Here is a 57,671-nt window from a genome sequence, read left to right on the forward strand (position 1 = left end):
AGCGGGAACGGCGGCTTGGACGGGTAGAACGCCTTCATCGCCAGGTGCAGCAGCACCGAGCTGTCCTTGCCCACCGAGTACAGCATCACCGGGTTTCGGAACTGTGCCGCAACCTCCCGCATGATGTGGAGGCTCTCGGCTTCGAGACGCTGCAGGTGGGTGAGGCGGACGGAGGAGAGGGGCACGGGCGGACACGAGCAGATGGGTTTCGGGGACGGTCACGACGACGGTCGCGCCGGAGGATCAGGGCAAAGGGGCATCCCAGGGCCGGTGGTATACGCCCTTGCGTCCCTGTCCGGCAATCGCTTCGCGGTCGCGGCAATAGTGCGTGACAGCCATCGCGCTCTAGAGTACCACAACGCCCTATGGCCTATGCGCCCGATACCGCGAATGAAAGGGGGCCTGTTGCGTTGACGAGCGCTCCCGTGCCTTCCCCCCTTTGTCTTCTCGTCTGCACGATCCGCCCATGAGCCTCCTGTTCGACTCTGCCGACCGCAGCCAGACCGCGCGTGCTTACGAGGACCTGGTGACAGGGGTCACGAGTTGGTCACTGTGGGGTATGCTCGGTTGGCACGACATTCGCAAACGCTATCGGCGCTCGGTGCTCGGACCCTTCTGGTTGACCTTGAGCATGGCGGTCCTGGTCGCCAGCCTCGGCCTCATTTATGGTTCGCTCTTCCGCTTCGAACTGCACAACTATCTGCCCTTTCTGGCACTCGGCTTGGCCATCTGGAGCTTCATCGCCGCCGTCTTAAACGAGGGCGGGCAGAGCTTCTTGGAGTTCGAAAGCCTGATCAAGCATGTGCGCATGCCGCTGTCGGTGCATGTGCTGCGCATCGTCTGGCGCAACCTGATCATCCTCGCGCACAATGCCGTCATCTTTGCCGTGATGGCGTTGTGGCTTGGCCTGTGGCCAGGGGCGGCCGGGCTGCTGGTGCTGCCAGGTCTGGCGTTGCTGGTGACGAATGCGGTGTGGGTGGCGCTGCTGCTTGGGATCGCCTGCGCCCGCTTCCGCGACGTCCAACCGATCGCCGCCAGCGTGGTCCAGCTTCTGTTCTTCGTCACTCCGGTGATGTGGAAGCCGGAGTTGATGGCCGAGCGGCAATGGCTCATCTTGCTGAATCCGATCCATTACCTGATCGAGGTGGTGCGTGCGCCGTTGCTGGGCGAAACGCTGCCGCTGTCCGACTGGGGGGTGGCGGTGCTGATCACGATCGCCGGCTGGTCGCTGACCTTTGCGACCTACGTGCGGTTCCGCAAACGCATTGCTTATTGGTTGTAGGCCCGTGGCTGCGATTCACCTCGACCAGGTCTCCGTCGATTTCGTCGTCTATCAGGGCAGCGGGCGCTCCTTGAAGAAGACGCTCTTGCACTCCTCGACCAGCGGCATCATCCGCCATGACGCCCAGCACCGCATCCAGGTGCACGCGCTGGATCGGGTGTCCTTGCGGCTGGAGCATGGCGACCGGCTGGGGTTGATCGGCGGCAACGGCGCCGGCAAGACCACCTTGCTGCGGGCGATGGCCGGCGTCTACGAGCCGACCACCGGCCGCATCCGCGTCGCGGGTCAGGTGACGCCGCTGTTCGACCTGTCGATCGGCTTCGACGGCGATGCCACCGGCTATGACAACATCCGGATGCGGGCAGCCTATCTCGGCGTCTCTCGCCAGGAGATCGAGGGCAAGATGGACGAGATCGCTGCCTTCACCGAGTTGGGTGGCCATCTCGATCTGCCGGTGCGGACCTACTCGGCCGGCATGATGCTGCGGCTGGCCTTCGGCGCCGCCACGGCCATCGACGCGGAAATCCTGCTGATGGACGAGTGGATCGCCGTCAGCGACGCCCAGTTCCTGGAAAAGGCCGAACGCCGGGCCGAGGAGTTCGTCGGCCGCGCCAGCATCCTGGTGATGGCCTCGCATGTCGAAAGCGTGCTGCGCCGGCTATGCAACAAGCTGTTGTGGCTGGAAAACGGCCGCGTCGTCATGATGGGGCCGCTGGAGGAGGTGCTGGCGGCTTATCACGCGGCCACCGGGACGGGCGACATGGCGCGCAAGCGCGGCTCGCCATCCCTGACCGAGCAGCCGGCCATGCCGTCGTGAACGAGGGGGGAGCCCGCCACGGGCGGCCTGCGCTCACTTGGCTGGGGTCCGCTGCCAAGCTACTGCCATTCGCCAAGGCGCTATTCAGAAATGCAGAGGGGAAAGCCCCCAATTGCCATCGGCCTTAGCCTTGCGGCGCCGTCTGCCAGCATGCTATCCGTATGAGCCTTTAAGACAATCAGCTGCCCCTTCAGAATGACTTTCAGAACATTGATGGATAAACTGCGCGCCGCGCAGTCCTACAGCCCGTTCGTCCTGGAGCGATTTCTGGGGCCGATGCGGGCCGAAACACGGCTGGGGCGAACGCTCAATTTCATATTCTGGGCGAGTTGGCAGTCTGGTCGACGTGTTTTGCGGCTGGTGCGGCCGCGGCCCGTGGCCGTTCCGGCACCATCGACGGCCGTGGCTCCGGTGATCGAGGCGCCCAGGCCAGTTGAACCGGTGCGGCTTCCTGACCTGCGCAATGCAGAGCGCTGGTACGATGACGAAGCGCCGGACGTTTCCATCATCATTTTGAATTTCAACAAGGCGGAACTGACCCTCAAGTGCCTGGCCTCGCTGTGGGAGCACACCGCCGGCCACAGCTATGAGATCATCGTCGTCGACAACGGCAGTGCCGCTGAGGATTTCGCCATCCTGGCCAAGCACCACGGCCGCTCGACCCTGGTGCGCCTTGAGGCCAACCGCTTCTTTGGCGAAGGCAACAACATCGGCTTCGAGGCGAGCAGCGGCGCGTTCGCCATCTTCATGAACAACGACGTCACGGTGGAGCCGAACTGGCTGGCACCGCTGATGCAGCCCTTCCTCGCCCATGAGGATTGCGGCGTGAGCGGGCCGAAATTCGTCTACCCCGACGGTCGCCTGCAGGAGGCCGGCGCCCTTCTCGACAAGGAAGGCAACGCGGTCCAGCTCGGCAAGTTCGGCAGCCCGGACGATCCGCGCTTCAACCAGCCGCGCACCGTCGATTACGTCTCGGCAGCCACCGTCGCCATGCGTCGCGACACCTTCCGGACAGTGCTCGGCTTCGATCTTATGTGGGAGCCGGCCTATTACGAAGACAGCGATCTCTGCTTGAAGATCCGCCTGCTCGGGCTCAAGACCTACTACTGTCCGACCTCGACGGTGATCCATCACGAGAATGCCACCTCGTCCGATCAGCGGCATGGCCTCAAGCTCAACAACATCGTCGCGATCAATCGCACGAAGTTCATCGAGCGCTGGGGCGAGGTGCTGCGCGGCGACGCGCCAAGCCCGTCCTCGGAGCTGTTCCCGGCGGTGCCCGCCAGCTGGACGCCCAAGGCCGGCAAGCGTGCCGCCCTGTACACGCCGTACAACATCATTCCCGGTGGCGGCGAGCGCTATTTGCTGACCATCGCTGAGGCGCTGCGGGGCGCCTACGAGGTCTTCCTGGTGACGCCGGAGCTTTTCAGCCGGTTGCGCATCCTGACGGTCGGGCGCGAGCTCGGGCTGACGCTGGACCATGTCCACACCGTGTCCCTGGCGCAAGCCGCCGCCATGCCGCGCTTCGACCTGTTCGTGGCGATGGGCAACGAGATTGTGCCGCCGGTGCCGGCGATGGGTGTCAAGAGCATCTTCCACTGCCAGTTCCCCTTCCCGGTGTCGGTGCATGAGCTGGCGCGGCGCTGGAGCTGGTGGGACGGCTATGAGGGGCTGGCGGTCAATTCCCCCTTCACCCAACAGCATGTCGAACAGCAGCTCCGCGGGTGTGGCCTGACGCCACGGCCGGTGTCGGTCGTCTACCCGCCGGTCGACGACATCGGCGTCGGCGAGGCGCAGTTGGGCGCCAAGGATCCGGTTATCTTGCATGTCGGCCGCTTCTTCACCGGCGGCCATTGCAAGCGCCAGGACCTGCTGATCCAGACCTTCCGCGACCACATCCACGCCGCCGGCATCAAGGCCGAGCTGCATCTGGTGGGGTCGCTGCATCCGGAGGCCGAGCACCGCGACTATTTCCTGATGTGCCAGGAGCTGGCCAAGGACCTGCCGGTGACCTTCCATCTCAACGCCTCCTCGGCCGACATGAAGGCGCTGTACCGCCGGGCCTCGGTCTATTGGCACGCCACCGGCCTCGACGTCGACGAGCAACTCAACCCGGAAAAGGCCGAGCATTTCGGCATCACCATCGTCGAGGCGATGTCCGCCGGCTGCATCCCGGTGGTGGTCAACAAGGGCGGCCCGCGCCACATCGTCGCACACGGGACGACCGGCTACCATTTCGACACCACCGGGGAGCTGGCCGAGCACACCGCCGCCATCCTGTCCGCCAACAACGCTGCCGCCACCCTCGCCATGCGCCGGGCGGCGATCACGGGTGCCAAGCGCTTTTCCAAGTCGGCCTTCTCCGACTTCTGGCAGGAGCTGGACCAGAGCGTGGCGCTCGAGCCGACCAACTGAGTGTTGCCGCGCATGGACACCCCTTTACCGCCCTCTGTGGCCGCTCCGCCTGGCGTGGCGGTGGCCGGCACCACCGCCATCATCGTGCTCGGGATGCACCGCAGCGGCACCTCGGCACTGACCCGCGCCGTCAACATCCTCGGCGCAGCGGTGCCGTCCAACCTCTATCCCGCCTTGCCCAGCAACCCGCTGGGTCACTGGGAATCGAACGACCTCATCGCCCTGCACGACGAGATCCTCGCTTCGGTCGGGCTGGCCTATGACGGGCTGGGGCCGTTCCCGCAGGCGTGGTTCGCCACCCCGCAGGCCGAGGCCATGGTCGACCGCCTGGTCGGGGTGCTGCACCGTGATTTCGCCGGCGCGCCGCTCTTCGTCCTCAAGGACCCGCGGATCTGCCGCCTGGTCCCGTTGTGGCTGCGCGTGCTCGCGCGCTTCGGGGCGCGCCCGGTCTTCTTGGTTCCCATCCGCCATCCCTTCGAGGTCGCCGGCTCGCTGTTCAAGCGCAACGGCTTCAGCCGCGAGAAGTCGTTGCTGCTGTGGCTGCGCCACATGGCCGAGGCGGAGCCGGCGACGCGCGGGCAGGAGCGCTGCTTCCTGACCTATGATGCCCTGCTCGCCGACTGGCGCCGTACGCTCGGGCAGGCTGGACAGGCCCTCCGCCTCGCCTGGCCGCAGCCGTTCGAGCGTGTCGCCGACCAGATGGGCAAGGAGCTGTCGCCGGTCTACCGCAACAACCGGGCGGCGGATGACGAGCAGGCGCTGGAGGCCGCCGCCCCCTGGGTGGCGCGGCTCTACCGCGCCCTGCACCGCCTCGTCGCCGATCCGGCCGATCGCCAGGCCTGCGCCGCCATCGACGCCGTGCGTGAGGCGCTTGGTGCAGGCGACCCGCTGTTTGCCCCGCTGCTGGCCAGCCAAGCGCCCGCACCGCTGCCGATGGCGGCGCCCGAGCCGGACGAGCCGCCTCCGCCTCCGGCCGTCGCGCCGGGGGCCGGACACGAAGCGGCGCCGGCACATCCGGCCCCGCGTCCGCCCGCCGACGGCCCGCTGCTGGCCTGGATCCGTGCCAAGCTGCCGCCTGACCGCCATACCGCCGAGACGATGGCGTTGGTGCGGGAGTCCGGCCTGTTCGATCCGCACTTCTACCTCGACAGCCATCCCGACCTGCGTCAGGGCGACATCGACCCGCTGCGCCATTTCGTCGAGCATGGCGGTGCGGAGGGGCGACGGCCCAACCCGCTGTTCGACAGCGTCTGGTACGGCGACCGCCACGGGATCACCGGCAACCCGCTGGTGCATTACCTGACCGGCGGCGAGGCCGCCGGCAACCGCCCCAACCCGGTCTTCGATCCGGCCTGGTACCGGCAGGCCTATGCGCCGGCGGGCTCGCCGCTGGCCGACTATCTGACCGGCGGCCGGCAAGCCGGCCGCTGGCCGAACGCGCTGTTCGACCCGGCCTGGTACCGCCAGGCCTATGAGCCGGCTGGCGACCCGCTGCTGGAGTATCTGGCCAGCCGCGAGGACAACGAACGGCGCCCGAACGCGCTGTTCGACGTCGCCTGGTACCGTGCCACCTACCAGCCCGCCGCCGACCCGCTCGACGATTACCAGGCCGGGGGCTGGCAGGCCGGCCGCCGGCCCAATGCCTTGTTCGACGTCGCCTGGTACCGCGCCACCTACCAGCCGCCGGGCGATCCGCTGGCCGATTACCTGGCGAGCGGGGCGGCGGCCGGGCGGCGGCCCAACGCGCTGTTCGACGTCGTCTGGTACCGCCAGACCTATGAGCCGGCCGCCGATCCGCTCGTCGACTATCTTGCCGGCGGCTCGCAGGCCGGACGGCGGCCGAACCGGCTGTTCGACGTCACCTGGTACCGCGAGACCTATCGGCCCGAACAGGAGCCGCTGGTCGACTACCTCCATGGCGGCTCGGCCGCCGGCCGTTGGCCGAACGCGCTGTTCGACCCGATCTGGTACCGCACGACCTACCAGCCCGGCGACGATCCGCTGGCCGATTATCTGTTCACCGGCCCGGCGACCGGCCGCTGGCCGAACGCGCTGTTCGACCCGGTCTGGTACCGCGCCACCTATCACCCGACGCTCGATCCGCTCGAGGATTACTTGAGCGGCGGTGTGGCCGCCGGCCGCTGGCCGAACGCGCTGTTCGACCCGGTCTGGTACCGCGCCACCTACCAGCCCGACGCCGAGCCGCTGCATGATTATCTGCGTCCCGGGCGGGCGCACGAACGCAAGCCGAACCCGATCTTCGAGCCGGTCTGGTATGGCGACGGCCATGCCGAGCACATGCGCGGCGGTGAGCATCCGCTGGCGCATTACCTGCGCGAGGGCGGGCCGAAGGGATGGGCGCCGGCCTGGCTCTTCGATCCCGGCTTCTACCGCACCCAGCCGGGGGTGGATCTGGCGGACGGCCAGGATGCCCTGGCGCATTATCTGTGGACCGGGGCGGCACGCGGGCTGGCCCCGCACCCCATCTTCACCGGCCAGGTCAGGGCCGGGGAGGGGGCCGCGGAGGGCGCGGCCCTCGCCCCCGGCTGGCTGGAGCATTGCGCGGCCACCCTGTCCCGCCCGGCCGCCGCCGGGGTCGACAATGCGCCGGTGCTCGCCTATTTCCGCCAGCGGCTGTGGCGGCACCCGCAGGGGCGGCGCCGGCTGGTCGCCGTCTCCCATGACGCCAGCCGCACCGGGGCCCCGCTCTACCTCCTGCGCCTGTTGCAACAGCTTGCCGCCGAACAGCCCGAGCTGGACATCGCCGTTCTGCTGATCGGCGGCGGCCCGCTGGCGCCGGCGTTTGCCCGGCTTGGCCCCACCTTCGATCTCTACCGCTACAACCGTGCCGCCCGGGTCGAGGCCGAGCAGGCGCTGCACGAGCTGAGCGGGCTGGCGGCGCAGGCGACGGTGGCCTTGTGCAACACGGTGGTCGCCGACCGCGTCGCCGAGGCGCTGTCGCAGGCCGGGGTGCCGGTCCTGTCGGTGCTGCATGAAACCCCGGCCTCGATCACCGAGTTCTACGGGGCCGAGCGCGTCCGGCGGATCGCCGCCTCGGCGCGCCGCATCGTCGCGGTGTCGGATGTGATGCGCGACGCCCTCATCGCCAGCTTCGGGCTTGCGCCCGACCAGGTCAGCCGTGTCCATGGCGGGTTGGTCCTTAATGGGCTGCTGCACGAGGGGGCAGGGGAGCGCGCAATGGCGCGCGCCGCCTTGCGGCGGTCGCTGGCGCTGCCGGAGGCGGCGGTGGTCGTGCTCGCCTGCGGCACGCCGGACTTGCGCAAGGGCTTCGACCTCGCGGTCCAGATGGCCAAGGAGCTGCGCGGCGGGGCTGTGCCGATCCACATCGTCTGGGTTGGCGGCGCCCTCAACCCCGACCAGGAGCATTGGGCGCGCTTCCTGCTGCGGGTGAGCGGGGTGGAGGGCGTCATGCATTGGCTGGGGCCGACCGACAACCCGGCGCCCCTCTACCTGGCGGCCGACCTCTTCCTCCTGCCGTCGCGCGAGGACCCTTTCCCGCTGGTGGTGATCGAGGCGATGGCGGCCGGGCTGCCGGTGGTGGCGTTCGCGCAGGCCGGCGGCGCGGTGGAGGCGATCGCCGCGTGCGGGGTGAGCGTTCCCCTGCTCGACCTGAGGGCGCTGCGCGCGGCGATCGAGGATCTGGCCGGCGATCCGGAGCGCCGCCAAGCCTTGGGCGCGGCGGCGCGGCAGCGGGTGCTGTCTTACCTGACCTTCGAGCGGGTCGCCCGGGAGTTCACCGAGCTGATGGACGCGGTGGCCGGCTGAGCCGCCACCGCGCCATCACCCGAGCGGCCGCCCGATCCGCCGTGGTCAGCCGAGCGCAACCGGTTGGGCCCGGCTGTCGAACAGGAAATCGACCGGGCCGTTGGAGCAGCGGCCCGGCGCCGGCATCACCATGAACATGGCGACGTCGACGAGGCGGTTGAGCCATTGCCGCTCACCGTCGATCACGGCGGAGATGCCGGTGTTGAGGAAATAGGTGCCTTCCATCAGCCGGCACTCGAAGCTGTGGGTCACGTTCAAGACCGTGCCGGCCTCGATATGGTCGAGCATGCGGTCGGTGTGCTGGGTGGTGGCGCCGCCGAGTTCGACACCGGTGATGGTCTTGATCCGGGTGCCGACCGCCACGCCCCAGACGTCGCTCTCGACCTTCACGCGGTAACGGATGGTGTAGCGCCGCCCGGACACCAGCACATTGACCCGCCGGCCCTCCTGCGTGGTGACCTGGACATCGAGGATGCGGGCGCCGCGCGTCTCGTAGACGGTCGTGCTCTTTGGCACCAGGCCGGGGTTGTAATGCTCCTCCAGCGCCGCGTCGGCCTCCGCCTCGGCCGCCTGCGAGCGGGCGGCTGCGGTTTCGTCCGGCAAGGCGGCCTCGCCGCGCCTGGCGGCCAGCAGGGCGTCGCGGAAGGGGCCGCGGCGGTCGGCGGGGGTGTAGAGCAGCCGGTGGTAGAAGTTGATGGCCCGGCGCGGCGGGCCGTCATACAGCAGCTCGCCATGGTCGAGCAGGATGGCGCGGTCGCACAGCTCGACGATCTGGTTGGCCGAGTGCGAGACGAAGAGAATGGTCGCCCCCTTCTTCTTGATCGCCTCGATCCGGGCCATGCAGCGGCGCTGGAAGGCCTCGTCGCCGACGGCCAGCGCCTCGTCCACCACCAGGATGTCGGGGTTGACCGAGATGGCGACGGCAAAGGCCAGCCGCATCACCATGCCGGTGGAATAGGTCTTGGTCGGCTGGTCGAGATGCGGGCCGATGTCGGCGAAGGCGGCGATCTCGTCGAACAGCCGGTCGGTTTCTGCCCGGTCGAGCCCGAGGATGGCACTGTTGAGATAGACGTTCTCACGCCCGCTGAAATCGGGGTTGAAGCCCGAGCCCAGCTCCAGCAGGGCCGACACCCGACCATTCACCTCGACCAGACCGGCCGACGGGCGCAGCGTGCGGCAGATGATCTGCAGCAAGGTCGATTTGCCCGAGCCGTTGTGGCCGACGATGCCGACGGTGCTGCCGCGCTCGATGTCGAAGCTGACGCCGCGCAGCGCCCAGAATTCCCTGAAATACCGGCGGCGATGACGGAACAGCGCCTGCTTCAGGCGGTCTTCCGGACGGCTGTAGATTTGATAGACCTTCGAGACGTCGCGGATCGCAATGGCCGTGTTGGAAGGACTCATAAGTCGATGAACCGCCATAAAACCTGAAAGTCGTGCCGGGGGCGGATGCGGGACGGACGCGTACGGGGGATCCGAGGGGCGCATCGCAAGGCGCGTGCATTCATGGCACCGCCGTGCTGAGCTGCGCAACCCTTTCTTACCCAAGCCCCCGCTCGGTCGCCATTGGGGCAGGCAGGCTGCCGAACGCCAGCTTTGGACAGGGGCCGCTTTTCTCCTTAAGAATGGCGGACGAGACCAGCCACGGCCGCCGATGACCCGTTCCGACCCCGCCAGCCCGCCCTCCCGCATTCTGTTCGTGACGACTGCCGCCGGGCAGGCCGCCGCCTATGCCGCCGCCCAAGTCGCCAGGCAACTGGACGCCTGCTATGGGGGGAGGGGGGCATGCGGATCGTAACCGGTGCCGATGCGCGCTATTTTGCCATGGTCGGCCTGTTGGCGCGCTCGCTGGAGCGGTGGCTGCCGGGGGCGGTCCTGCGGGTCTGCGACTTTGGCTTGGCCCCGGCGCAGCGCCGGTTCCTGGAGGGGCTGGGCTGGCTGCTGCCGCGCCCGCCCAGCGTTCCGCACGGCACCCATCCGTACCTCGCCAAGGCGGCGCTCGTCGACTATCTGGCAGGCGACGACGAGGCGGTGACCGGGCCGCTGGTGTGGATCGACGGCGACATGGTGGCCGCGGGACCCTTGGAAGCCCCCTTGCGGGCGCTGGGGGCGGCGATGGCGCAAGGGGGAGCGGTACTGGCCGCCTGCCCGGATGCCGAGGTCACGGACATCGCCGGCTGTATCGCGCGCTGGGACGTCGCCCCCTTTGCCAAGGCGGTTGCAAGCGCAGCCATCGCGCCGCAGCGGCCCTACCTCAACTCCGGATTCTTTCTGTGCACCGACACCGCCGTCCTGGAGGAGGTGCGTGACCGCTGCCGGCGTCTGGACCAGCATCGGATGATCGACCAAAACGCCTTCAATCTCGTCGCCTGGGCGCCCGGCCGGCGCTGCGGGGTGCTCGACCCGGCGGTGTGGAACGTCCACGGCCGCCTGCTGGCGCACACCGCGGTGGCAGCGGACGGGGCGGTGCGGTGCGGGGAGCGGCACGCCCTATTGCTCCACGCCACCTCGATCGGCGGCACCCACCACGAGGAGCGGCAGGGCGCTTTGCGCGGCCCGACCGGGGATCTGGAGATCACGGTGAAATTCTTCCGCACCCCGGCCCTGGCCGCCCGACAGCGGGAACTGCTCGCCGGCTTCGTCGCCGCTCACCGGAGCGCCCTGGTCGCGGCGGGGTGCTACAGCAACGGGGAGGCGCCGGGTCAGCGCCAGTGATGGGCGCGTGCCGACAAGGACACCCGCAGCCGCTGCAGCGGGGTCAGCGGCTGGGCAGGGGCAGCCAGCCAGTGGGACAGGTCGCGCCCGAGATAGCGCCCCAGGCTTTCGATCTTGGGGCGGTACATGCGCTCCAGGTAATAGTGCAGCGTCGGACGCATCGGCCGGCGCAAGCCGACATTGAGCGGGGTTGCGAGGGAGTCGTCCGGTACCGCGTCAAAGCCGGCCGGCTCGACGCCGAGATGGACGCTGCAGCGTTGCAGCACCCCGCGCGGGTTGGCGACGATCTCGTCGAAGGTGTCGATGTGGATGCGCTCGGCCGGGAAATGGCGCCGCCACGTCCGCAGGCAGGCCTCATAGTCGCCGCGGCTGGTCGAGCCCTGGGCATTGAAATGGTCGATGAACCAGGTGTCGGAGGCTTCCTCGACCGTCATTTCGGCGCGCGGGATCGCCATCAGCGCGCCCGACCATGCCCGCTCGATCGGGTTGCGGATCAGGTAGATCAGCCGCAGCTCCGGGAATTCCCGCCGGATGTCGGCGATCGTCTCGGAGGGCAGAATGCCGTAGGCCGGGGTGATCTCGCCGGCGACCGTGCCGGCCGGGGCGGCGGCAAACTGGGCGCGGTACCACTCCAGGCCAAGGTTCCGTTGGCTGTTCCAGAAATGCAGCTCCTTCTCCTGCGTCAAGAACACCGCCGGGTGCTTCTTGAGGTTGTGGTAGAGCCAGGTGGTGCCGGACTTCTGGGCACCGATGCCAAGGAAGTGGAGCATGAGGGGGTCGTCTGTCGGGAGTGCGGATCACATCACGTCGGCGAAGGCCGGACGGCTGCGGGTGAACCAATAAAGCCCGCCCCAGGCGACGAGCACCGCCACCACGCTGTAGGCCGCCAGCTGGCCCCAATCGGGCAGGACGCCCCAGATCACCAGGGCGCGGGCCTGTTCCACCGGAATGGTCAGGGGGTTCAAGATCAGATAGCCGCGCAACGCCTGCGGAATGGCGGTGATGGGGAACAGGATCGGGCTGAGGAACAGCAGCAGCGTCATCACCGGCGAAATCACCTGCCCGATGTCACGCAGGAAGACGCCAAAGGAGGCCAGGAACCACACCAGGCCCAGCGTCAGCAGCACCAAGGGCAGCATCACCACCGGCAGCAGCAGCGCGGTCCACGGCACCGCCCCTTGCACCAGCGCGTAGATGAGGAACAGGGCGACGAAGCTGATCGCGCTGTGGAACAGGGCCGAGCCGATGGTGCTCCAGCCGAGGATCTCCAGCGGGAAGACCACGCGCTTGACCAGGTTGGAATTGCTCAGGATCAGCGACGGGGCCCGGCTGACGCATTCCGACAGGAAATTATGCAGGATCAGCCCGACGAACAGGATGAGGGCAAAGCTGAGATGGCCGTCCGTCGTCGCGGCCTGCCCCGGTGCCCCCCCGGTCCAGCGCGTCTGGAACATGACGCCGAACACCAGCGTGTACATGGCGAGCATGACCAGCGGGGTCAGGAACGACCACAGCAGCCCGGCGGCCGAGCCGCGGTAGCGGCCGGCGATGTCGCGCCACGTCAATTGGCGCACGAGGTAGCGGTGCCTGAGCAGGCTGGCGGGAATGCTGGAAAGGCTGGAGAACATCGATCGGCTATCGGGATCGCGAAAAGCGGCGGGGCGCGGGCACGCGGAGGCCGGCACCTTGAAGCACAGGGGGAATGATCCTAGCATGCTCTGCGGCGCCGCGTACACCTCCGAACCGGAATGGTCGTGCTACCGCTATTGTTCTGTCAACATTGCCAAGAAGTAATGTGCGTACAGCCGGTCTCTCCCTTATTCTAAGGGCGAGCCAAGCTGAGTTTGCCGACTGTGGAGGGCGCCGTTGGGCGGTGGCCCCGGCCCGCCGTGCTGCCACAGTCGGCAATCCCTTCTTTTTGCCCCCGCCGTTCATGGGGGCGCATGCGCGTTTCGCATGCCCGGCTGGCCCAGCCTCCACAGCGCTTCTGTTTCAAACCTGTCATGCCGTCGACCGTCAATCCTGCACTGACTGGGGGATGAGCTGGGGTGCCATGCGGTGTAGCGGCGGCGTCCGCTTCACGCTTTTCTCGTCCGGGCTTTTCCGTTAAGCCTGTCGCAGCAAAGCAAGGAGCGTTGAGCGATGGCTGAAGGTACCGTTGATTATTACGCTATGGTCGAAGAGGCATGGCAGCTCAGCGATGCCGCGCGTGACTATGTGAAGAACGCCGGCCGCGAGGTCGACAACGCCGAGCTGTGGGACAAGGTGTTCGCCCCGTCGCCGCTGATCGACCATGAGCGCACCCGCGCCGAAGGCGGCCAGCCGATGGCCAAGATCTTCTTCAAGAACCCCTACGGCCTGCAGTACCGCGCCGACCACAAGGACTGGATCCCCTTCCGCCACGGCGCTCTCGATCCGGCCTACCTCCAGGTCATCTGACCAAGAGGGCGTTTGGGCCCGGTGCCATGACGCCCCGGGCGCCGGGGCGTTGTCGGGGGCTTCATCCTACCCGCCGGTGGTGATCCAGGCGGGGTCGAAGGCGTCCCGGCGTACCCCGGCGAGGGTGACGAACTGGTCTGGCGTGAAGACGATGACCGCCTCGCCGGCGGCGTTGGCGGCAAGGCTGTAGGCGAGCCCGGGGGCAAGCGCGATGCGGTCGCCCTCGGCGGCTTGGAAGTCGGTGACGAGGTCCTGGCCGGCGGGGCCGGCGAAGGCGAACAGGTCGGCGCCCGCCCCGCCGGTTGCCGTGTCGTTGCCGAGGTCGCCCGACAGCCGGTCGTTGCCGAGGTCGCCGAACAGGCGGTCGTCGCCCTGGCCGCCGTACAGCGTGTCCTCGTCGCGACCGCCATAGAGCGTGTCCGACCCCGCATTGCCGACCAGACGGTCGCGCCCGGCCCCGCCGGCCAACGTGTCGCTGCCGATGTCGCCCATCACCCAGTCGTCGCCCTCGTCGCCGCTCAGGAAATCCTCGTCGCGGCCGCCGTAGAGCCGGTCGTCGCCGCGACCACCATGCAGCGCGTCCGAACCGGCGTTCCCGTAGAGGCTGTCGTTCCCGGCATTGCCGTACAGCCGGTCGAAGCCGTTGCCGCCGGACAGGCCGTCGTCGCCGTCGCGTCCGCTCAGCGTGTCGGCGCCGGCATCCCCCCACAGGCGGTTGGCCGCCCCGCTGCCCAGCATCAGGTCGTCCTGGTCGCCGCCCACGGCGCTGACGAGGCCGGGCAGCGCCAGGCTGGCGCCCAGGCTGCTGCTGGCCGAACCCGCGGCAAGGTCGACGCTGATGCCGGTGGGCGCCTTGCCGCCGCGGCCGGTGCGCACGGTCTCGCTGCGCATGGCGGCCGGCGGATGCATGGCGGCTGGGGCGGTCGCCGTCGTGCCGGTAGGGTCGGGCAGGGTCGAGGTGGTCGACACCATTGTGGAGGAGCTGCCGCTGCCCAGCTCGAAGTCGAGGGCGCTCAGCGTGTAGGTTCCGGCCAACCCCTGCAGCTCGATGGCGAGATCGGTCGACAGCCCGTCGCTGACCGTCGCCTGGACCAGGATGGCGGCGCCTTCGCTTTGCCACCGCACCTGGCCGGCGGCGGTGAAGGCGCTCTGGCCGATGAAGGTGAAGCCCTGCTTGCCCGACGCCGTGGTCGAGGCGTCGATCTCCGACAGGTCGATGAGGTCGTTCTGGCTGTGGGCGCCGGGGCCGCGGAAATCGACCAGCCCAAGATCGGGCAGGATCGTCGCCTGCGTGCTGTAGACCGAGTAGAACAGCACCGCCCGGCTGGTGCCGCTGGCGTCATAGACCTCCTGCAGCCGGCCGCGGAAGTCGGTGATGACGTCGCGCGCTGCCGGGGGGGAGTCGGCGACGGCGGCGAAGGCGAAGCGGTCGGCGCCGGCGCCGCCGGTGAGCGTGTCGCTGCCGGCCCCCCCCAGCAGCGTGTCGTTGCCGGCCCCGCCGTCGAGCCGGTCGTCGTTGGCCGTCGGCGTCGCCACCGGGGTGATCCCGGCGTTGGTGGCGTCGCTGCGGCTGCCATAATAGTCGCCATAGAGCCGGTCGCTGCCCTGGCCGCCATAGAGAGTGTCCTGGCCCTTCTCGCCGAACAGCACGTCGTCGCCCATCCCGCCGTCGAGCAGGTCGTCGCCCTCGCCGGCGGTGAGGCGGTCGTCGCCGAGCTGGCCCAGCAGGATGTCCGCCCCGGCCACGCCGATCGGGTCGCCGCTCAGCGTGTCGTCACCATCGCCGCCGGCCAGGAGATCGTTGCCAACCCCGCCCAGCAGCCAGTCGGCCCCGCCCAGCCCAGCCACGGCATCGTCGCCCGCCCCGCCGGTCAGCGTCTCGGCGGCGGCGGAGCCGGCCAGCGCCTGGTTGGCACCCGAGCCGTAGCTCCAGGTGTCGCGGATGAGGGCGCGGTCGAGCGGGGTGATGTCGAGGATGCGTCCCATCGGCAGGCTGGCGGCGAAGACCCCGTCCAAGGGGGCGGCACCCGTGGGGTAGGTGTAGAGCAGGCCCGGCTGCAGCGGCAGGGCGCCGCCATAGGCGGCGACCGCATTGGCGCCGGTGAAGCTCAGCCGGTCATTGGCGGTGTTGACGAGGCCGTCGAAGGCGCTGATCGCCGGACCGGTGGCGGCGGCAGTCGCGGGTGCACGCGCACCCTCGACGCCGAGCGCGGTGCCGATCGCGGCGACGAAGACGGAAAAGGCGTCGTACTGCGTGTCCGGCACGGTGACGGAGCTGGCCGGGTTGCCGGGGCCGGGGGTGGGGTTGTACCACAGGGGGGCCGCCGGGTTGATCGACAGCAGCAGGTCCGGCGCCTCGGCGTTGGGGTCGGTGCCGGTGCGCCATTCATAGGCCACGCCGGACTGGGTGACGTCGTAGGTGCCGGCGGCAAGGCCGATGCCGGCGGCAATATCGGCCGCCGCCACCGTCTTGCGCCCCACCGTCACCGCCGTGCTGGAGCGGCCGAGCGCCAGGGAGCCGGCGGTGGTCAGGCCGTTGTCGACCGCCACCTCGATGCGGGCGCTGGTGGGGATCAGCCTGACCCAATAGTCCAGGGCCGCCTTGATGCTGGCGGCCTGGGCGTCGCTGGCCCCGGTGACGGTTGCGGTGATGGCCATCGCTTGGGCACTCCCTGCTGCCGGAGCGGCCGAACGGGCCGCCATGCCGATCGCTCCTCATAAAAGCAGAGGTCTCAAGGATCGGTAAAAAGCACGTCCTCTTCCCGCAGCGGGTGAGCGGCGGTGCGGCGGAACCGGTTTGCTCACCCCTTGCGGCTGGTCCGGCAGGCCAGGAGGCGTGGACTTCGCCGGAGCGGCATGCCAGAACGGCGTGGCAGGGCTGGTTGGCCGCAGTCCCCGCAGCGGCAGCCCCTTTCCCTTCGCGCAGGATGCTCTTTCCATGACGCTCGCCATCCTCTTCTGGTTCTACAAGGACTTCGGCGTCTGCGAGAACCGGCTGTCGGGATTGCGCGCCCGCAACCCCGGCGTGCCGATCTACGGCCTCTACGGCGGGGAGGCGGCGCAGGCGCCTGAGGCGGAGCGACGGCTGGGTCGCTGGTTCGATGACTTCTACGCCTTTGTCGAGCCGCGCGGCGCGCAGTGGAAATGGCAGCATGGCGACCAATTGATCGCAGCGTGGCATCGTGACCGGGGCGCCACGCTTGCCTGGGACAGCTTGGTGATCGTGCAGTGGGACATGCTGCTGCTTGCCCCCCTGCGGCAGCTGTTTGCCGCCGTGAAGCCGGGCGAGGCCTTGTTTTCCGGCCTGCGCCCGGAGCGGGAGGTGGCGGACTGGTGGGGCTGGTTGAACGGCATCGACCCGGACAAGCGCGCCGACCGGGATGCGTTCCGCGCCTATCTCGCGGAGCGGCACGGCTACCGGGGGGAGCTGCTGTGCTGCCTGTTCATCGTCGTCTGCCTGCCGCGGCGCTTCCTGGACCTCTATGTTGCCGAGGGGCCGCCCGAGGTGGGGTTCCTCGAGTACAAGCTGCCGACCCTGGCGCGGGTCTACGGCATTCCCTTTTGTGAAAACCACCCCTATCGCCCCTGGTGGGCGAGCGATCCGGCAACCCGCCAGGCTCCGGCGCGCGAGCGGCTGCTCAACGCGGTCGGTGAGGACGTCAGCTTCGACACGGTGTTGGCGGAGATGGCGCGACCGGAGGGGGGGCGGATCATCCATCCCTATCGCAAGCCCTTTCCCAACCGGCTTCCCCCCGGGCGGCCGGCAGGGGTGCTGGCGCTGATGCGGCGGCTGGGCGGCCGGGCCTCCTGACCACCGGCGCGGCGCCGTGCCGCGTGGCCGGAGGGGAAGGCTCCCTCCGGCCGTCTCTCTTGCCTTCCGCTGAGCGTCCGAAGGCTTTTCATGGTGCGGGTGCTCCTGGAGGATCAGAAGCGCGCACCGTCAGCTGTGGGGCGCTTCGCGTTGCAGCTTCGCGAGCATCTCTTCCGCGTGGCGGATCTGGTCCTCGTCCGCAGCGGTGGCCGAGGCCCGCGCCCGCTCCAGCCAGCCTCGTGCCGCGGCAAAGTCAGGGGACCCCAGCCGGCCGCGCATGCTCAGGAGGGCGAGGTTCAAGCAGGCGTGAACATGACCGGCAGCGGCGGCCTTTTCGAACCAGAAAGCGGCCTGCTGGTCGTTGCGCACCACCCCCAGCCCGCGCGAATAAAGCAGGGCAAGCGAGAACTGCGCCGGGGTGAAGCCCTGGTCGGCGGCCTTGCGGTACCATTCGGAGGCTTCGAAGGCATCCTTCTCCACCCCCTGCCCAACCTCGTACAGCCATCCCAGCCGCCATTGCGCCAAAGGAAAGCGCCCGGACTTTTCCGCTTTCCGGTACATCTCGGCGGCCTTGTGCAGGTCGGCGGGAACGCCCTGGCCGCGGAAATACACTGTGGCCAGATTGAGCTGGGCGGCGGCATGGCCGCCGGCGGCAGCCTTTTGCAGCCAAGGGACGGCTTCGGTGATGTTTGCCGGGACATCGTTGCCGCTGGCCAACAGGGCGCCCAGTTCGCCGGCCGCATCGACATCGCCCAGGTCAGCCGCGGTGCGCAGATGGTCGACAGCCGCCCTCACATCGCGGGGAAGCAACTGCCCCTCCAGCAGGGCGCGCGCCAGCACCACGTGCGCCTTGGTGCATTGGGCCTGGGCGGAGGTGCGCAGCAGCGCAAGGCCGCGCTCGACATCCTTGTCCACCCCTTGGCCGAACAGATAGCGCTGGGCCATGTCGAACTGTGCCAAGGCGTGACCGGCCTGTGCGGCACGCTCCAGCCATTTCACCCCTTCCGCCTCATCGCGCTCGACATTCACACCGGCCGGGAACAGCAGGTCACGGTTGCCGGGAGTGCCGGCATCCTCTCGGACGGCTGGAGTGGCGTAAAGCCGCATCGGGTCGGTGAAATCACGCACCCGGCCGAGGCCATTGGCGTAAATCTGCCCCAGCATGAGCTGGGCGTCGAGGTGCCCCAGTTCGGCAGCCCGGCGGACCCACGCCACGGCTTCCGGCATGTTGCGGACCACGCCGCGGCCCTGGGCATAGCACTGGCCAAGCTGGAACAGCGCGTCGGGCTGCCGCCGTCCGGCGAGGATGCGCAGGAGGCGGGCCCCCTCCGACGGCTGTCCGGCGGCAAACGCCGCCTCGGCTTCCCGGCGCAGCCTGGCGCTGCTGCGCAGGCGGCGGAGCAGCGCCGACAAGGGGCCTCGCTCCGTCTTCGGCCAGTGTTGAAGTGCCTTGCGCTGCCCTTGCAATGTCGCCAGAGCGGGCTTGTTGATGGTCTTGTTCATGATCGACCGAGTGGCGAGCCGTTACGGCTCGCGCATGCTCTCGTTGATGCTGCCCAGCAGGGGCTTGAGGAAATAGGCGATGATGGTGCGGCTGCCGATCTTGACGTCGGCGGTCAGCGGCAGGCCCGGCAGCAGCCGGAAGCCTTCCGGTACGTTGCGCAGGTTGACCGCGGTCAGATCGATGTGGGCCCGGTAGAACAGCCCGGTCGACGGGTTGGTGGCGTTGCTGGAGTCGGCCTTGGCCAAGGCGCCGATGCGGTCGTTGCGGCTGAAGGAGTCGTCGCTGATGGTCCGGACCACGCCTTCGGCGGCGCCATGCTCGAGGAAATTGTAGGTGTCGAACTTGACCGCGACCGGATCGCCCTGGCGGATGAACCCGATCTCGCGGCCGTCGATCTGCACCACCGCCTCCAGGGGGGCATTGATCGGCACCAGGGTGAACAGCGGCTCGGCCGAGGTGGCGACCGAACCGACCGAGCGGTTGGCCACCTCCAGCACCACGGCGTCCACCGGGGCGGTCAGCGTCACCAGGTCCTGGCGTTTGCGCGCCTTGGCCATCTGCTCGGCCAGCACGTCGCGTTCGCTGCGTTGCTGGATGAGATCCTGGGAGATGGTGTTCTTCCACTGGGTGACGAAGGCCTCGCGCTGGGCCTTGAGGTCGTCGAGCTCGTGCACGCTCTGCTGCTCGGTCGCCTCGGCCGCGGCCAGGTTGCGCTCGACGTCGAGCCGGTTGGTCGTGGCGGCCAGGGCGTTCAGCTTGCTGCCGACCTGGGCGGCCAGCAGCTGGTTGCGAATGCCCTCGATCTCCTTCCACTGCTGACGCTGCGCCGTCAGGTTGGTGATGGTGATCTTGCTGCTGGCGATCGTGGAGTTGGCGCGGGCGATGCGCTCGTCGTAGCTCGCCACCTGGGCCTGGAACTGCGCCTGACGGTTGCGCCACAAGGTGAGCTGCCCCAGCGCCACCTCGCTCGGCAGATCCTTGGGCGGCTTGTAGGTCTCGCCCGACAGTTCGGCCTCCAGCCGCGAAATCCCGGCTTCCGCCGTCTGCAGGCGCACGCTGATCTGGCCGATGTCCGACTGGGCGAAGGTCGGATCCATGGTGGCCAGCACCTGTCCGGCCTTGACGATGTCGCCGGCGCGCACCGTGATGCTCTTCAGGATCGCGGTGTCGAAGGGTTGCAGCACGATCGGCGTTTCGGTCGAGACCAGCCGGCCGGTGGCCGAGACCACGCGGTCGATCCGCGCCAGCGAGGCCCAGGTGATCGCGGCGACGATCATCGCGGTCACCGCATAGAGCGTGATCCGCGTCAGCATCGGTTCGGGCTGGTTTTCGATCTCGGCGGTGTCCGACTGGAAGTCGGTGATGGCGCGGTCGATCTCGGCCTCGTCCTGCCGGGTCGGGGTGAGGGGGGCGAGGCTCATGACGCCAGCTCCAGATGCCGGTTCTGCTTGTACCACAGGTGACGGTAGACGTCGCACCGCCCGAGCAGCTCGCTGTGGCGGCCGACGTCGGCGACCTGGCCGCGGTCGAGCACCAGGATCGAATCACAGGCGACCAGCGACGACAGGCGGTGGGAAATGATGATCAGGGTGCGGCCCTTGGCGATGTTCTGCATGTTGGCCTGGATGATCGCTTCGCTCTCGGCGTCGAGCGCGCTGGTCGCCTCGTCCATGATCAGGATCGGCGGGTTGATCAACAGGGCACGCGCGATGGCGATGCGCTGACGCTGGCCGCCCGACAGGTTGGCGGAGCCTTCCTCGATCATGGTGTCGAAGCCGCGCGGCAGCCGCTCGATGAACTCGTCGGCCCCGGCCAGCCGGGCGGCCTCCATCACCTCCTCCAGCGGGGCGCCCGGCTTGGCGGCGGCGATGTTCTCGCGGATGGTGCCGCGGAACAGGAAGTTGTCCTGCAGCACGACGCCGATGTTGGTGCGCAGGTGATCGAGGTCGATCTCGCGCAGGTCATGGCCGTCGAGCTTGACCAGCCCGTCCTGCGGCCGGTGCAGGGCCTGCAGCAGGCGGGTGACGGTGGTCTTGCCCGAGCCGCTGCGACCCATGATGCCGAACATGTGGCCCTGCTGGATGGTGAAGGACACCCGGTCGAGCGCCGGCGAGGAGGCGCCGGGATAGGTGAAGCGGACGGAGGAGAACTCGATCTCCCCCTGGATCGGCGCGCGCATGCCGCGGCCGCTGCGGCCCTCCTCGACCTCGTGGTTCATGATCTGGCCCAGCATGCGCAGCGACAGCGACACCTCCTGGAACTGCTGGATCATCTGCGAGAGCTGGATCAGCGGTCCGGTGACGCGCCCGGCGATGATGCGGAAGGCGATCAGCGCGCCGACCAGCATCGAACCGTCGAAGATCATGTAGGCGCCGAGTCCCATGACCGCGACCTGGGTGATCTTGTCGATCGGCTGGATCAAGGACTGGGCGACCAGGGCGAAGCTGCCGAGCCGGAAGCGGTTGTCGATGGCGCGTGCCAGCTTCTGGTCCCAGACCTGACGCTGGCGGGCGTCCAGCGACAGCGACTTGATGGTGCGCATGCCCTGGATGGTTTCCACCAGATAGCCCTGGAGGCTGGCCTCGCTGGCATAGACGTCGTTCATGCGGCGCTTCATCGCCGGCAGGAAGGCGATCATCATGATGCACAGCAACAGCGTCGACGCCATGACGATGATCGCCAGCGGCACGCTGTACAGGAACATCATCGGGATGAAGACGATCAGCCCGACGCAGTCCAGCGCCACCGAGAACACCTGGCCGGTCAGGAACTGGCGGATGCGCTCGGTCTGCTGCATGTTCTTCGTCACCACGCCGGTCGAGGCGTGCTCGAAGAAGTCGATCGGCAGGCTGACCAGCTTGGCGAAGGTGCGCATGCTGACCTGGGCGTCGATCTTGTTCGACGCGTACAGCATCAGATAGCGGCGCATGTAGGAGAACAGCGTCTCGAACAGGATCGCCAGCATCATGCCGACGATCAGCACATGGAGGGTGTCGATGCTGCGATGGACCAGCACGCGGTCGATGACGATCTGCATGAAGACCGGCATCGCCATGGTCAGCACGCTGAGCAGGATCGCCGCCACGCCGACGTCGCGGAAGAGACGCTTTTGCTGGCGGATCATCGGGAAGAACCAGGCAAAGCCGAAGGGCGGCTCCTCCTCGGTCGCCGCACCGTCCTGCTTCAGCAGCAGAACCTCGCCGGTCCACGCCTCGGTGAAGCGCGCCTCGTCGATCGGCAGGGCGGCGGCGTCGGCGGCGAGCGGGTCGTGCATCAGCACCACCGGCACGCCGTTCACCACGTTGGCGCCGACGACCAGGACCGAATTGCCGTTGCGCAGCCGGGCGATGACCGGGAAGGCCTGGTCGAGCTTGCCGAAATGCCGCCAGCCCATGCGCACGGCGCGCGCCTTCAACCCGATATGGGCGGCGGCGCGCAGCAGCAGCTTGGTGGAGGGTTCGCGATCGTCCAGCACGAGATCGTGCTGGATGCGTTCGACCGAGGTGTCGATGCCGCGCAGACGGGCTGCTTCCACGAGGCATTTCAAGGCGCTGTTCGGCCCGGAGACGGGCATCGGCGGGACGCTCCCCAAACTGGTGCTGGATGGTCGGTATAGGCGACTTGAGGTTAATAACTGGCAAATTAAAACATTGTAATGCGCCCTTTTTCAGACATTTTCCGCGGATTCGCGCGACGTGCCGAAGCGATGGCAAGACAGGGCGAAGTTGCCAGGATCACGCTTGGCAGTTGCTTGCCCTGTCCCTTACATAGAGTCCCCTTCGACATCACGGTGACGCTCTGGCCATGAAGATCCTGGTGATTGAGGATGATCCCAAAGCCACGGCCCTGGTGGTCAAGGGGCTGCGCGAGCATGGCCATGACGCCGACCATGTCGACGACGGGGCGGCGGGGTTGAAGAGGGCGCAGAGCGGCCAGTATGACGTGCTGATCGTCGACCGCCGGCTGCCGTCCCATGACGGCATGGTGATCGTGCGGGCGCTGCGGGCGACCGGCAACGACACGCCGGTGCTGATCCTCAGCGCCCTCGGCAGCCTGGAGGACCGGCTCTACGGCCTGCGCAACGGCGGCGACGATTACCTGACCAAACCCTGTTCGCTGGGGGAACTGATCGCCCGGGTGGAGATCCTGGGCCGGCGGCGCTCCCCGCCGGCGGAGGAGACCCGGCTGAAGGTGGGCGACCTGGAGATGGATTTGCTGGCGCGCAAGGTGAGGCGGGCCGGCCGCAGCATCGAGCTGCACCCGCGCGAGTTCAAGCTGCTGGAGTATCTGGCGCGCAACGCCGGCAATGTGGTGACGCGGACCATGCTGCTGGAAAATGTCTGGGAGTTCCATTTCGACCCCCAGACCAACGTGATCGAGGTGCACATCGCGCGCTTGCGCCAGAAGATCGACAAGGACTTCCCCGCACCGCTGATCCACACGGTCCGGGGATCGGGGTATTGTCTGCGTGCTTGAGCGCTTGCGTGTGCGCACCGTCGCGGTGCGGGTGGCCCTGGTGTGCCTGGGACTGTTCGGGCTGTCGGCGCTGACGGTGTCGGCGGTGATCGACCGGGTGACCGACAGCTTCCTCAATCGTCAGGCCGAAGAGACCATCGGTGCCGAACTCGACGGGCTGCTCGTCCACCTCCGGCAAGGGGGGATGGACAAGCTGGTCCAGGTGCTGCGCGATCGCACGCGGGTGCCGCGCTCGCCCGACCTGTTCGTGCTGACCAATGCCCGGGGCGTGCCGGTCGCCGGCAACCTGCCGGGGCTGCCGGAGGGCGTCGGTGCCGATGGCTGGCTGGCCTTCCGCACCGCGGAAGGGGAGGCGGGCGGGCGGGCGCCGGCGGTGGGGGTCGTGCGCACCCTGGCGGACGGGCACCGGCTGCTGGTCGGAACGGAGCTCGGCCAGTGGCAGGGCTTCCGCACCCAGATCGTCCGGGCGCTGTTCTGGAGCTTCACCGTCCTTCTGGCGATCTCGGCGTTCGGTGGCTGGCTGGTGAGCCGGCATGTCACCCGCCGGCTGGAGGTGATCAACCGCATCACGCGCACCATCATCGACGGCCATCTGCACGCCCGCATCCCGCGCTCGCCCAACGGCGACGAGCTCGACCGGCTGGCGGCCAACCTCAACGACATGCTGGAGCAGATCGAGGGGTTGATGGCGGGCTTGCGCGATCTCAGCGAGGACATCGCCCACGACCTGCGCACGCCGCTCAACCGGTTGCGTGGCCAACTTGAACTGGCGCTCAGCGAGGCCCGCGAGGAGGGGCCGGTGCGCGACCTGGTCCAGGAGGCGATCGTCGAGGCCGACCGGCTGCTCGAGATGTTCGGGGCGCTGCTCAGCATCGCCAAGGCGCAAGCCGGCTACCAGCAGATGCCGCTGAGCGCCGTGGCGCTGCCGCCGGTGCTGAGGCGGGTGGTGGAGCTGTATGAGCCGGTCGCCGAGGAGAAGCACATCACCTTGACCCTGCGCATTGCGGTGTCGGCGGTGGTGCGCGGGCATGAGCAGCTGCTGGCCCAGGCCCTGGCCAATCTCGTGGACAATGCCGTCAAATACACGCCCGACGGCGGGCGCATCGACGTCGTCGTGGCATCGGGGCAGGAGCCCGGCAGCACCGACGTGACCGTCGCCGACAGCGGCATCGGCATTCCCAGCCAAGAGCATGAGCGCGTGCTCGGCCGCTTCATCCGGCTCGACTGGAGCCGCAGCACGCCGGGCAACGGGCTGGGGCTTGCCCTGGTGGACGCCGTGGTCCGGCTTCACGGCGCCCGCTTGGCGATGGAGGACAACCAACCTGGCCTTCGGGTCCGGTTGTCGTTTCCGGATGCCGGCAGCCAGGGTTTTGAGGCGGCGGTGGAGCGGAGTGCTGGCGGATAGAGAGGGCACCCAAATGGGCATTTGGGCTCATGGGATTTTGGGTGCTTGCTACGGTTGAGAGTCTTCTGTCCGCCCCTCGGGCTCCGGATTTGCCTGAGGCGTCTTGCGCATGACGGCGGGCTTGGCGCAACCGGCGCACCGCAGCAGCAGCTGCGTTGTGGCGGCCTCACGATCCGGATAAGCTCTGCCGCGCTTTTCGCGCGGGCAATCGGGCGAGGCACGCTGAGGGCGGCGTGACGGACAGGAGACAGGAGCGGATGGCAACCCCCACCAGCAGCGGACAGGTCTCCGGCATCACCGCCGCGTCCCAGGCTCATATCAATGCGCTGCTGGGGGACAGCAAATGGGGCGGTCCGGTGGGGACCGGCCTGACGCTGACCTACAGCTTTCCCGGTTATGGCGCCAGCTGGTCCACCGACCCTCTCGGCAGCGGCGGCTACGGCCCGGCGTCCGGCAGCGGCGAGCCGTGGGGCAACCGGCTGACCCCCCTCAACGCGGTGCAGCAGAGCGCCTTTGCCCAAGCGCTGCAGAGCTGGGCGGCGGTCGCCAACATCACCTTCACGCAGGTGGCCGACACCGCCGGCCAGGTGGGCGACATCCGGGTGGCCTTCAGCACCGCCGTGCCACCAAGCAACTCGGGCTATGCCTATTACCCGTACAACCAGGGCGGGGCGGGCGGTGACATCTGGTTGAATCCCAACACCTCGGCCAGCCAGTCGCCGCAGCCTGGCAATTTCGGCTATATGGTGCTGGTGCACGAGATCGGCCATGCGCTGGGCTTGAAGCACTCGTTCGAGGAAGGGGTGACGCTGCCCGCCAGCACGGACAACAACCAATATACGGTGATGTCCTACACCGACCCGCCGTCCGCCAGCATCTCCCCGGCCGGGCCGATGCTCTACGACATCGCCGCCATCCAATACCTCTATGGCGCCAACACGGCCTATCGGGCCGGCGACGACAGCTATCGCTTCAGTGCTTCATCGGAGGAGTTGCGGACGATCTGGGATGCCGGCGGCACCGACAGCGTCGATGCCTCCAACCAGGTGCTGGGAGTGACGATCAACCTGAATGCCGGCAGCTTCAGCTCAATCGGCATCAAGACCAACGGCGGGGCGGCCCGCCAGAACATCGCCATCGCCTACGGGGCAGTGATCGAGAATGCGCTGGGGGGCACCGGCAGCGACGTCCTCCTCGGCAATGCCGAGGCCAACGCGTTGGATGGTGGGGCTGGCAACGACACGCTTTCCGGTGCCGCCGGGCAAGATGTCGTGCATGGCGGGGCCAACGAGGATCTGCTCTTCGGCAACCAGGGCGAGGACAGGCTGTTCGGCGACGATGGCAGCGACCTGCTGTTCGGCGGCCTCGACGCCGATACGCTGGAGGGGGGCGACGGCAGCGACCGGCTGAACGGCGACAACGGCGGCGACCTGCTCTCCGGCAACCGCGGGGCCGACGTGCTGTTCGGCAATGCCGGCAGCGACACGCTGTTCGGCGGTGGCGACGACGACCGCCTTTATGGCGGTCGTGATGGTGACCTGCTGTTCGGCGATCGGGGCGCCGATACCCTGGCCGGCAATCTGGGGGCCGACACGCTGAGCGGCGGCGGTGGCGCCGACCTGTTCCGCTTTGACGGCGGCGATGGGGCCGACACCGTGCTGGATTTCGATGCCGGTACCGGCGACCGGCTGGCTGGGGTGAGCGGGCGCGGCTTTGCCCTGCGGGACGCCGGCAGCAGCGGCATGGTGATCGATTTCCTGAATGGCGACAGCATCACGGTGGTCGGCCACACAGTTGGCGAATTTTCCACCAGTTGGTTGGTGGCTGTTTAGGCCATTTAGCTGCGGCCTCCGCAGTGAGGCCGCGGTCGCGGAGCATCGCCGAACATTGGTTTCCATAATATAAATTCTGTGTAATTTTCTTGTAGGCGCGGTAGGTTCTATTCTGAAGTGCAACTTTCTTGTAATCACAGGGCTTTGCGGGTCGTGAGCGCTGATGGGTGGACATTATTCGCAGATCGAGTTTGCCGAGCACCGCCCCTGCATTCACGATATGAATGCGTTTCCGCGTGGCGCCTCATCTTAGGGTTGGCATCGCCGTCATTTCGCTGAACGCCGCTCCTCCAGGCGCTGCCCGTCAGATGGCGTCAGGCGTCCGGGCCCAAGCCGTCGACCAGCCCGAGAAGGGACGCCTTGACCGCAGCCTGGATGCGGGTGGCCACGCCCAGCTTGCGGATGGCGTTGTCGATGTGGAAATTCGCCGTCCGCTCGCTCACCCCCATCAGCACCGCCATGTCCGCCGAGGATTTGCCGCGGGCCGACCAAGTCAGCGCCTCGCGTTCGCGCTCGGTCAGCTGGACGTCCGGTCGCACGGGAGCGCGGCTGCGGGTGATGCGGTTGCGGATGACCTCGACCAGCAGCTCGAAGTCGATGGGCTTGACGATGTACTCGTCGCAGCCGAGCCGGCGGGCGGCCAGCTGGTTCTCCCGCTGGCCGTAGGCGGTCAGCAGCACGAACGGGATGGCGCGCATCCCCTGCCCGAGCTCGGGGATGCTCTGCAGCACCTCCAGGCCGCTGACGTCCGGCAGGTCGATGTCGCACAGGATCAGGTCGGGGCGATCCCGCTTCAGGGCCTCCAGACCGGCAAGCCCGTCCGCCGCCGCCGTCACCGTGAAGCCGGCCTCCTCCAACTCCTCCACCAGCAGCCCGCGGGTGTCGGGGTCGTCCTCGATGCACAGGATGCGCTTGGGCTTGTTCGCCATGGCTCACGAGGGGGTGGATGGGGAGCGGAGCGGCAGGCGGATGGTGGCCGTGGTGCCCTGCCCCACCCGGCTGTCGAGCGACACCGTACCGCCATGGGCGGCGATGACGCACGAAACCAGATGCAGGCCGATGCCGGCTCCCGGCACGTTCCGGCTGTTGGCGCCGCGGAAATAGGGGGTGAAGACCTGGGGCAGGTCGGGCGGCGCGATGCCGCTGCCGCGGTCGGTGATCCGCACCACGGCCTCCCCCTCCTCACATGCCCCGCTCACCGTGATCGGCGAGGCAGCGGGGGCGTATTTGATCGCGTTGCCGATCAGGTTCTCGAACGCCTGGGTCAACAGCAGCGGGTCGGCGTCGAGGTGCCCCGGCAGCCGGTCGAGGTCGCACGAGATCACGGTGCCGCCCTCGCTCGCGGCCTGGGCCAGGCCATCCAGCAAGGTGCGCAAGTCGACAGGCCGGAGGGTGGGAGCCATCTGCTCCGTCCCCATCGCGCTCATGGTCAGAACCGAGGCGATGACGCCGTCGATCCGCGCCGCCGCGGTGCGGATCGTCTGCGCCCGCCTTTGCACCTCGTCGGCGGACAGTGCGGGACCGCGCTTGATCAGGCGGTAGGCGTGGCCGTCCATCACCGTCAGTGGCGTTCGGACCTCGTGCGACAGCATGCGGATGAACCGGCGCTGCCGATCGGTCTGCTCACGCTGCCGGTCGAGCATGGCCTGGAGGCCGGCCTCGATGGCAAGGCGGTAGCGCACCAGCAGCGCCATCATGCAGAGCGTGAAGGCGGCGATCAGCCGGTTGGCGACGAACACCAGACTGATGCGGTCGTCGGGCGGCTGGATGAAGGAGCCCAGCGCCGTCAGCACGATGGCGCACGCGGTGTAGGCCATCGTGCGCCGCCCGCCCTCCAGAATGCTCAGCACGATCGGGATGGTGTAGGCGAAGCACACCGAGACATTGTCCGCCGGGGTCACGGCATCGAACAGGAACACCGCCCCGATTGCCGTCATGTTGATGGCGGCGATCAAGGGGCGGAGGTTGGGGACGGCACCAAGCATGGTTTCGGACGACCCACCCGCGGCGTTCAGGGAAAGGGCGCCATCATAAGGGAGCTGGAGTGACGTCCGCGACGGCCATTGGAGCGGAGGGAACCGGTTCTGCGGCCGGCGTGGCCGCCCGGTATGCCCCGACCCCCTCGCCGAGGAAGCCGTTGTTGGCTTCCCGCTGGCGCGCGCCGGCCTCGTCGTAAAGGAAGGGCAGGAAGGCATAGCGCCGGCCGGCGGTGACCGGTGCCGCCTCGTGCAGCAGCGAGCAGGAGAAGACCACCGCCCCGCCGGTCGGCGGCCGGTAGCGGCGCGGCCCGAATTCGGGAAAGCACAACTCCCCGCCTTCGAACTCCTCGGCATTCAGGTTGATCGACACGGCGAAGCGGCGGTGGGCGGTGCCCTTGGTGGTGTTGTCGCGATGGGCGCGGAAATGGCCCCCTTCGGCCGCGTCGTAGCAGGCGACGATGTAGCGCTCCATGCGGGTGACGCGGAACTGGAAGGCCTTGCGGATCTCCGGCAGCACCCGCCGCTCAATGCGCGTGCGCGCGGCGTCGCGGATCGCCGGGTCGGCGATGGTATGGTCGGAGCGCCGCTTGTGGCGATGGTCGAAGACGGGCACCGTCCTGCCGTCGACCTCGCGCATGAAGCCGGATTCGCCGCCGCCGTGGGTCTCATAGAGGCCGATCAGCATCCGGCAGAAATCGGGCTCGAACACCCGCGGCAGGATCAGCACCGGCGCCGGGAGGTCCGTTCCGGCATGCAGCGACAGATCCGGCAGGCCGGCCACCATGTCCAGCAGGGCGTCGGTCTGGTCGAGCCCCGCCGTGGCCATCACCCGCAGCAGCGGGTCGAGCAGCAGCCAGTGCGGCCGATAGACCAGGGCGTCGCCGCTGCCGCTGCGCCGGATGACCGCCGCGCCATAGAGGCGGGCGACCGCCAGGTCATGATCCCGGAAGGCGCGCAGGCCGGGGTAGCTTGCCGCCAGCCGCTCGCGGTCCTGCGGGTCGGAGGACACCGTGAAGACCGCGGCCGTCACATCGTCGAACAGGTGCCGTCGCGCCCTGAGCGCCGCCAGGGCGCGCGCGGCCGGCTCGGCGGCGGCGGAGCCGAGGAACCCCAGCAGGATGTAACGCCCGCCCAGCGTGTCGGCGTGGAAGCGGGGGTTGGTGGCAGTTTCGGCGACGAACCAGGGGGCCGGATCGCCGGGGCGCAGGAAGCCCGGCGCAGACAGGGAGAGCATGGGAGCGGGAACTCGCAGGGCGCGGCCGCATAGGGCCAGTTCGCGCGAGTGTGCGGCGTTGTCCGTCCTTTGCCCACCTGTCAACCTTCACAGGGGGGAGCGGCGAGCGCCGGGCGACGGGTGCCGATGAGGGCGGCAAGCTCAATGCGCAGGCGCCCGACCACCGGCTCCCACTGGCCGAGCTGCGGTTGGCGGAACAGCCGGTGCGTCGGGTACCAGGGGCTGTCCGCGCGGCCGCGCATCCAGCGCCAGTCGGGATCGGCCGACAGCAGCACCCAGGCCGGCCTGCCCAGCGCGCCGGCGAGATGGACGATCGCGGTGTCGACGGCGATCACCAGGTCGAGGCCGGCGATCACCGCCGCGGTGTCGGCGAAGTCGCCCACGCTCCCACCATGCCGCACCACCGCCGCGCCGCCCGCCACCCGGTCGAGGGCGGCTTCGGCGGCCCCCACCTGCAGGCTGTGAAACCGCACCCCCGGCAGCGCCAGCAGCGGCGAGAGCGCTGCCAGCGGACAGGATCTGTGGCGGTCGTCCGGATCCTCCGGCCGGCCGGCCCAGACCAGGCCGACCTGCAGGCGGCCATCGGGGGAGAAACCGGTGGAGGGGGGCGATGCCGTCGCCGGGGCCGCCAGGTAGGGAAGCGTGGCCGGAATGTTGCCGGCCGTGGTGCCGAGCAGGCGCGGCAGGCTCATCAACGGCGCGTGGGCGGCGTAGGCCGGGATGCGCTCGCCCTCCGACAGCACCTGCGCACAACCCGCAAGCCCGGTCATGAGCCGGCGCAGCACGCCGGGCACCGCCAGCACGACCCGTGCGCCGCGGGCGGCGGCGAGCGGGACATAGCGGGCGAATTGGAGGCTGTCGCCGAAACCCTGCTCGGCATGGACCAGCAGCGTCCCGCCGGCCAGCGGGCGTCCATCCCAGAAGCGGTCCCAGTGCGTGACCCAGGGGGTGGGACCCTTCAGGCGCCATCGCGCCTCGTAAAGCCTGAATCCCTCCTTGATGGCACCGGCGGCCAGCAGCGCCATGGCGAGGTTGTAGGCGGCGCGGGGGTCCTGGGGGGCGAGCGCATGGGCGGTGCGGAACTGGACCAGCGCCTCGTCCGGCCGGCCGGCCTTCATCAGGGCGACGCCGAGGTCGCCGTGCGCGGCGCGGTGTCCCGCCGCTGCGGCGGCAGCCAGCAGCCGGACGGCCGTGGCGTCGTCCCGGCTGAGATGGTGCAGGACGCCCAGGCGGTGCAGGGCTCCGGCATGGCCGGGGGCCTCACTCAGCACGGCACGGCAGCCCGCCGCCGCCGCGTCCAGACGGCCGGCGTGGTAATGGGCATCGATTTCGGCCAGCCGGCGGTCCATCGGTCTATCGGGCAGGCGGTCGGGCGGGGACGGCATGGTCACGGCCTCAGCGGATGTCGATGCGGCGCTCCATCTCCACCACCGGCTTGCCGGCGCGCACCAGGCGGAACACGCCGCGGTAGCTGCCCGGCGCCCAGCCCTCGGCCGGCCGCTTGACCCCGCTGAAGCCGAACCAGGAGACGTTGGAGGCGGCCAGCCGGTTCATCCGCTCGGACAGCACCGTGCCCTTGGGCGAGACGATGCGGAACCAGGTCTCGTCGCCGGCCAGGGTGCCGAGCACGTCGACCCAGTAGATCAGGGTGTCGGCGTCCCGGCCCAGCGTGTCGGCGCGGTTGTCGCCCTTGCGGGTCTTCTCGGGATCGGGCGGAGCGGCAGCGAAGCCGGCGCCGAGCCCGCCGCTTTCATGGTAGGCGAGGGCCTCGGCGGCCTTGGCGCTCCACAGCGGGGAGCGGGCGGTGTGGCAGTCGGCCGCGGGGCTGCCGGCGGCGCCGATGAAGGGGTCGATGACGGTCGAGCCGCGCCGCACCTCGAAATGCACGTGCGGGAACATGGTCAGGCCGGACAGGCCGACCAGCCCGAGGGTCTGGCCGGCCTCCACCCGGTCGCCGGGTTTGACCGCGACGCTGCCGCGGCGCAGGTGGGCGTAGATCGTCTGCCAGCCGTCGCCATGGTCGAGGATGACGGTGTTGCCGCCGCCGCGGTTGCGCAGGCTGGCCGGGTCGGCCTCGCGCATGTCGATGTCGTCCATCTCGTCGCGGGTCGCCCGCACCACCCCGGCGGCGGCGGCGCGCACCGCCACCCCCTGGCGCATCGCCGGATGGTCGGGAAGCCGGATGTCGGTGCCGGTGTGGCCGTCATAGCTCAGCCGGCCGCAGGTGTAGTCGCGGCGGTCGGGGCTGGGATCATGGTCGACGTAGTTCTGCACGAAGCAGCGCTCGCCCATCCGGCAGTCGATCGGCAACTCCAGCACCGGCGCGTCGGCCAAGGCCGGGGCGGCCAAGGCCACGGCGGCTGGGAGGGCGAGGATCGCTCCCCAGATGGCGGCCAGGGCGGCGGAGCGAAGCCGGCGGGGCGGGGCGGATGAAACCATTGGGGGAACTCCAGCCGGACCATGGACCAGGCCATGGTCGGATGCGAGGGACGGAAGGCGGCGGATGGGGCGTGGAAGTGGCTTGGCCTGGAACAGGGGGTGGCGCTACTCCTCGGGCCGCCCGTTTTACGGACCCACCCTCAACCGCCTGCACCCCGGTCCCCTCGGGACCAGGGTCATGGGGTGGCGAGGATACTGCCCGCAGCCCTCCCGGAATGCAACGCCATGCCCGACCGCCGCCCTGCCCTGTCCGTCTGCATCGTCACCCACGAGGTCGCCGGGCTTGCCGGCAGCGGCGGCATCGGCTGCTGCTGGCCGGCCACGCCCTGGCGGTGATGCCGGTGGCGCCACCACCGACCTGTCCCCTGCTCCTGCTCCATGCCCGGCGGCGGCCCGGCTGGCCCCGCTGCTGGCGCCGGGCATGCCGGCTGACGGGAGGGAGGAGATGGTCGGCGATCTGCTGCGGCTGGCGCTCGGGCTGGAGGCCCGGCTGGCGCGCGGTGCCGCGGCGGCATCCAGGCTGGGGGCCGACCGCGATGCGGCGCTCAAGTCCCTGGACGTCCTGCGGGACGAGCGGGACCGGCTGGCGGCGGCACTGGAGGAGACGGTCGCCGGCGAGGCCGCCGGGCGCTGGACGGCGCGCCTGGACGGCCTGCTCGAGTCCCGCTCCTGGAGCCTGTCGGCGCCGCTGCGCCGGCGCTTCGGCGGGGCGGACGAGACCCGCCTTGCCGCCCTGCCGGCGGCACGGGCGGTGGAGGCGGTGCTGGCCTCGGCCTGGTGGGACATGGCGGCACCGGTGCGGCTGCTGGCCCGGCTGCTGGCCCGCCGGCGCCGCTGAGGTTCTCCCCGCGCCGCTCAGCCGGCCCGCAAGCCCAGTTCGGACAGCATCCGGTCGATGCGGATGTCCCAGGTCCAGGCCTCCTGCATGCGGCGGGCGGCCCCGGCCCCGATAACGGCGGCGGCCGTCCGGTCGCTGTAGACGCGCTCCAGCGCCTCGACGATCTCCTCGGGGTCGGACTCGCCCCAGCCGTCGGTCGCCGCTCCGTCCGGCCCCTCCTCCACCCTGCCCTGGCGGCGCAGCGGATGGCAGGGCAGGTCGGCGATCAGGTCCTGGTGTCCGGTGTTGTCCGACAGGATGGTCGGTACGCCGCAGGCCATCGCCTCCATGGCGACCAGGTTGGTGCCGCCCTCGCAGCGGTTGGGGAACAGCGCGACGTCGGCCTGGCGCAGCAGCCGGCCCATCGCCGCGTTGGGCACCGGCGGCGCCACCTGGAAGGAGCCGTCCGGCAGGCCGTTGTCGCGCAACCAGCCGGCGACGTCGACCTGGCCCTTGTCATCGAGCCGCGGGGCGTGCTCGAGGTGGGGCGAGCGCGCCATGGTGCTCGCCAGGGCCGGCCAGGGGCTGAACCAGCCGGCGACCAGCAGGGCGTTGGGATGGCGCTGGTGGAAGCGGCGGAAGGCGGCGACCGCGATGTCCTGCCCCTTGCGGAACTCCAGCTTGCCGCCGGAATAGATGATGAAACGGTCGCGGGCGTGGGTGCGCGGTGGCCCGGCGTGGAAGATCGCGGGGTCGATGCCTTGCGGGCAGACCGTCACTTGGGTGAGGCCGGCACCGCGCAGCACCTCGGCGGTCCAGCTCGCCCCGGCGGCGATGGCGGCGAAGCGGCGGCCGCGCGCGATCGCCGAGGCATCAAGCCGGGTGTCCTCCAGGAAGACGATGGCCAAATCCGGAACACCGCTCAGCGTGAAGGCCCCCGCCGGCTGGATCAGCCCGTTGCCCAGCCCGTGCAGCATTGGGAAGGTGCCTTGCACCGGGCTGGCCGGGTCGGGCCGGGCGGCCATGGCGGTGGCGATGGCGGTGGCGTTGGTCTCCAGCCGCTCCAGCAGCGCCGGCTCGATGCTTTTGCGGTCGAGCGACCCCAGGCCGTAAAAGGGCATCGGGTCGAGGTCGCCCGCCGCCAGCATCCGGCGGGCGACATGCAGGCCAAGGATCCCCCAGCCCGAATAGCTGCCGATCTGCCAGACGAGTCCGACCTTGCGGGCGCCGCCGCCGAGGTCGATTTTTCTTTGGGTCATCAGGTAAAAAGCCGCTTTGTATGGCTGTGATGGAACGCTGGACCGGCCCTGCGCCCTGTCGACTGGTTTCAGGTCTTGCCGGCGAGTGGGCGTTTTGGCCACCGTTTGGCCGCCGCGGGACCTCGAACAGCTTGGCCTTCATGCCAAAATCCTGCTTCGATGGCAATCCGCTTCCCTGAAGGGGAGCTGGCTGTGCGCACCGTCTTGACAGACGGGGGCCACACGCTAAACGTCGCCCCTCCTGCCCTTCATGCCGTCGGGACCTTCCGCATCATGCGCATCTTGATCACGATCCCGCATTATTGTGGGCCACCGAAACCGGAGGCGGAGACCCGCTACGGCTCGACGCACGGCGATCGCCTGGACCGCATCCAGGCGCTGCGCGAGGCGATCATCGCCTGCCGACGCCATTTCGGCTCCCAAGGAATGATGTCCAGCCGCGGCACCGAACGCATCGTCCGTCGCTCGAATGTTGGTTCCGTGACCAGCATCGATGTGGTGGTGGTCACGACCGGCGGGCATCATCTGCTCGACCAACTGGACCTGCCGCAGGGGTTCTACGAACACCGGCCGATCGATATCGAGCCGATGATGCTCGGCTTTGCCTGTCATGGGCTGCTGGCCGAGCGGCTGGGGCGCTACGATGTCTATGGGTATATCGAAGACGACCTCGTCATCGCCGACGCGAACTTCTTCGATAAGTTGGCCATGTTCAACGCGCAGCATGGCCAGACTTGCGTGCTGCTGCCCAATCGCTATGAAACGGCATTGATGTCGGGGTTCCAGAAACTTTACATCGATCGGGCCGAGTTGGAGTATCTGCCGCGGGGCAGCGTCGCTGCGCAAGACCGCCGAAACATCCACGGCGAGTTTTTGGGTCGGCCACTGGTGCTGGAACGCCCGTCAAATCCGCATTCCGGCTGCTTCTTTCTGGACGAGCGGCAGATGCGGATCTGGCGGGACAAGCCTTTCTTCCTTGACCACGACACCAGCTTCGTCGGGCCGTTGGAGAGCGCCGCGACCTTGGGGATCATGCGCAGCTTCCGGGTTTACAAGCCGCACATCTCCTGTGCCAGCTTTCTGGAGATTCACCACGTCTGCAACCGCTACTTGGAGAGGCAAGTGCGGACCATGGCTGAGGCGTGAGCGAGCAGAGGAGGATTGCAGAACGACATGGCTGCAGTGCGGGAACAAAAGCCTGCATCGGGACGAATCACCTTGTGCCATTTTCCCTCATCCCTTATCTTATGGAAAGCCACTCAACCACATTTATGCTGCGTCCCACGATGCGGCAGCCGGTTCCATAAAAGGCCAATGGGGCAACCCATTGGCCTTTCTTTTTGCTGAGGATTTCGCGTTCAGGATTGCTGTCCGGAACCCTGCCAAAATGTCGCCGGAGCCAAGCTTGAGCAGCAGGGGTGCTTCCCTTACGATCCGCCGGCCCATCGCAAGACCGGCTCGCACTCTCCTATGGCGGCTTCACGAATGATCAAGGTTTTCATCGGTTACGACCCACGCGAGGCGGTGGCCTTCAGCGTGCTGGAGCACAGCATCACTGTGCGGGCGTCGCGCCCGGTCAGCATCACCCCGCTGATGCTGTCACAGCTGGGGGCCTTGATGTGGCGGGAGCGGCATCCGCTGCAATCCACGGATTTCTCCTTCTCCCGCTTCCTGGTGCCGCATCTGTGCGGGTACCAGGGCTGGGCGATCTTCATGGATTGCGACATGCTGGTGCTGGACGACATCGCCAAGCTCTGGGACTTGGCGGACGACCGCTATGCCGTACAGGTGGTCAAGCACGACCATGTGCCGCAGGAGGAGCAAAAGTTCCTCGACCAGCCGCAGACGCGCTATGCCAAGAAGAACTGGTCGAGTGTGATGCTGTTCAACAATGCCCGCTGCACCGCTCTGACGCCGGAGTATGTCAACACGGCCTCCGGCATGGAACTGCATCAGTTTCACTGGCTGGGCAGCGATGATCTGATCGGCGCGCTGCCGCACCGCTGGAACCATCTGGTCGACTATGACCAGCCGGCTTCCGCGGGCGAAATCTCCAATCTCCATTACACGATCGGCGGCCCTTATTTCGACAGCTATCGCGATTGCGGTTACGCCGACCAGTGGCTGCAGGAGCGCGAGCACATGCTGTATGCGATGCAGAGATAGCACTGGCCCAAGTGGCGGAGGCCCGCCCGTCAATGGGCGGGCTTCTCGCCTACCACCCGCATGTCACGGGGCTCGCCCAGCTTAAAGCGGGCCGGCTCCCGGCGCAGTGCCTGTAGCCGGGCCTCGTGCATCACTTGGGCCAAGCTGCGTGGAGTTATAGCCTCAGTGATGGCACATCAACGGATCGCGTCATGCCGGGTCGCCGTAGAGCACCCACATGGTGCGCTGCGCCTCCGGCCCGCTTCCGGCGGTGCCGTCAGGGTCCTTCAGGAATTCCTGCCAAGCGGTGGCCAGATTCCGGCATTCCAGGATCATCGTGCCGCCGGGCTTCAGCACCCTTACCCATTCGCGCAGCACATCCACCACCTCCCAGCGCCAGAAATGCTCGACGACATGGACCGCCAGGATCTCATTGGCGCTGTCGTCGGTGAAGGGGGCCAGCCTGCGCAGATCACACAGGTGATCGGGCGTCGCGCCGTTGCGGCTGGGGGCTACGTCAACGTTGATGTCGCCCGGCAGGAGCTTGTCGCCGCAGCCGAGATTGAGGCGCAAGGCAGCCGGGGCGGGAATGGTGGTCATGAGGGGGCATCCATTGTGAAGGAAGCGTTCACCGACTTTGCGAGCCCAGGATGTTGCCCAGCACCGCTTCCCAGACGGTGGCGACGGCATCCGGCGTGAAATGGTTGCGGATCAATGCTTGACCGAGGGCGATGCGCGTTTGCATCTCCTCGGGCTGGGCAAGCGCCCGGGCGACACCCTCGGCCATCGCCTCGCACAGCAGCGCACTGCCGGCAAGGAATCGATAGCTCGGCAATGGGAAGGCCACCGGCAGCCGCCCGGCCCACAGTGCCGTCGCCACGCGGTTGGAGGATTTGACCCATGTGCCGTCGGTGGGAGCGCTGGGGATCACCACCAGATCACAGGCGTGCAGCGCCTTGTCCATGGTCTCGATCGACCAGCGCAGGCACCGGATGGACAGGCCGTCGCGCCCGTCGGGGAAGCGCGCGGTGACGGGTGGGGACAGTCGCGTGACGATGTCCAGGGTGGCTCCCGGAATGCGCTGCCCCACTTCCGCAAGGGCGGCATCGAGCGCGTCGAGATTGCCCGGTTGGCCGAACCACAAAAGCCGAGGCGGCCGATCGGGCGCGGGCGCAAAGGCGGGGGGCCGGGCCTCCCCTTCCACGCAATCGGGCACCACCTCTACCAAACGGTTGCGGGCGGCTCTGATCCGCTCGGCTAGAGCCGGGCTGGCGGCGGTGCAGGCATCGGCAACGTCGAGGAGCCGGGCGTAGGTGCCGCGCAGATGTTCCAGTCCCAGCACGTCATCGCACAGATCGACCACGATCCGTGGTCCATGGCCCTTCACCGCTTGGAGATGGGGGGCGATGTCGGTGAACTGCTTGGCGACGATCACCGCGTCGGCGGCCCCCCATTCGGAGGACGCCAACCTACGATCGAGCGTCTCGGCCCGGACCAGGGCGATGCGGTGCCCTCGGCGGGCGAGCGCTGCGACCGGTTCCAGGCAGCGCAGCCGATGGCTGCCCAGGGCGGAGAACAGCCGGTCGCCCCGCTGCTCCAGGGGCCCCGAAACAATCCAGATCAGCCTCATGAAGCGCAGCCGTGCGAGCCTTGGGTGGTCAAGCTGCTCTTCCATACGCCATAGTGCCGGCCGGTTCCATCAGAGCGTGAGCACCATGTCCCCGCCGCTGCCGCAAAGCCCGTTCTCCGCGGCTGCCCCTTTGGCGGCAGCGCGTCGCTGGTTCCAGATGGGGGACAGGCAGCAGGCTGCACAGCTGTGTCAGCGGCTTTTGGCCGCAAGCCCGGATGAGGGAGAGGCGCTCCATCTGCTGGGGTTGATCGCGCTTGGCGATGGCCATGCCGCATGTGCCGCCAGTCTGTTCGCGCATGCGGCGGCGGTGTGCCCCGGTCATGCCCAGGCGCACGCCAATCGGGCGGCGGCTTTACATCGTCTGGGCCGATCCGGCGATGCGCTCGCCGCCTGCCGCCGTGCCCTGGCGTTGCAGCCTGCCGAGCCGGTGCTGCTCCATAACATGGCGGCACTCCTTCGGGAGTGTGGTCGTGGCGCGATGGCAATCACGGCCTTTCGTCGTTTGGTCCGGCTGGCGCCGCACAACGGCGCCGGCTTCCACGGGCTGCTTGACGCGTTGCGCACTTCCGGAGAGCTGACGGAGGCCGTCGCTGCCGGCCGTGCTCTGGTCGCGCTGCATCCAGCGCTGCCGGCAACCCATGGCAATCTCGGTATTCTGCTGCAATTCCAGGGATGTCCGGATGCTGCCATGCGCTGTTACACCCGGGCGCTGACGCTCGATCCGGAATATGCCGAAGCGCGCAGCAACCTCGGGCTGGCGCAGTTGCTGACCGGCGATTTGGCGCAAGGCTGGAGCAACTATGCGGCACGTTGGCAGGCAGCTGGAAACAGTGCCGCCGCCGCTGCGGACCTGCGGTCCGCCCTGCCCGTCTGGGATGGCGGCCCGCTCGGCGGCAGACGGCTGCTCGCCTGGGGGGAGTTGGGCGTGGGCGACGAAATCCTGCTGGCCGGCATGATCCCCGATCTGGAGGAGCGCGGCATCGCCTGCGTTCTGGAAGCCGCTCCCCGACTGGTGCCCTTGTTCGCCCGATCCTTTCCGCGGGTGGAGGTGGTGCCGCGCCGCGAGCCGCCGCACCCGCCGGCATGGCCGGATGACCTGGGGGCTCAATGCGCGCTCGGCAATCTTGGCCGCTGGCTGCGCCCGGACTTCGGGGCTTTCCCGCGCCGGTCGCATTACCTGAACGCGGACCCGCACCGGACGTCGGCTCTGAGGGCGCGGTACCGCGCGATGGCCGGCGGCAACCGGCTGGTCGGCATCTCCTGGCACTCGGCCAATCCCCTCCACCGCGATTTCAAGAGCGCGCCCCTGATCTTGTGGGCGCCGGTTCTGCGCCTGCCCGGCATCACCTTCGTCGATCTGCAGTATGGTGACCGCTCGGCCGAGCTGGAGGCGGTGCGGCGCGACCAGGGCGTGCCGATCATCCATGACGACAGCATCGACCCGTTGAGCGATTTGGACGGCTTTGCCGCGCAGGTCGCTGCCCTCGACCTGGTGATCTCGATCAGCAACACCACGGTCCATGTCGCCGGCGCGCTCGGGGTGCCGGTCTGGACCCTGCTGGCGCGGCAGACGGGTTTCTTGTGGTGCTGGTTCACCGGGCGCGAGGACAGCCCCTGGTACCCGTCGATGCGGCTCTACCGGCAAGGGAGGGTCGGCGACTGGGGGCCTGTCTTCGAGAGGGTGTGTCGGGATCTGCGGGATCGGCCGGCGGCCTTCACCGGCGAGCCGTTGCGCTAGCCTCCTCCAGGATCGTCAGCAGGGCGTCGCGCTGCCGTGCGACGGTGTGCCGCTCGCGGTGGGTTTCCTGCCCATTGATCGCCAGGCGTCGGCGCAAAGCCGGGTCATCGCGCAGCCGCGCCAGATTGGCCGCGAGTGCCGTAGCATCGCCCACCGGAGACAGCAGCCCGTTCCAATCGTGGCGGATGGTGCCGGGGATGGCGCCGAAGCTGCTGGCAGCGACCGGCAGGCCGCTCTGCAAGGCTTCCAGGATCGCCAGATTGACCAGATCGTCGCGCGTCGGGCAGGACAGCGCATCGCAATGCTGGAGATAGGCTGCGACCTGTGTCTCGGGCTTGGGGCCGGCGAAGCGAATGCGGGCGGCTTCCTCGGCCGTCAGCTCGGGCATGAAGTTGGGGTGGCGCGGCCCGACATAGACGAGATGCACCCGAGGGTCGGCCAGCCGGCGCACCGCCTCCAACGTCACGTCGGCACCCTTGCGGCGCTCGACCCCGCCCAGCTGCAGGATAGTGAAGCACCCGGGCGGCAGGTCAGCGGGCCGCAGTTGCGGCGTGAGGTCGACGTTCACACCATTGTCCACCACCACCCAATTCTCGTGCGCCAGCCACTCGGAATAGATATCGGTGGCCTGCCAGCGGGTTGGGAAGACGATGCGGGTCGCCGCGGTGAAGGCAGCAGGGAGATCGGGGCCGCGGCGGACCATGTCGGCGCCGAACCGCGGCTCATGGATCCACCAGACCACCGGGCACTGGTCGGCACAGCGGCGAACCAGGGACCCGGTCAGGATTGAGTTGCACAGCACCACGTCATAGGCCTTGGGGGCAGCGTTCAGGATCACCGGAATGCCGACCGTGCCATACGCGTCCTTCAGTGCCGGCGGGCCCAATCTGCCCCACAACACCTCGACCTCGTGCGGCTGTGCCAAACCTCCCGTGACCACCTCCCGCAAGAAGCGATACAGGGCAAGCGAGGAGCCCGAATAATCGAGATTGCCCGAAACAGCCAATATTCTCATCGCTCGTGCCCTCGGCGTCGCTTCCGGCGGTGACGGTCACGCCGGTGGCATAGACGGGAAAGAAGCGTTGGCACCGGTTTAGGCCGGGCGGGCGGCCCCGGCAAGGCGACCTTCCGGTAGGCCGCCGCTCGGTGGCCTTGTCAGGATGCCAGCCGTGCTTCGACGAGCGCGCATTTGACCAGCCAGCCGACGGTGCGGCCGACCCGTTCCCGCCGTTCCGGCGGAACAAGGGCATAGAGCTCCTCAAGCCGCCGTTCGGCCGTGCCGAGATGCTGCAGGAGCCGACGGATCTCCTCCACCGGCAGCAGGGTGCCGATGGCGAAGCTGTTCATCGCGGAGGCCAGGATGCCATCCAGCACCGCCAACGGGGCTTCATGTGGGCAGGACAGCCGCGTCTCCAGCCCCATCTGCCGGGTGGCGAAGGCTTGGAACATGACGAAGGGATCGGGACGCAGCGGAATGGCCGGGGCATCCGGGTGGCGGGGTGCCACCTCCGGTGCCGAGGCCCGCAACTGGGCCAACTCCTCCCACAGCCGTTCATAGGCGGCGATCACCACCGACCAGTCGAACAGGCTGCGCGCGCGCCGCCGACCGGCCTCGCCCATCCGGTGGCGCAAGCCGGCATCCTCGACCAGACGAAGCAGCGCGTCGCCGGCTGCATCGCTGTCCACGGCCGTCGCTTGGCTCACCGCGCCGATGTAGCGGTCGAAGCTGTCGATCTCCAGGAGGTGGCGGAGCGCGAGCTCCTGCCCGCCTCCCACCGGCGGGATCTGCGTCGGGATACGGAAGCCGACCTCGGTGTCGGTGATGGTGTCACGGTAGCCGTCCCAATCGGAGACCAGGACGGGCAGTCCGGCGGCCATCGCTTCGATGGGGGTCAGACCGAAGGTCTCCTGGATGTTGTCCGACAGCGACATGAAGATGTCGGCGGCGAACCACGGCGACAAGGCGTGGGCCGGGTCGGACCCGTCCAACAGGATGGTGTTGACCGACGGGCAATAGCGCTGGGCTCCCTCGCGGAATTCCTGCTCGATCTCCGGGTTGCTGGCGGCGCCGGTCAGGATCAGGTGGATGCGCCGCTTGCTGCGCCGCTGGGCGCGCTCACAGGCGAGGAACATGGCCAAGGGGTGCGCCTTGGCATGGAAGGAGAGCCGGCCGAAGAACAGGACCGCCACGTCGTCGGTCCCAATGCCATGGGCCTGCCGCAGCCGGGTGCCGAGCGCACGATGCTCCGGCGTATCGGCGAACCGGTCGCAGTCGACCCCGAGCGGAATGACCGGAAGCTGGATCGGGTTGAGGGCTGGGGCACCGAAGCGGCTTTGCAGATAGTCGCCCCAGCCCTCCAGCGCCGAGGCGATGGCGGCGCGTGCCGGACGGGAGGTGACGATCAACGCATCCCAGGGCTGGACGGGGGCGATCATGTAGTCGCCGAACGCATCCATGACCCGGTTGGAGCAGATGGTGTGGGTCACCCCGCACAGGCTGTAGGCACGCTGGTCATGCACGCGCCGCTGCCACGCCGCGTCGCCGAGCGACGGGCCCGGCAGGAACAGGCAGCCGGCTGCGGCGAGCTTGGCCGGTTCGCTGGAGGGAAGCCAGACCACCGGCCGGGGACGCCCTGCCGCCTGCTCCACCAGGCGGGCGAACTCGACCGCCGAGCGGCGGTCGGCGGTGGCGCACTGCAGGGCAGGAGCCTGATGATGCCGGGCGAGCGCCGACAGGAAGCCGGCTCCGGCGGCGTGTCGGCCCTTCAGGTCGGAGCGTCCGATCGAGTAGGCGTCCGGATGATAATAGATGGCAGCGGTGGCGGGCGTGGCTGGCGGCATGGCTGGCGCTTGTCTTCGTGCTCGTGGATGGGTGTCGGCCCCTGCGGGCACGGGTCAGGGCCGCAGCTCTGGAACCCGCTCGTAAAGGCCGGCGTCCAGCTCCTCCTTGCGGGCCAGGAGGGAGCGGTACCAGGCCAGCCGCTTGCGGAAATGCTGGGCCATCAGGCGGTGATCGCGGACGTAACGATAGGCGGCCTCGATCATGCCGGTGCGCCAGGCGATGTCCTCGATCAGCCGGCCCAATCGGTCGGCGAACTCCTCGGGCGAGCGGAACAGCACGCCGGTTTCGCCATCACGGATGGCGTCCCCGTAGACCACCGGACTGGCCAGGGCGGCGACGCCATGGGCGGCGCACTCGATGTATTTGAGGTCGGATTTGCTGCGGTTGAACAAAGTGTCGTCGAGCGGCAGCAGACCGATGTCGCACCGCTGCAAGGCCTGAATATAGCCCTCATAGCCGCAGGTCGGCATGAAGGCCTTGTCCGCCGTGTCGAGCGCGTCGAAGAAAGCCCGGTCGTGGACCACCTGCACCCCGACCCGCCTGCGGTTGGCGGCCAGCAGGCGATTGAGTCCTGGCATCAGGTGCTTCCAGTCATCGCCGCGGTTGAATGCGCCGAAAAACAGGACGACTCGGCCGTCGCGGCGCATTGGCTTCAGGAGCGGCTTCGGAGGCGGCAACGTGGCGACCTGATTGGGGAACACGGCCACCTCGGGGTTATGGGCGCGCAGTTCTCCGGCCAGGAAATCGGTCGAGGTCTGGACTGCATGGACGCCGCGGAATGTCAGGTAGCCCTGCTCGCCGATGGCGGGCCAATGGTCCGGATGGTCATCGAACTCCGACACCAGGAGGTAGCCGGCCCGCAGGAGCTGGCGCAGATTGGCGATGTCCTGCCGCCCGGCGATGCGCCGCTGCAGGACCGCGATCCGTTCCTCTCCCGGCAGGAAGTTGGCGAGGCCGAGGCTGTTGACCCCGGCCTGGGTCCGCACCCCCGGCACGGTGGCGAGAAAGCCGTTGGGCAGATCGATGCGGGTGTCATTGCAGGCGCCGACGGGGCGCAGCGTCATGGCCGCGACCAGCAGCCGGCGAAGGGCCGCCTGCCGCATCACCCGCAGGATCACGACGGAGCGGGGCGCCTGTTCGTCCGGCTGACCGGTGGCTTGGCCGGCAACCCGGGTGGCGAGGTCGACGGTCAGGCCGCTGCCCTCCAGGGGGCCGCTGGTCAGCAGCCTCTGCAGCAGACCGACCAGCCCCTGGTCTCCCGACGCCGCAAGCCGCTCCTGGCACCAGCCGTCCGGCAGGACCAGCAGCACGGTGCCCGCCGGCCGCAAACAGGGGAGCAGGGCCGCCAGCATCGCGAATGGCGAACGCACCGTCACAAAGACGTCGTGCAGCACCAGCGCATCGAAGCCGGCGGCCGCTCCCAGCACCTCCGCCGGGTCGGGAGGGTCCGCCGCCGGCGGCTTTTCCAGGATGACGAAGGTCGTCGCCGGGTTGCGCAAGGCCATCTGGCGGCGCAGCGCCCCGTCGGCCCCGCAGACTTCCAGCACGCGGGCCGCATCGGCTGGCAGAAGATCGAGCAGCTTTGCGGCGACGGCTTGCGTCATCGCCGGCCCAACATGGAATGAATGAGGGCCATCTGCTGCTTCAGGCACTGAGCGAGGTCGTATTTGCGCAGGACCGTCCGCCGGCCGGCTTGCGCCAGTTCGGCGAAGTCACCGCGGTTCTTCAGCACCGATACCACCTGGTCGGCCACCTGGTCGGGCGAGAAGAAGTCGACCAGCAGGCCGTTCGTGCCATGGCTGATGACCTCCTCCACCGGCTTGGTGCGGGAGCCGATGACCAGGGCGCCGAGCGCCATCGCCTCCAGCATCGACCAGGACAGCACGAAGGGGTAGGTCAGATAGATGTGCGCGGAGGTGACCTGCAGCATCCGGGTGAAGCGGTCATAGGGAAGATAACCGAGGAAAACGACGCGCGAAGGGTCGACCGGCACCTCGGCCAGCATCTTTTCCCGCCAGTTGGCGGCGTCGCGGGCGGCGGCGCCGTAGCTGATGCCGTCACCGCCGACGATCAGGATCTTGGCATTTGGGCGCTGCTCGCAGATGCGGGGGATTGCCCGCATGAAGGTGGGGAAGCCGCGGTAGGGCTCCAGGTTGCGGGCGACATAGGTCACGACCTCGTCCTGCCGGGTCAGGGCCGTGCCATCGGGCAACTCGAAGGTGGCGTTCAGGTCGGGCTGCAGGGCGGCGGTGTCGACGCCCTCGTGGATGACCTCGATCTTCTTGTGGAAGATGCGGGGATGGACGCTGCGCTGCCACTGGGTCGGGGTCAGGCCGCGGTCGCAGGATTCCAGCGACAGCAGCAGGTGGCTGTTGCGGATGCGCGAGCGCAGCAGCGAGTCCAACTCCGGCGGATGTGCCGGATCGAAGTCGAGGTCCTGGCCGCGCGGCTGGTAGTAGAATTCGCAATGGTTCAGCAGCGGAGTGTCGGGGAAGACGTCCTTGACGAACAGCGCCTCGCCCCATCCCGGATGGGTGATGATGATGTCGGGGATGAAGCGTTCGCGGCGCATCTGCATCAGCACGCGCACCACCGCTTGGCCGTACAGGATGGCCTCTTCGGAGCGGTAGAGATAGTGGTGGATCGTCTTGCTCGGCTCCCGCGCCACCTCGTAGGAGATGCGCTTGACCCCCGGCAGGTCGCGGTCTTTGCGCTTGGTGATGAACACCACCTGGTTGTCGGGATTCTGGGCAAGGCGGGTCGCCAGATGCTTGTACTGGCCTGGCATGTTCTGGTGGATGAAGACGATTTTCATGGCTGGCCGGGAAAGACGGTCATCGGGAGTAACGGCCGGGATGGGCCGTCGCGACGGAGCGGATGCGGGAAAGATGGCTGGCGAGCGAGCGGATCACCCCGCCCCACTCGCCGGGCGCGGCCTGCCGGAACAAGGTGGCCGCAGGATACCATGGGCTGTCGGCGCGCTCCAGAAGCCACCGCCAGTCCGGAGAATAGGGAAGCAGGATGTCGACCGGGACATGCAGGGCGCCGGCCAGATGCGCCACCGAGGTGTCGACCGTCACCACCCGGTCCATCCGCTGCAGGATCGCCGCCGTGTCGGCGAAATCGCCGATCTCCGGGCCAAGGTCGACGATATGGCCGGTGGGCAATTGCGCACCGGCCACCGCCTCGGCCAACTGCCCGGCCCGCGCGCCTTTTTGGACGCTGTAGAAGGTCACGCCGGGCAGGCCGAGCAGTTCGGCCAATGCCGCCGCATCCAGCGAGCGTTGCTGGTCGTTGCGGTGGGACGGGTCGCCGCCCCAGACCAGGGCGACGGCAAGCGTGCCGGGCCGCGGCGGCGGTACCGTGCGTCCGTTTGCCGCCAGCAAATAGGGGGGCGCACCGGGGATGGCGTCAAGGGTGGTGGCGAACAGCCTGGGCAGGCTGAGCAGCGGCGCCTGCACGTCGAAGTCGGGCAATGCTTCGCCGGCAGCGACGACGGTCACGCCGGGGAAGCTGTCTGCCAGCAGGCGGCGCAGCGGCGGCTGGCATTCCAGAACCAGCGCCTTCACCCGCGCGGCGACCAAGGGCAGGTAGCGGACGAACTGCAGGGTATCGCCGAGCCCCTGCTCGGCATGCAGCAGCAGGGTCCGGTCCGCCAGCGGCTGCCCCGACCACAGGGGCTGGGCGAAGCCGCGCGGCGGACTGTCGGCCAAGCGCCACCGCCATTCATACTCCTCCCATCCCTCCTGCAACCGGCCCGACAGCAGAAGCGCCAAGGCGCGGTTCCAGTGGGCCGAGGCGTTGTCCGGGAAGGCCGCCAAGGCACGTTCGTAGCAGGCGAGCGCCTGCGGCAGCTGGTTGAGCCGCTGATGAGCCATGCCGCGGTTGACGTCGGACTCGGGAAACGGCCCGCCGGGTGCCTGATCCGCGATGGCATAGGCGCGCAAGGTCTCGACGTGCCGCTGCTGGCGCAGCCGCAGCTTGCCGAGATTAGCCCAGTATTTCCCGCGTGCGGGCTGGAGCGCCAGGGCGGATTGGTAGGCGGCCTCGGCGTCCTGGAGCCGTGCCGCCGACACCAGCAGATTGCCGAGGTTGAAGCGGGTTTCGGCCTGATCCGGGGCCAGCCGCAGCGCGTGGCAGTAGCTGCGCTCCGCCGGCTCCGATCGGCCACCACCCTGCTGGGCGGTGCCGAGGTTGGTGTAGAAGCGGGCGACCTGAGGAGCCAGGGCGACGGCGCGGGCGATCCTGGCTGCTGCCTCATCCAGGTGTTTGCTTGCCAAGGCGGCGACGCCGTGCAGGTGATGGCCGTCGGCGTCCTGGGGCTGTCGGCTCAACAGGGTGCGGCACAGGGCCTCGGCCTCGCCCGCCCGCCCGGCCTGGAGCAAGGCCAGGGCATGCTCCAAGGTCTGTTGCGTCTCGGTGGCCGGCGGAACGGGCGGCTGAGCGGGCGATGCCACGCTCACCCGTTGTCCTTGGCTTGCTGTTGGCACCAGCGGGTCCACATGTCGCGATAGGCTGCCTCCAGCGCTCTGGCGAAGCCGGCGCCGTCGCACAGGGGCGAGTTGGCCATCCGCGCGCGCAGGTTTGCCCGGAGGTGCGCCAGCCGGTCGAAATCGCCGGCCAGTCGGGCGGCGATGGCACCGAATTCGTCGGGCGTGGTCGCGACCAGATCGCCCATCCCGACCGCATTCAGAACGCTGGTGCCGTAGCGGGCGCTGGTCCGCTCCCCCGCCATCGTGATCACCGGAACCCCCATCCACAGGGCTTCGCAGGTGGTGGTCATGCCGCCATAGGGGAAGCTGTCCAGGGCGATGTCGACTTGGCCGTATTGCTGGAGGTGGTCGTGCTGGCGCTCGTTGCCGTTGACCAGATCAATCCGCGACAGGTCGGCGCCGGCACGCCGGAAGCGGTCCAGGACAGCCTCGCGGGCCTCATCGCTGGAGATATAGCGTGACTTCAGCAGCAGCCTTGCGGTCGGCACCTGGGCCAGGGCCGAACTCCACAGCCGGGCCGCCGTGTCGGAGATCTTGGCGAAGGTGTTGAAGGAGCCGAAGGTGATGTGGCCGTTGCGCAGGGCCGGCAGCGGCGAAGGCTCCGGGGCTGCCGGCGGATGGAAGCAGTGCGAAACCCGTGGCAAATTGTAGATCTGTTCGGAGAACAGTTCCGGCGTGCCTTCCGGTGTCAGCCAAGGATCGGAAAGCCGATAGTCGATGGCTGACAGCCCGGTGGTGCCCGGATAGCCCAGCCAAGTCACCTGGACCGGTGCCGGTTTGCAGGCGAAGGTAAGCAGACTATTGCGGGCGGTATGCCCTGCCAGGTCGATCAGGATGTCGACGCGGTCCTCATGGATTTGTCGGGCGCATGCCGTCTCGGAAAGGGTGCTGACGTTATGCCAGACGTCGACGTTGCGCTTCAGCAGTGCGGTAACCCCGTCTTCCTGCTCCAAGTTGGCGTAGACGAACACCTCCACGGCCGCGTGGTCGTGCTGTGCGAGGAGATCGAGCATGAACCAGGCGCAGGAATGCCCTTTCAGGTCGGGAGAGACATAGCCGATGCGCAGGCGGCGGTTCGGATCGGGAGTGTTGCGGTGCTTGGGCCAGGACCGCCGCAACGGTTCCGCATGCCGCATGCTCCACGCGAGATGACGCTCATAGAGGGCCTTTGGCGAGATGTCGTCGAGATACTGGCTATAGAACACATAATTACTATGGCAAGGATGATTGCCCGGATCGCTATCGATCACCGCCTTAAAGGATGCAACAGCCTCGTGGCTTTTGCCGAGCGAGGCCAGGGCAAGGCCATAATTGACATGAATGGCGAAATACTTTGGCTCGGTGCGCAGCAGCTCCCGAGCGGTCCTCGCTGCTGCCCCCGGATTTGAATGTTTGTTAAAAACAGCCGTAAGATTCAGATAGGCGCTGAATTTCTTTTTATCTTTCTGAATGGCTGTCTTATAGGCGGGAATTGCCGCAGATGCGCCTTTCGCATCGTAAAGACACATGCCGAGGACATGCCATGCATCGGCATTGTGTGGTTCGATATTCAGGAACTCGCGCAGCAATGCGATCGCTTGGTGATGCTCTTTCAGGTGATGGAGGCTAAGCGCATAGGGCAGCCAATCCTTCTGTGCGAACGAGCCCTTGCTATGCAATTGGCTGAAAAGCGCCTTCGCCTTTTTCCAGTCCTTGCGTGCCACCTGGGCATGGGCAAGGTTGCGGATGGTTTCCGGCCGGCCCGGCGACAAGGTGAGCACCTGCTCGAAATAGCGGCAAGCCTGCTCATGATTCTGGACTGCTTGGTGGGCGAGACCAAGGGCATTGAGGACCGAGATATCTTTTGGCGCCAGGGAAGCGGCCAATTGCAGCAGCGGGATCGATGCGTGTGCCGCATTCGTCAATGTGCCGATCGACCCCAACAGCATCAGGCTGTCAACGACCGCTTGACCGGACTTCAGAGCCTCCCGACAGCATGCCGCGGCGTCCGAGAACCGGCCGGCCTTGAAGTGTGTCTTGGCATGGGCGATGAGATCCATGGGGGGAACTACATCTACGAAAGAATAGGGCACGGTCATCACATGAGGCACCGGTTAGAAACGCCATGCACCATAGGTGCTGAAAAGATGCGGGGCAACGAACAAGAAACGGTGCATTCATGCTTGGATGCGTGAATCTGGGGACGCTTCATCCCTTTCTCCAAAAAAAAGAGGCAGGCTTTCGCCTGCCTCTCTTTGGGTCGGAACCAAATCAGCTGATGATGATGAAATCGCTCGCGCTGATCTGAGACACGCCGTCCAGGGTCGTGATCGCGACGCGACCCGCGGAGCCTTCCAGCGGCGCAGCGTCGAAGTACAGGACGCTCGAGCTGGTGTCGAAGATCAGGTACTGCTGGGCGTTACCAGCAGCAGCGCTACCGACTGCATTATAGTAGCCGTTGCTGATGATCGTGCTCAGCGTGCCCGTGAAGTCAGAAGCAGAACTGCCGAACACGCCGGTCGACAGACCGATCTTGTCGGTACCGCTCTGGAAGCCAAAGACGCGATCAGCACCCGAAGTCGCCGACGTGTTGAACACGAAGACGTCAGCGCCGGCGTCGCCGTAGAGGGTGTCGGAACCAAGGCCGCCAACGAGCGTGTCGTTGCCGGCACCACCATAGATGGTGTCATTGGCAACACCACCAAGGATGCTGTCCGCACCAGCGTTGCCGAACAGCAGGACACCCGCAGTGTTGCCAGCCGCAGTGATGGTGTCGTTGCCGTCGCCGCCGTAGACGGTGTCAGCGCCAATGTTCGCGGTGATGAGGTCGTTGCCCAGATCGCCGAAGAGCAGATCGGCGCCCGCGGAACCATTCAAGGTGTCGTTGCCGGCACCGCCATAGATGGTGTCGCTGTTATCGCCACCGAAGATGGTGTCCGCGCCAGCGTTGCCGAACAGCAGAACACCCGCGGTGTTGCCGGCCGCATCAATGGTGTCGTTGCCTTCACCGCCGTAGACGGTGTCGGCGCCAAGGTTCGCAACGATGCTGTCGGCGCCCAGATCACCGGAGAGCAGATCGCTGCCGGCGCTGCCATAGATGGTGTCGTTGCCGGCACCGCCATAGATGGTGTCGCTGGCAGAGCCACCGGAGATAATGTCGTTACCAGCGTTGCCGAACAGCAGGACGCCAGTGGTGTTGGCGTTGGCTTGAATGCTATCGTTGCCGTCGCCGCCATAGATGGTGTCGGCGCCAAACGACGCGCTGATGAGGTCGTTGCCCAGGTCGCCAAAGACCAGGTCGTTACCAACGCCACCCTCGATGAGGTCGTTGCCGGCACCGCCATAGATGGTGTCGTTGGCAGAGCCACCGATGAGGCTGTCTTCGCCGGCATTGCCGAACACCAGGACGCCCGTGCTGTTGGTGGCAGCGGTAATGGTGTCGTTGCCGGCACCGCCGTAGATGGTGTCGGCGCCAAGGGCCGAGACAACGCTGTCGTCGCCAGCGTCACCGAAGATCAGATCGCGGCCGACGCCACCATCGAGGGTGTCGTTGCTGCTGCCGCCATAAATGGTGTCGTTGCCGGAACCGCCGGTGATGGTGTCGCGACCGGCGTTGCCGAACAGCAGGGTGCCGGCGGTATTGGTGCCGCCGGAAATGCTGTCGGAGTCAGCGCCGCCATAAATGGTGTCCGCGCCGTTGGCGTTGATGATGTCGCCACCACCGAGACCCAGGACCACATCGGCATCGGAGGCCGACGTGTAAGTGTCTTCGTTCTCGGTGAGAGTAATAGTTGCCATTTTAGCCCCTCTAACCAATAAACCGGTTCGTTTGGATCCAAGGGGGGCGGTGCCGTTGGCACAGCCCTGGCGAGCCAGGCCGATAGTCCCTTGAACTGTGCATACGCATAAGGGGTGTCGCGAGGAAAGGCAAGCGCATCAGGCAGCGCGCTATCGCTTTATGGAGCGGGGTGGTCGAGAGGCTGAGGATTGTGGCGTATAGGACACAGGTAAAGCAGTGAGAGATTGCTTTCTCATTGGGGTGGCTGCGCCATACATCCATCCCCAGCAGTCGTCTTAATGGTCAACGCATGTCAGAAAACCTAACCGGACATGTGCTAAATTCCATTGATGGCAACGGGACGATCGGGGTATAGCTCAGATCTCCGAGAAATGATGCAATGTTCTAAGTGCCATTTTTAGGAATGACTGCCGTAAAGCTCTGAATTGTTCTTAGCTGCATTCTACGCGAATAACTGAATGAATGTGTCTTCTGAAAACGTGATGCATTTGGACGGCAGCTCGGATGACGCCTATGCCCTTGCACGGCGCCAATACGAATCGGGGAAGCTGTCGCAGGCGGCATGGATCTGCCAGAGACTGCTTAGCTATTTTCCATCCCATGGGCCTGGGATGCAGCTTTTTGGTGCAATAGCTTGTCGCAATGGGCAATTCGATGTGGCGGTGGATTGCTTTCGGCGTGCCCTCGTCATCATGCCGGATGCTTCAGCGGCACGCAGCAACCTTGCCACTACCTTGAAGAATCGGGGGCGGTTGGGTGATGCCGAACAACAATTCCGTGTGCTGTTGGCCAGTCATCCCAATCTTTTGGCCGGGTATTATAACTTTGCCAGCTTGTTACAGCACTGCCATCGATTCGATTCAGCTATTGCCATGTACCGCCGGGCTATTGTTATCGACACGCATTGTGTGGATGCGCACTGGAATTTGGCGTTGAACTTGTTGCGCATCGGCCAATTCGCCGAAGGGTGGGCGGAGTATGAGTGGCGATGGCAGCGGCCGGGCACTCCTGTGGAACATCGCGGTGTTTCGGCCTGGACCGGTGAGGCGCTGGATGGGAAAACGCTCTTGCTGACCTGCGAGCAAGGGTTGGGTGATACCCTGCAATTTCTCCGCTATGTGCGCGTATTTGATGATCGATTGAGAAGTGGAACAGTCATTTTGCGCTGCCAAGCTGAATTGGTATCGCTTCTTGACGGATATCCCGGCATAAGTCAGGTAATGGCGACGTGCGAACCGCCTCCACCATGTGACGTTCAGGCTTCGCTGATGAGCTTGCCCGGGCTATGGGGCACCACCACTTCCTCAATTCCCTGTGAGGTTCCCTATCTCCACGTGCCATCACGTCGCGTGGCAATGCCGAAGCGAAGTATGCGTGTGGGTTTGGTGTGGGGAAGCTCGCCCACCGATCCGTCGCGGAGTTGCCCGCTGTCAGCTCTGACCTGGATGGGAGCCATCCGTGACCTGAAGGTCTTCAGCCTGCAGAAGGGGCCGCATCAGGGACAGCTGAGCAGTATTGCGGACGCTGGCTTCATCACCGATCTATCGCATAAGATCAACGATATGGCGGATACCGCCGCCCTGTTGCAGGATCTTGACCTGGTGGTGACGGTCGATACCTCGGTGGCGCATCTTGCTGGAGCGCTGGGGCGGCCGGTCTGGATTTTGCTGCCACATCTGGCCGATTGGCGATGGTTGCTCGACCGTGACGACAGCCCGTGGTACCCGACAGCTCGCCTGTTTCGCCAAGCGTCTCCCGGTGATTGGGAGGGGGTGATGCGGCGGTTAGAGGAAGCATTGGTCCAGCACATGCAGGCGTGGAGACAAAGGGTATGACACCACAAGCCTCCAACCAGGGGCACTCAGTGGCCGCCCTATTGCGCCGCGCGGTTCTTGCCCAGCAGCATCAGCGTATGGACGAAGCGGCTCAAGCCCTACATGCCGCTCGGGCAGCCTTTCCCCATGATGGCGATGTGCATTTTGCCATCGCCAATTTCTTGGTCGCCCGTAAGCAGCCAGCGGCTGCCATCGCTCAGCTCCGCCGCACCATTGCGGTCGAGCCGGGATTTGCGCGGGCCTACCACAATCTCGCCATCTTGCTGAAGAAACAGGGACAACTTCCGTCAACGTCAGTGATGTTGGCGCGGGCGGTACGACTCGATCCTACTCTGGGTGGCAGTCTGATCACATTGGGCGATGTTCGGCTAACGCTGGGGGATCGGATTGGGGCGCAACGCGTCCTGGAACGTGCGGCCCTTCTTCAACCGGGTGAGGCACGAATCTGGCTGCTGCTCGGCTATCTGGCCAAAGGGCAAGATGAACCTGAGCGCGCAACTGTGGGGTTCGGGCGGGCATCGGTGCTGACGCCGTCCAACAGCGTGGCGCGGCTGGGGCTGTGCATGTCCCGATTGCCCATTCTCTATGACCGGGCAGAGGATATCGAACAAGCCCGGCGGCACTATGCTTCCGATCTGGAGGCGTTGGTCTCCTCGGTACAGTTGGACGACCCAGCAGCGGTTGCTGCGGCTGCGGAGGCGATTGGCAGCTTTCAGCCCTATTACCTTGCCTATCAGGAACGTTGTGACCGCTCGCTCCAGGAGATTTACGGCCGCTTTGTCGCCGGAGTGATGGCAGCGCGTTACCCGCATTGGGCCACGCGCCCCTCCATGTCGCCGCGGCTGCCGGGCCAACCACTGCGGGTCGGCATCGTCTCGGGCTTCTTCCGCTGGCACACCATCTGGAAGCTGATGATCCGCGGCTGGATGGGCGGGCTGGACCCGGCGCTCATCCAGCTTCACGGCTATTACACCGGAAATGTCCGTGATGCGTGCACTGACCAAGCGCGCGCGCGCTTTTACCGCTTTTCCGAAGGCTTGCCGTTCGAGGAAATGGCCGCCACCATTCGCGCCGAAGATTTGCATGTCTTGATTTATCCGGAAATCGGCATGGATCCGATGACGGCCAAACTGGCGGCACTGCGTTTAGCGCCGATCCAATGCGTCTCTTGGGGGCATCCGGACACCACTGGCTTGCCAACCATCGACTGCGTGTTAAGCAGTGACCTGATGGAGCCGGAGGGTGCTGAGAGCCATTACAGTGAAAGGTTGATCCGTTTGCCTGGTCTCGGCATCGCATACGAGCCATTGATGGTTGAAGCCGAGCCGATCGACTTCACCAAATTCGGGGTGCGCTCGTCGGCTACCGTTTATCTCTGCTGTCAATACGTCTCGAAATACCTGCCTCAGCATGATGAGCTGCTTGCCTACATCGCCCGAGCGGTTCCTAATAGTCAATTTCTTTTTATCAATCCACGTGCTGACGGCGTAACTGATCGACTACGGCGGCGACTGAAAAATGTTTTCAATGATCACGGCTTAGATGCTGAACATCACATAGTATTTTTGCCCTATCTCACTCCCGGTCAATACACAGCACTGAACCGGCGGGCTAACGTGTATCTTGACAGTGTCGGGTGGTCAGGCGGTAACACAACACTGGAAGCAGTATCGGAAGGGCTGCCGGTGGTCACTCTGCCTGGCCAATTGATGCGCGGTCAGCACAGCAGTGCAATTCTAAGGCAGATTGGTGTCACAGAAACCATAGCCAATGATCGAGATCACTATGTAGCTATTGCTGTTCATCTAGGTACTAACCGAGGGTGGCGTGATGCAATAGCGAGACGGACCCGGCTTGGCTGTCAGCGTATCTATGAAGATATGCGTCCTCTTCGTGCATTAGAGAACTTATTGGAAAGATTTTAGAGAAACCTTGGGTCTGTAGAAGTTATGATATTCTTCTTCTGCGGTATCATTGGTGTGATCAGATGACCTTTTTGCCTGCCATAGATAGTTTTCCAGATTTTCAATATTAACTGTTCTCTCTTGTCTCTACCTGAAGTAACGCAGAATTTTCTATTTGAAACTCATTATAATAATAAAAATAATTTCACTATATCATTTATTCACGCCATGGCTCATAAGAGATGATACCTTGCGCTACAGAATCTGCCCGAGCAAACAATACAGCACGTGTATTTAGCAATGCGGCTAGGCGTGCAAAATTTCCGTCGCTTACCCCAACTACATCAGCGTTGGCAAGAATATAGAAGTCTTGCATGAAAGCGATATCTTTCCACGGCTGTGCGATATCAGACAAGCAAATCGGCTTGAATTCTAAAAATAGCGGTCGCACTTTTTCCAGTTCATCACTGCAGAGATAAAGAACCGGGCGCTCCAGCCCGTGCCACAATTCCCGAATCCAACTGACATACCACTCCATCGGAGGTGGTTTACGGAGTGCGGTCATGTCACCTCTCCTTAGATGAAGGGCGATGACGGTACGTCCATTTTCACGCAGCTTGTTCATCAAAGGTGCAAGGCGTTTACGCCAAACCGGCCGGAAGCGAAGTCGTTCCTGAACCGTTGCTCGAAATCGTTTGTCGAAACATTCAAGAGGGTCAGGCGAAAAGAAATCCACACCTGTCTGTACTACTTGGCTGCGGCCAAAAAGAAAATCATTCATCTGCTTATTGCCGTCCCGGATGATCGGCATCCGCCGCGCCAGCGGATCGTCAAGTTCAAAAATCAGGTGTCCTATCCAGTTCGGAGTCTCCAGTGAAAGCCCAGCTTCCTGTGCATAGACCCAGGTTAGGATATATTCATTTACCTGATGCGCGAAGCGGCCAAAATGGCCAATCGAGGACAACGCAATTGAACGTTCCAGAGGTGCGTGGGGCTGTCGAGCCGAGCCGATATCTTCACCACCTTCCTCACGCAAGCGCATCATACAAAGTGTTGAATAGGTCCGGCTGCGGGCTGGGTTCTCGGCCAATATACGACGGCAGAGTTCAACCCCAACCTTGCGCTGCCCAGCGGCAATCTCCAATTCGGCCAAACTCTCCCACAGTGCGAAGGAGCCTCCGGGCTGAGAAAGGCGATTGCGGATATAGGTAATTCCCTGCGATGCCAAGCCATGTGCGAGAAGCAATCGGGTTAGAATGGCTCCTGCTTCCTCGGCATAAATACCGCCACGCCCGTTGAAGAGCCTCTGCAGGACATGCAAGGCTTCCTGATCCAAACCCTTTTCATAGAGGAGGACAGCATAGACGCTCAGTGCATTCGCATCCTGTGGTCGTTGGGAGAGCAATGCCCGGATCCGCTGGAAAGCCTCATCGGATTGGCCAGTGAGAAAGAGAATGTAGGCCAGCAGCCACTCGACTTCAGCAGCGGGAGAGATGGCGCGCGCATAGCGCAGAGGAGTGAGCGCCTCACGGAAGGCAAATTGCGACATACGTTGGAACCACAGGGCGCCCATACGGAAATAAGCATTCGGTATGTCCGGCTGAAGCGCCACGGCATGGTGTAGAGCCCGCTCTGCTGCTGTCGAAAAACCAGCCTTTTCGAGAATGGTTGCAAATGTTAGCCAATCATCTACCGCGTCCTTCACTTGGTCTGGGTTCCGCACCAAGTGAACAGCTTCCTTTGCCCACCCCTTGGAAACAAGCGCCTCCATAAGCCGGTGGCGATCACCGGGAGGCAGCGTGCCTACAGGAAGGCACCGCACAGTTCCACGAACGTCCAACTCTGGGTCATTTTCGATTAATCGGATTGCTTCGGAAACATCCATCGGATCTTTCTCACCTTCACCGCACATCAATTCCACTCCTACGTGTCCACTCACGTTTCTGCACGGCTGGTCTAATGGTGGTGCCGTTCCGTTAGGGCGAGCAGTCGCAGAAGAGATTGAGGATCGACGAGGTAGTTGTTGCCTACTCCTACGCTGGTGCCAGTCAGAGAGCCATAAGGAATGCCACGTGTTTTAGCTGCAGCAAAATACACGTTGTTGATTTGGTTAGGTGAATGTAGCTCAATTATTGAACTCTTTTTCGGCATGAAAAGCAGGTGGGCCCCTGCAGCTCCATGAGGAAGGATTACCTTTTCGGCCTGTTGGAAGGCCTGTATTTGCTCAAGCGGAGAGCAGCGACTCATGATCAAGCGCTCAAAGCCCAGTGGCAGCAAAGCCTCTGCTACTTCATCCTCGTTCACAACCTGTCGTCCGTTTCTGGCATCCTGTCGCGAGATGAACAAACGCCGACGGGTTGAACAAGAGGCATTGGGTAGGCCCGTTGTGATACGATGCTGCAACCACTCCAGAAGAGGGCGGTGAAGGGCAGGCGGGCTTGGAATAGACGCAAAGAACAAATCAGCAGCGAGGACGGAGCGCCCGCCGGTGACGATAACCTCCTGTTCGAAACCCATCCATCTCAGGAAGGCGAGTTGGAGTTCGGTGAGAGGATCCCGCACCAGGAGCGGAAATTGCTGTAGTTCTGGAATAGCTTCAAGGCACACAAGTCGGGGCAGTGTCTCAAAAATCCAATGGTACAGGTTTCTGTCGTCCTGACGAACACTTAGATAAAGACAAGGTCGATCAAGATGCAGCAAACCCCTCTCATCCAAATCGTAAGCTTTCACCCCCATTTGCCAGTTAGGGCCATTCACGCCGACCACACTGCGGTATAGATTATGTGCTTGTGGCCAAGAACGCAGCTGAAAGTCTGCCCAACGGCGATCACCGTAACCCTCTGCTAAAGCAAGATTATCCCTCACAAGGATCAGCAGCGAGGAATCCTTGACGATCGCTGGTCCGAGATGGGCAAGCACAGAGCCAGAAGCTGCAGCATCCCGGTCCAGTGGTAAGCCTATGTTGGACGAGACGCGAGAAAGGAAGAGTTTCTCTTCTATCTCCCTGGACAGGTACCAATCGGGGCGTGCCGCCGGGGCGCGGCAAGACGCCAGCAGAGGCCACCATGTCCTTGGTAGCTTAAGAAGCTGCTCCGG

The 57,671-nt window shown here is 66.5% G+C and carries 41 protein-coding genes (1 of these 41 running past the window's edge); 16 read left to right on the top strand and 25 right to left on the bottom strand.

Translation table 11 applies throughout. The features are described 5' to 3' along the window. The coding region (locus tag J2850_RS28620; protein ID WP_307354575.1) for a phosphoadenosine phosphosulfate reductase domain-containing protein at window positions 1-185 on the bottom strand (185 nt) is incomplete at its 3' end. 281 nt (window positions 186-466) lie between these two features. On the opposite strand from J2850_RS28620, the gene J2850_RS28625 reads away from it, so the two are divergent. The 4 genes from J2850_RS28625 to J2850_RS28640 all read left to right on the top strand — a co-directional run bounded on the left by J2850_RS28625 (window position 467) and on the right by J2850_RS28640 (window position 8,300). Continuing rightward, window positions 467-1,282, top strand: a complete 816-nt coding sequence (locus J2850_RS28625; RefSeq protein WP_209990068.1) for an ABC transporter permease — start codon at window positions 467-469, stop codon at window positions 1,280-1,282. Window positions 1,283-1,286: 4 nt separating this feature from the next. Continuing rightward, entirely contained in the window at window positions 1,287-2,099 is an 813-nt protein-coding gene (locus J2850_RS28630) for an ABC transporter ATP-binding protein (RefSeq protein WP_209990071.1), read from the top strand. A 441-nt stretch (window positions 2,100-2,540) separates the two neighbouring features. After that, window positions 2,541-4,514, top strand: coding sequence for a glycosyltransferase (locus J2850_RS28635; protein WP_209990073.1), 1,974 nt, complete (start codon window positions 2,541-2,543; stop codon window positions 4,512-4,514). Between the two features lie 12 nt (window positions 4,515-4,526). Beyond that, a complete protein-coding gene (locus tag J2850_RS28640; protein WP_209990076.1) occupies window positions 4,527-8,300 on the top strand; it encodes a glycosyltransferase in 3,774 nt (1,257 codons plus the stop codon). Window positions 8,301-8,345: 45 nt separating this feature from the next. On the opposite strand, the gene J2850_RS28645 is transcribed toward J2850_RS28640, so the two are convergent. Continuing rightward, entirely contained in the window at window positions 8,346-9,704 is a 1,359-nt protein-coding gene (locus J2850_RS28645; protein ID WP_209990079.1) for an ABC transporter ATP-binding protein, read from the bottom strand. Between the two features lie 381 nt (window positions 9,705-10,085). Here J2850_RS28645 and J2850_RS28650 point away from each other — a divergent pair, with 381 nt between their 5' ends. Continuing rightward, complete coding sequence (locus tag J2850_RS28650) at window positions 10,086-11,015, top strand: hypothetical protein (RefSeq protein ID WP_209990082.1); 930 nt, start codon at window positions 10,086-10,088, stop codon at window positions 11,013-11,015. Here the strand turns inward: J2850_RS28650 and J2850_RS28655 are convergent. Next, window positions 11,003-11,785 (bottom strand): sulfotransferase family protein, encoded by a 783-nt coding sequence (locus J2850_RS28655; protein WP_209990084.1) that lies wholly within the window; start codon window positions 11,783-11,785, stop codon window positions 11,003-11,005. The genes J2850_RS28650 and J2850_RS28655 overlap by 13 nt on opposite strands. A gap of 27 nt (window positions 11,786-11,812) precedes the next feature. Next, window positions 11,813-12,643, bottom strand: coding sequence for an ABC transporter permease (locus tag J2850_RS28660; protein ID WP_209990087.1), 831 nt, complete (start codon window positions 12,641-12,643; stop codon window positions 11,813-11,815). 514 nt (window positions 12,644-13,157) lie between these two features. On the opposite strand from J2850_RS28660, the gene J2850_RS28665 reads away from it, so the two are divergent. Continuing rightward, window positions 13,158-13,454 carry a hypothetical protein gene (locus J2850_RS28665; RefSeq protein WP_209990090.1) on the top strand — a complete coding sequence of 99 codons (297 nt, stop codon included), beginning with the start codon at window positions 13,158-13,160 and terminating at the stop codon, window positions 13,452-13,454. 66 nt (window positions 13,455-13,520) lie between these two features. Here J2850_RS28665 and J2850_RS28670 read toward each other — a convergent pair whose 3' ends face one another. After that, a complete protein-coding gene (locus tag J2850_RS28670) occupies window positions 13,521-16,112 on the bottom strand; it encodes a calcium-binding protein (RefSeq protein ID WP_209990095.1) in 2,592 nt (863 codons plus the stop codon). Between the two features lie 280 nt (window positions 16,113-16,392). On the opposite strand from J2850_RS28670, the gene J2850_RS28675 reads away from it, so the two are divergent. Next, window positions 16,393-17,265, top strand: a complete 873-nt coding sequence (locus J2850_RS28675; RefSeq protein WP_209990098.1) for a hypothetical protein — start codon at window positions 16,393-16,395, stop codon at window positions 17,263-17,265. A gap of 129 nt (window positions 17,266-17,394) precedes the next feature. Here J2850_RS28675 and J2850_RS28680 read toward each other — a convergent pair whose 3' ends face one another. The 3 genes from J2850_RS28680 to J2850_RS28690 all read right to left on the bottom strand — a co-directional run bounded on the left by J2850_RS28680 (window position 17,395) and on the right by J2850_RS28690 (window position 22,343). After that, entirely contained in the window at window positions 17,395-18,678 is a 1,284-nt protein-coding gene (locus J2850_RS28680; protein WP_209990101.1) for a tetratricopeptide repeat protein, read from the bottom strand. Window positions 18,679-18,789: 111 nt separating this feature from the next. Further along, window positions 18,790-20,190, bottom strand: coding sequence for an HlyD family type I secretion periplasmic adaptor subunit (locus J2850_RS28685; RefSeq protein WP_209990104.1), 1,401 nt, complete (start codon window positions 20,188-20,190; stop codon window positions 18,790-18,792). Beyond that, window positions 20,187-22,343: a peptidase domain-containing ABC transporter gene (locus J2850_RS28690; RefSeq protein ID WP_209990107.1), complete on the bottom strand. Its 2,157-nt coding sequence runs from the start codon at window positions 22,341-22,343 to the stop codon at window positions 20,187-20,189. Before J2850_RS28690 ends, J2850_RS28685 begins: the two co-directional genes overlap by 4 nt. A gap of 230 nt (window positions 22,344-22,573) precedes the next feature. On the opposite strand from J2850_RS28690, the gene J2850_RS28695 reads away from it, so the two are divergent. From J2850_RS28695 to J2850_RS28705, 3 genes are all read left to right on the top strand, one after another. After that, window positions 22,574-23,245 carry a response regulator transcription factor gene (locus tag J2850_RS28695; protein ID WP_209990110.1) on the top strand — a complete coding sequence of 224 codons (672 nt, stop codon included), beginning with the start codon at window positions 22,574-22,576 and terminating at the stop codon, window positions 23,243-23,245. Beyond that, the gene (locus J2850_RS28700; RefSeq protein WP_209990113.1) at window positions 23,238-24,650 is read left to right on the top strand and encodes an ATP-binding protein; all 1,413 of its coding nucleotides are present in this window, start codon (window positions 23,238-23,240) and stop codon (window positions 24,648-24,650) included. Before J2850_RS28695 ends, J2850_RS28700 begins: the two co-directional genes overlap by 8 nt. A 257-nt stretch (window positions 24,651-24,907) precedes the next feature. Next, window positions 24,908-26,482, top strand: a complete 1,575-nt coding sequence (locus tag J2850_RS28705; protein WP_209990115.1) for a M10 family metallopeptidase — start codon at window positions 24,908-24,910, stop codon at window positions 26,480-26,482. Between the two features lie 314 nt (window positions 26,483-26,796). Here J2850_RS28705 and J2850_RS28710 read toward each other — a convergent pair whose 3' ends face one another. The 5 genes from J2850_RS28710 to J2850_RS28730 form a co-directional block, all read right to left on the bottom strand. Then, window positions 26,797-27,411 (bottom strand): response regulator transcription factor, encoded by a 615-nt coding sequence (locus J2850_RS28710; RefSeq protein ID WP_209990118.1) that lies wholly within the window; start codon window positions 27,409-27,411, stop codon window positions 26,797-26,799. 3 nt (window positions 27,412-27,414) lie between these two features. Beyond that, complete coding sequence (locus J2850_RS28715) at window positions 27,415-28,467, bottom strand: sensor histidine kinase (RefSeq protein WP_209990121.1); 1,053 nt, start codon at window positions 28,465-28,467, stop codon at window positions 27,415-27,417. 43 nt (window positions 28,468-28,510) lie between these two features. Beyond that, window positions 28,511-29,695, bottom strand: a complete 1,185-nt coding sequence (locus J2850_RS28720; RefSeq protein WP_209990124.1) for a 2OG-Fe(II) oxygenase — start codon at window positions 29,693-29,695, stop codon at window positions 28,511-28,513. An 80-nt stretch (window positions 29,696-29,775) separates the two neighbouring features. Then, window positions 29,776-31,080: a tetratricopeptide repeat protein gene (locus J2850_RS28725; protein ID WP_246513717.1), complete on the bottom strand. Its 1,305-nt coding sequence runs from the start codon at window positions 31,078-31,080 to the stop codon at window positions 29,776-29,778. Between the two features lie 10 nt (window positions 31,081-31,090). Beyond that, window positions 31,091-32,134, bottom strand: a complete 1,044-nt coding sequence (locus J2850_RS28730; RefSeq protein WP_209990127.1) for a M23 family metallopeptidase — start codon at window positions 32,132-32,134, stop codon at window positions 31,091-31,093. Window positions 32,135-32,579: 445 nt separating this feature from the next. Between J2850_RS28730 and J2850_RS28735 the strand changes: the two genes are divergently transcribed. After that, window positions 32,580-32,972, top strand: a complete 393-nt coding sequence (locus J2850_RS28735) for a hypothetical protein (protein ID WP_209990130.1) — start codon at window positions 32,580-32,582, stop codon at window positions 32,970-32,972. 17 nt (window positions 32,973-32,989) lie between these two features. Here the strand turns inward: J2850_RS28735 and J2850_RS28740 are convergent, their stop codons facing one another. Then, window positions 32,990-34,210 carry a glycosyltransferase family 4 protein gene (locus J2850_RS28740; RefSeq protein WP_209990133.1) on the bottom strand — a complete coding sequence of 407 codons (1,221 nt, stop codon included), beginning with the start codon at window positions 34,208-34,210 and terminating at the stop codon, window positions 32,990-32,992. Window positions 34,211-34,483: 273 nt separating this feature from the next. Between J2850_RS28740 and J2850_RS28745 the strand changes: the two genes are divergently transcribed. Both J2850_RS28745 and J2850_RS28750 read left to right on the top strand, forming a co-directional pair. Continuing rightward, the gene (locus J2850_RS28745; RefSeq protein ID WP_209990136.1) at window positions 34,484-35,356 is read left to right on the top strand and encodes a hypothetical protein; all 873 of its coding nucleotides are present in this window, start codon (window positions 34,484-34,486) and stop codon (window positions 35,354-35,356) included. A gap of 339 nt (window positions 35,357-35,695) precedes the next feature. Continuing rightward, window positions 35,696-36,376 carry a glycosyltransferase gene (locus J2850_RS28750; RefSeq protein WP_209990139.1) on the top strand — a complete coding sequence of 227 codons (681 nt, stop codon included), beginning with the start codon at window positions 35,696-35,698 and terminating at the stop codon, window positions 36,374-36,376. 189 nt (window positions 36,377-36,565) lie between these two features. Here the strand turns inward: J2850_RS28750 and J2850_RS28755 are convergent, their stop codons facing one another. After that, a complete protein-coding gene (locus J2850_RS28755; protein WP_209990142.1) occupies window positions 36,566-36,955 on the bottom strand; it encodes a class I SAM-dependent methyltransferase in 390 nt (129 codons plus the stop codon). Between the two features lie 28 nt (window positions 36,956-36,983). Continuing rightward, on the bottom strand, window positions 36,984-38,030 hold the full coding sequence (locus J2850_RS28760; RefSeq protein WP_209990144.1) for a glycosyltransferase family protein: 1,047 nt from the start codon (window positions 38,028-38,030) through the stop codon (window positions 36,984-36,986). Window positions 38,031-38,070: 40 nt separating this feature from the next. On the opposite strand from J2850_RS28760, the gene J2850_RS28765 reads away from it, so the two are divergent. Continuing rightward, complete coding sequence (locus J2850_RS28765) at window positions 38,071-39,723, top strand: tetratricopeptide repeat protein (RefSeq protein ID WP_246513727.1); 1,653 nt, start codon at window positions 38,071-38,073, stop codon at window positions 39,721-39,723. Here J2850_RS28765 and J2850_RS28770 read toward each other — a convergent pair. The 7 genes from J2850_RS28770 to J2850_RS28800 form a co-directional block, all read right to left on the bottom strand. Continuing rightward, window positions 39,701-40,729, bottom strand: a complete 1,029-nt coding sequence (locus J2850_RS28770; protein ID WP_209990152.1) for a glycosyltransferase family 4 protein — start codon at window positions 40,727-40,729, stop codon at window positions 39,701-39,703. The two genes, J2850_RS28765 and J2850_RS28770, sit on opposite strands and share 23 nt — an antisense overlap. 149 nt (window positions 40,730-40,878) lie before the next feature. Further along, complete coding sequence (locus J2850_RS28775; protein ID WP_209990155.1) at window positions 40,879-42,564, bottom strand: glycosyltransferase family 4 protein; 1,686 nt, start codon at window positions 42,562-42,564, stop codon at window positions 40,879-40,881. Between the two features lie 54 nt (window positions 42,565-42,618). After that, complete coding sequence (locus tag J2850_RS28780; RefSeq protein ID WP_209990158.1) at window positions 42,619-44,169, bottom strand: glycosyltransferase; 1,551 nt, start codon at window positions 44,167-44,169, stop codon at window positions 42,619-42,621. Continuing rightward, window positions 44,166-45,380: a glycosyltransferase family 4 protein gene (locus J2850_RS28785; RefSeq protein ID WP_209990160.1), complete on the bottom strand. Its 1,215-nt coding sequence runs from the start codon at window positions 45,378-45,380 to the stop codon at window positions 44,166-44,168. The genes J2850_RS28780 and J2850_RS28785 overlap by 4 nt, the downstream gene beginning before the upstream one ends. Before the next feature lie 19 nt (window positions 45,381-45,399). Further along, window positions 45,400-47,022 carry a tetratricopeptide repeat protein gene (locus J2850_RS28790; RefSeq protein ID WP_209990163.1) on the bottom strand — a complete coding sequence of 541 codons (1,623 nt, stop codon included), beginning with the start codon at window positions 47,020-47,022 and terminating at the stop codon, window positions 45,400-45,402. 2 nt (window positions 47,023-47,024) lie between these two features. After that, window positions 47,025-49,097, bottom strand: a complete 2,073-nt coding sequence (locus J2850_RS28795) for a tetratricopeptide repeat protein (protein WP_209990166.1) — start codon at window positions 49,095-49,097, stop codon at window positions 47,025-47,027. A 211-nt stretch (window positions 49,098-49,308) separates the two neighbouring features. Next, entirely contained in the window at window positions 49,309-50,835 is a 1,527-nt protein-coding gene (locus J2850_RS28800; protein WP_209990170.1) for a calcium-binding protein, read from the bottom strand. A gap of 459 nt (window positions 50,836-51,294) precedes the next feature. Here J2850_RS28800 and J2850_RS28805 point away from each other — a divergent pair, with 459 nt between their 5' ends. Further along, window positions 51,295-52,671 carry a tetratricopeptide repeat protein gene (locus J2850_RS28805; RefSeq protein ID WP_209990173.1) on the top strand — a complete coding sequence of 459 codons (1,377 nt, stop codon included), beginning with the start codon at window positions 51,295-51,297 and terminating at the stop codon, window positions 52,669-52,671. Next, complete coding sequence (locus tag J2850_RS28810) at window positions 52,668-54,596, top strand: O-linked N-acetylglucosamine transferase, SPINDLY family protein (RefSeq protein WP_209990175.1); 1,929 nt, start codon at window positions 52,668-52,670, stop codon at window positions 54,594-54,596. Before J2850_RS28805 ends, J2850_RS28810 begins: the two co-directional genes overlap by 4 nt. A 196-nt stretch (window positions 54,597-54,792) precedes the next feature. On the opposite strand, the gene J2850_RS28815 is transcribed toward J2850_RS28810, so the two are convergent. Both J2850_RS28815 and J2850_RS28820 read right to left on the bottom strand, forming a co-directional pair. Beyond that, window positions 54,793-56,487 carry a hypothetical protein gene (locus J2850_RS28815; RefSeq protein WP_209990178.1) on the bottom strand — a complete coding sequence of 565 codons (1,695 nt, stop codon included), beginning with the start codon at window positions 56,485-56,487 and terminating at the stop codon, window positions 54,793-54,795. A gap of 44 nt (window positions 56,488-56,531) precedes the next feature. Then, a protein-coding gene (locus J2850_RS28820) for a glycosyltransferase family 61 protein (RefSeq protein WP_209990181.1) crosses the window boundary here: on the bottom strand, window positions 56,532-57,671 show its 3' portion. 60 nt of this gene lie beyond the right edge of the window; 1,140 of the gene's 1,200 nt are visible here — the last part of the coding sequence; the start codon falls outside the window, past its right edge — the gene reads right to left on this strand; it ends in the stop codon at window positions 56,532-56,534.

The organism is Azospirillum picis (assembly GCF_017876115.1).
Lineage (GTDB): Bacteria > Pseudomonadota > Alphaproteobacteria > Azospirillales > Azospirillaceae > Azospirillum > Azospirillum picis.

What these genes read in the sequence shown, in the direction of transcription:
- J2850_RS28625 (WP_209990068.1), top strand. Translation starts at nt 467, where the DNA reads ATGAGCCTCCTGTTCGACTCTGCCGACCGCAGCCAGACCGCGCGTGCT.
- J2850_RS28640 (WP_209990076.1), top strand. Translation starts at nt 4,527, where the DNA reads ATGGACACCCCTTTACCGCCCTCTGTGGCCGCTCCGCCTGGCGTGGCG.
- J2850_RS28645 (WP_209990079.1), bottom strand. Translation starts at nt 9,704, where the DNA reads ATGAGTCCTTCCAACACGGCCATTGCGATCCGCGACGTCTCGAAGGTC.
- J2850_RS28650 (WP_209990082.1), top strand. Translation starts at nt 10,086, where the DNA reads ATGCGGATCGTAACCGGTGCCGATGCGCGCTATTTTGCCATGGTCGGC.
- J2850_RS28655 (WP_209990084.1), bottom strand. Translation starts at nt 11,785, where the DNA reads ATGCTCCACTTCCTTGGCATCGGTGCCCAGAAGTCCGGCACCACCTGG.
- J2850_RS28660 (WP_209990087.1), bottom strand. Translation starts at nt 12,643, where the DNA reads ATGTTCTCCAGCCTTTCCAGCATTCCCGCCAGCCTGCTCAGGCACCGC.
- J2850_RS28665 (WP_209990090.1), top strand. Translation starts at nt 13,158, where the DNA reads ATGGCTGAAGGTACCGTTGATTATTACGCTATGGTCGAAGAGGCATGG.
- J2850_RS28670 (WP_209990095.1), bottom strand. Translation starts at nt 16,112, where the DNA reads ATGGCCATCACCGCAACCGTCACCGGGGCCAGCGACGCCCAGGCCGCC.
- J2850_RS28675 (WP_209990098.1), top strand. Translation starts at nt 16,393, where the DNA reads ATGACGCTCGCCATCCTCTTCTGGTTCTACAAGGACTTCGGCGTCTGC.
- J2850_RS28685 (WP_209990104.1), bottom strand. Translation starts at nt 20,190, where the DNA reads ATGAGCCTCGCCCCCCTCACCCCGACCCGGCAGGACGAGGCCGAGATC.
- J2850_RS28690 (WP_209990107.1), bottom strand. Translation starts at nt 22,343, where the DNA reads ATGCCCGTCTCCGGGCCGAACAGCGCCTTGAAATGCCTCGTGGAAGCA.
- J2850_RS28695 (WP_209990110.1), top strand. Translation starts at nt 22,574, where the DNA reads ATGAAGATCCTGGTGATTGAGGATGATCCCAAAGCCACGGCCCTGGTG.
- J2850_RS28705 (WP_209990115.1), top strand. Translation starts at nt 24,908, where the DNA reads ATGGCAACCCCCACCAGCAGCGGACAGGTCTCCGGCATCACCGCCGCG.
- J2850_RS28710 (WP_209990118.1), bottom strand. Translation starts at nt 27,411, where the DNA reads ATGGCGAACAAGCCCAAGCGCATCCTGTGCATCGAGGACGACCCCGAC.
- J2850_RS28715 (WP_209990121.1), bottom strand. Translation starts at nt 28,467, where the DNA reads ATGCTTGGTGCCGTCCCCAACCTCCGCCCCTTGATCGCCGCCATCAAC.
- J2850_RS28720 (WP_209990124.1), bottom strand. Translation starts at nt 29,695, where the DNA reads ATGCTCTCCCTGTCTGCGCCGGGCTTCCTGCGCCCCGGCGATCCGGCC.
- J2850_RS28725 (WP_246513717.1), bottom strand. Translation starts at nt 31,080, where the DNA reads ATGCCGTCCCCGCCCGACCGCCTGCCCGATAGACCGATGGACCGCCGG.
- J2850_RS28730 (WP_209990127.1), bottom strand. Translation starts at nt 32,134, where the DNA reads ATGGTTTCATCCGCCCCGCCCCGCCGGCTTCGCTCCGCCGCCCTGGCC.
- J2850_RS28735 (WP_209990130.1), top strand. Translation starts at nt 32,580, where the DNA reads ATGGTCGGCGATCTGCTGCGGCTGGCGCTCGGGCTGGAGGCCCGGCTG.
- J2850_RS28740 (WP_209990133.1), bottom strand. Translation starts at nt 34,210, where the DNA reads ATGACCCAAAGAAAAATCGACCTCGGCGGCGGCGCCCGCAAGGTCGGA.
- J2850_RS28745 (WP_209990136.1), top strand. Translation starts at nt 34,484, where the DNA reads ATGCGCATCTTGATCACGATCCCGCATTATTGTGGGCCACCGAAACCG.
- J2850_RS28750 (WP_209990139.1), top strand. Translation starts at nt 35,696, where the DNA reads ATGATCAAGGTTTTCATCGGTTACGACCCACGCGAGGCGGTGGCCTTC.
- J2850_RS28755 (WP_209990142.1), bottom strand. Translation starts at nt 36,955, where the DNA reads ATGACCACCATTCCCGCCCCGGCTGCCTTGCGCCTCAATCTCGGCTGC.
- J2850_RS28760 (WP_209990144.1), bottom strand. Translation starts at nt 38,030, where the DNA reads ATGGAAGAGCAGCTTGACCACCCAAGGCTCGCACGGCTGCGCTTCATG.
- J2850_RS28765 (WP_246513727.1), top strand. Translation starts at nt 38,071, where the DNA reads ATGTCCCCGCCGCTGCCGCAAAGCCCGTTCTCCGCGGCTGCCCCTTTG.
- J2850_RS28775 (WP_209990155.1), bottom strand. Translation starts at nt 42,564, where the DNA reads ATGCCGCCAGCCACGCCCGCCACCGCTGCCATCTATTATCATCCGGAC.
- J2850_RS28780 (WP_209990158.1), bottom strand. Translation starts at nt 44,169, where the DNA reads ATGACGCAAGCCGTCGCCGCAAAGCTGCTCGATCTTCTGCCAGCCGAT.
- J2850_RS28785 (WP_209990160.1), bottom strand. Translation starts at nt 45,380, where the DNA reads ATGAAAATCGTCTTCATCCACCAGAACATGCCAGGCCAGTACAAGCAT.
- J2850_RS28795 (WP_209990166.1), bottom strand. Translation starts at nt 49,097, where the DNA reads ATGGATCTCATCGCCCATGCCAAGACACACTTCAAGGCCGGCCGGTTC.
- J2850_RS28800 (WP_209990170.1), bottom strand. Translation starts at nt 50,835, where the DNA reads ATGGCAACTATTACTCTCACCGAGAACGAAGACACTTACACGTCGGCC.
- J2850_RS28805 (WP_209990173.1), top strand. Translation starts at nt 51,295, where the DNA reads ATGAATGTGTCTTCTGAAAACGTGATGCATTTGGACGGCAGCTCGGAT.
- J2850_RS28810 (WP_209990175.1), top strand. Translation starts at nt 52,668, where the DNA reads ATGACACCACAAGCCTCCAACCAGGGGCACTCAGTGGCCGCCCTATTG.
- J2850_RS28815 (WP_209990178.1), bottom strand. Translation starts at nt 56,487, where the DNA reads ATGTGCGGTGAAGGTGAGAAAGATCCGATGGATGTTTCCGAAGCAATC.